At 76.3% G+C, this 56,378-nt stretch carries 58 protein-coding genes (2 of these 58 running past the window's edge); 32 read left to right on the forward strand and 26 right to left on the reverse strand.

Annotated features, from left to right (window positions below; all coding sequences use genetic code 11):
* Positions 1-5 carry the final stretch of a universal stress protein gene (locus WA616_RS21665; protein WP_336033261.1) on the forward strand. Its footprint begins 961 nt before the window's first position, so 5 of the gene's 966 nt are visible here — the last part of the coding sequence; the start codon falls outside the window, past its left edge; its stop codon occupies positions 3-5.
* A gap of 2 nt (positions 6-7) precedes the next feature.
* On the opposite strand, the gene WA616_RS21670 is transcribed toward WA616_RS21665, so the two are convergent.
* The 3 genes from WA616_RS21670 to WA616_RS21680 form a co-directional block, all read right to left on the reverse strand.
* Complete coding sequence (locus WA616_RS21670; RefSeq protein ID WP_336033106.1) at positions 8-685, reverse strand: phosphatase PAP2 family protein; 678 nt, start codon at positions 683-685, stop codon at positions 8-10.
* Positions 682-1,767 carry a lysylphosphatidylglycerol synthase domain-containing protein gene (locus WA616_RS21675; RefSeq protein WP_336033108.1) on the reverse strand — a complete coding sequence of 362 codons (1,086 nt, stop codon included), beginning with the start codon at positions 1,765-1,767 and terminating at the stop codon, positions 682-684. The genes WA616_RS21670 and WA616_RS21675 overlap by 4 nt, the downstream gene beginning before the upstream one ends.
* A 112-nt stretch (positions 1,768-1,879) precedes the next feature.
* Positions 1,880-4,309 (reverse strand): phosphatase PAP2 family protein, encoded by a 2,430-nt coding sequence (locus WA616_RS21680; RefSeq protein ID WP_336033109.1) that lies wholly within the window; start codon positions 4,307-4,309, stop codon positions 1,880-1,882.
* Between the two features lie 255 nt (positions 4,310-4,564).
* On the opposite strand from WA616_RS21680, the gene WA616_RS21685 reads away from it, so the two are divergent.
* From WA616_RS21685 to WA616_RS21695, 3 genes are read left to right on the forward strand one after another with little or no spacing between them, the layout of a single operon-like run.
* Entirely contained in the window at positions 4,565-6,115 is a 1,551-nt protein-coding gene (locus WA616_RS21685; protein WP_336033110.1) for a lipopolysaccharide kinase InaA family protein, read from the forward strand.
* A 17-nt stretch (positions 6,116-6,132) separates the two neighbouring features.
* Positions 6,133-8,550 (forward strand): HAD-IC family P-type ATPase, encoded by a 2,418-nt coding sequence (locus tag WA616_RS21690; RefSeq protein ID WP_336033111.1) that lies wholly within the window; start codon positions 6,133-6,135, stop codon positions 8,548-8,550.
* Complete coding sequence (locus WA616_RS21695) at positions 8,547-9,068, forward strand: flavodoxin domain-containing protein (protein WP_336033113.1); 522 nt, start codon at positions 8,547-8,549, stop codon at positions 9,066-9,068. The genes WA616_RS21690 and WA616_RS21695 overlap by 4 nt, the downstream gene beginning before the upstream one ends.
* Before the next feature lie 458 nt (positions 9,069-9,526).
* On the opposite strand, the gene WA616_RS21700 is transcribed toward WA616_RS21695, so the two are convergent.
* From WA616_RS21700 to WA616_RS21710, 3 genes are read right to left on the reverse strand one after another with little or no spacing between them, the layout of a single operon-like run.
* Positions 9,527-9,865, reverse strand: a complete 339-nt coding sequence (locus tag WA616_RS21700; RefSeq protein ID WP_336033115.1) for a hypothetical protein — start codon at positions 9,863-9,865, stop codon at positions 9,527-9,529.
* Positions 9,866-9,909: 44 nt separating this feature from the next.
* Complete coding sequence (locus WA616_RS21705) at positions 9,910-10,923, reverse strand: hypothetical protein (protein ID WP_336033116.1); 1,014 nt, start codon at positions 10,921-10,923, stop codon at positions 9,910-9,912.
* A complete protein-coding gene (locus WA616_RS21710; protein ID WP_336033119.1) occupies positions 10,920-11,495 on the reverse strand; it encodes a flavodoxin domain-containing protein in 576 nt (191 codons plus the stop codon). The genes WA616_RS21705 and WA616_RS21710 overlap by 4 nt, the downstream gene beginning before the upstream one ends.
* 190 nt (positions 11,496-11,685) lie before the next feature.
* Between WA616_RS21710 and WA616_RS21715 the strand changes: the two genes are divergently transcribed.
* Positions 11,686-12,357, forward strand: a complete 672-nt coding sequence (locus tag WA616_RS21715) for a response regulator transcription factor (protein ID WP_336033121.1) — start codon at positions 11,686-11,688, stop codon at positions 12,355-12,357.
* A gap of 42 nt (positions 12,358-12,399) precedes the next feature.
* Here WA616_RS21715 and WA616_RS21720 read toward each other — a convergent pair whose 3' ends face one another.
* From WA616_RS21720 to WA616_RS21740, 5 genes are all read right to left on the reverse strand, one after another.
* Positions 12,400-14,052 (reverse strand): GAF domain-containing sensor histidine kinase, encoded by a 1,653-nt coding sequence (locus tag WA616_RS21720; RefSeq protein WP_336033123.1) that lies wholly within the window; start codon positions 14,050-14,052, stop codon positions 12,400-12,402.
* Between the two features lie 164 nt (positions 14,053-14,216).
* Positions 14,217-14,660 (reverse strand): pyridoxamine 5'-phosphate oxidase family protein, encoded by a 444-nt coding sequence (locus tag WA616_RS21725; RefSeq protein WP_336033125.1) that lies wholly within the window; start codon positions 14,658-14,660, stop codon positions 14,217-14,219.
* Positions 14,661-14,823: 163 nt separating this feature from the next.
* Positions 14,824-15,369, reverse strand: a complete 546-nt coding sequence (locus WA616_RS21730; RefSeq protein WP_336033127.1) for a flavodoxin domain-containing protein — start codon at positions 15,367-15,369, stop codon at positions 14,824-14,826.
* Positions 15,366-16,283: a universal stress protein gene (locus WA616_RS21735; RefSeq protein ID WP_336033128.1), complete on the reverse strand. Its 918-nt coding sequence runs from the start codon at positions 16,281-16,283 to the stop codon at positions 15,366-15,368. The genes WA616_RS21730 and WA616_RS21735 overlap by 4 nt, the downstream gene beginning before the upstream one ends.
* Positions 16,280-16,939 (reverse strand): CBS domain-containing protein, encoded by a 660-nt coding sequence (locus WA616_RS21740; protein ID WP_336033130.1) that lies wholly within the window; start codon positions 16,937-16,939, stop codon positions 16,280-16,282. The genes WA616_RS21735 and WA616_RS21740 overlap by 4 nt, the downstream gene beginning before the upstream one ends.
* A 216-nt stretch (positions 16,940-17,155) precedes the next feature.
* On the opposite strand from WA616_RS21740, the gene WA616_RS21745 reads away from it, so the two are divergent.
* The 6 genes from WA616_RS21745 (at position 17,156) to WA616_RS21770 (ending at position 22,354) form a co-directional block, all read left to right on the forward strand.
* On the forward strand, positions 17,156-18,121 hold the full coding sequence (locus WA616_RS21745) for a universal stress protein (RefSeq protein WP_336033132.1): 966 nt from the start codon (positions 17,156-17,158) through the stop codon (positions 18,119-18,121).
* Between the two features lie 2 nt (positions 18,122-18,123).
* Positions 18,124-19,047: an ABC transporter ATP-binding protein gene (locus tag WA616_RS21750; RefSeq protein ID WP_336033133.1), complete on the forward strand. Its 924-nt coding sequence runs from the start codon at positions 18,124-18,126 to the stop codon at positions 19,045-19,047.
* Complete coding sequence (locus WA616_RS21755; RefSeq protein WP_336033134.1) at positions 19,037-19,831, forward strand: ABC transporter permease subunit; 795 nt, start codon at positions 19,037-19,039, stop codon at positions 19,829-19,831. Before WA616_RS21750 ends, WA616_RS21755 begins: the two co-directional genes overlap by 11 nt.
* Positions 19,832-20,042: 211 nt before the next feature.
* Positions 20,043-20,963 (forward strand): universal stress protein, encoded by a 921-nt coding sequence (locus WA616_RS21760; protein WP_336033136.1) that lies wholly within the window; start codon positions 20,043-20,045, stop codon positions 20,961-20,963.
* 10 nt (positions 20,964-20,973) lie between these two features.
* The gene (locus tag WA616_RS21765; RefSeq protein ID WP_336033138.1) at positions 20,974-21,972 is read left to right on the forward strand and encodes a zinc-dependent alcohol dehydrogenase family protein; all 999 of its coding nucleotides are present in this window, start codon (positions 20,974-20,976) and stop codon (positions 21,970-21,972) included.
* Positions 21,973-22,075: 103 nt separating this feature from the next.
* Complete coding sequence (locus WA616_RS21770; protein WP_336033140.1) at positions 22,076-22,354, forward strand: hypothetical protein; 279 nt, start codon at positions 22,076-22,078, stop codon at positions 22,352-22,354.
* 57 nt (positions 22,355-22,411) lie between these two features.
* Here WA616_RS21770 and WA616_RS21775 read toward each other — a convergent pair whose 3' ends face one another.
* From WA616_RS21775 to WA616_RS21785, 3 genes are read right to left on the reverse strand one after another with little or no spacing between them, the layout of a single operon-like run.
* Positions 22,412-23,017, reverse strand: a complete 606-nt coding sequence (locus WA616_RS21775; RefSeq protein ID WP_336033142.1) for an Rv1733c family protein — start codon at positions 23,015-23,017, stop codon at positions 22,412-22,414.
* Positions 23,014-23,892 carry a universal stress protein gene (locus tag WA616_RS21780; RefSeq protein ID WP_336033263.1) on the reverse strand — a complete coding sequence of 293 codons (879 nt, stop codon included), beginning with the start codon at positions 23,890-23,892 and terminating at the stop codon, positions 23,014-23,016. The genes WA616_RS21775 and WA616_RS21780 overlap by 4 nt, the downstream gene beginning before the upstream one ends.
* Positions 23,889-25,013, reverse strand: coding sequence for an Acg family FMN-binding oxidoreductase (locus WA616_RS21785; protein ID WP_336033143.1), 1,125 nt, complete (start codon positions 25,011-25,013; stop codon positions 23,889-23,891). The genes WA616_RS21780 and WA616_RS21785 overlap by 4 nt, the downstream gene beginning before the upstream one ends.
* A gap of 212 nt (positions 25,014-25,225) precedes the next feature.
* On the opposite strand from WA616_RS21785, the gene WA616_RS21790 reads away from it, so the two are divergent.
* The 6 genes from WA616_RS21790 (at position 25,226) to WA616_RS21815 (ending at position 30,711) form a co-directional block, all read left to right on the forward strand.
* The gene (locus tag WA616_RS21790; RefSeq protein WP_336033264.1) at positions 25,226-26,758 is read left to right on the forward strand and encodes a DUF4389 domain-containing protein; all 1,533 of its coding nucleotides are present in this window, start codon (positions 25,226-25,228) and stop codon (positions 26,756-26,758) included.
* 176 nt (positions 26,759-26,934) lie between these two features.
* Positions 26,935-27,969 (forward strand): alcohol dehydrogenase catalytic domain-containing protein, encoded by a 1,035-nt coding sequence (locus WA616_RS21795; RefSeq protein ID WP_336033144.1) that lies wholly within the window; start codon positions 26,935-26,937, stop codon positions 27,967-27,969.
* Positions 27,970-28,138: 169 nt separating this feature from the next.
* Entirely contained in the window at positions 28,139-29,098 is a 960-nt protein-coding gene (locus WA616_RS21800) for a universal stress protein (protein ID WP_336033146.1), read from the forward strand.
* 118 nt (positions 29,099-29,216) lie between these two features.
* Entirely contained in the window at positions 29,217-29,504 is a 288-nt protein-coding gene (locus WA616_RS21805) for a hypothetical protein (protein ID WP_336033147.1), read from the forward strand.
* 66 nt (positions 29,505-29,570) lie between these two features.
* A complete protein-coding gene (locus tag WA616_RS21810) occupies positions 29,571-30,170 on the forward strand; it encodes an HhH-GPD-type base excision DNA repair protein (RefSeq protein ID WP_336033148.1) in 600 nt (199 codons plus the stop codon).
* A gap of 181 nt (positions 30,171-30,351) precedes the next feature.
* Positions 30,352-30,711, forward strand: a complete 360-nt coding sequence (locus tag WA616_RS21815; protein ID WP_336033150.1) for a DUF3099 domain-containing protein — start codon at positions 30,352-30,354, stop codon at positions 30,709-30,711.
* Between the two features lie 14 nt (positions 30,712-30,725).
* On the opposite strand, the gene WA616_RS21820 is transcribed toward WA616_RS21815, so the two are convergent.
* A complete protein-coding gene (locus WA616_RS21820) occupies positions 30,726-31,592 on the reverse strand; it encodes a carbohydrate kinase family protein (RefSeq protein WP_336033152.1) in 867 nt (288 codons plus the stop codon).
* Between the two features lie 14 nt (positions 31,593-31,606).
* Positions 31,607-32,548, reverse strand: coding sequence for a pseudouridine-5'-phosphate glycosidase (locus WA616_RS21825; RefSeq protein ID WP_336033153.1), 942 nt, complete (start codon positions 32,546-32,548; stop codon positions 31,607-31,609).
* Between the two features lie 89 nt (positions 32,549-32,637).
* On the opposite strand from WA616_RS21825, the gene WA616_RS21830 reads away from it, so the two are divergent.
* Entirely contained in the window at positions 32,638-32,865 is a 228-nt protein-coding gene (locus WA616_RS21830; RefSeq protein ID WP_073420369.1) for a DUF3039 domain-containing protein, read from the forward strand.
* 69 nt (positions 32,866-32,934) lie between these two features.
* On the opposite strand, the gene WA616_RS21835 is transcribed toward WA616_RS21830, so the two are convergent.
* From WA616_RS21835 to ppgK, 5 genes are all read right to left on the reverse strand, one after another.
* Positions 32,935-34,029, reverse strand: coding sequence for a YihY/virulence factor BrkB family protein (locus WA616_RS21835; RefSeq protein ID WP_336033157.1), 1,095 nt, complete (start codon positions 34,027-34,029; stop codon positions 32,935-32,937).
* A gap of 83 nt (positions 34,030-34,112) precedes the next feature.
* Complete coding sequence (locus tag WA616_RS21840; protein WP_336033158.1) at positions 34,113-36,254, reverse strand: VanW family protein; 2,142 nt, start codon at positions 36,252-36,254, stop codon at positions 34,113-34,115.
* A gap of 479 nt (positions 36,255-36,733) precedes the next feature.
* Complete coding sequence (locus WA616_RS21845; protein ID WP_175562853.1) at positions 36,734-36,943, reverse strand: DUF7455 domain-containing protein; 210 nt, start codon at positions 36,941-36,943, stop codon at positions 36,734-36,736.
* A gap of 398 nt (positions 36,944-37,341) precedes the next feature.
* Positions 37,342-38,706, reverse strand: coding sequence for an RNA polymerase sigma factor (locus WA616_RS21850; protein WP_073420365.1), 1,365 nt, complete (start codon positions 38,704-38,706; stop codon positions 37,342-37,344).
* Positions 38,707-38,945: 239 nt separating this feature from the next.
* Positions 38,946-39,716, reverse strand: coding sequence for a polyphosphate--glucose phosphotransferase (ppgK, locus tag WA616_RS21855; RefSeq protein ID WP_336033161.1), 771 nt, complete (start codon positions 39,714-39,716; stop codon positions 38,946-38,948).
* 60 nt (positions 39,717-39,776) lie between these two features.
* Between ppgK and WA616_RS21860 the strand changes: the two genes are divergently transcribed.
* Positions 39,777-40,589, forward strand: coding sequence for an inositol monophosphatase family protein (locus tag WA616_RS21860; protein WP_336033162.1), 813 nt, complete (start codon positions 39,777-39,779; stop codon positions 40,587-40,589).
* 66 nt (positions 40,590-40,655) lie between these two features.
* Here the strand turns inward: WA616_RS21860 and WA616_RS21865 are convergent, their stop codons facing one another.
* Both WA616_RS21865 and WA616_RS21870 read right to left on the reverse strand, forming a co-directional pair.
* A complete protein-coding gene (locus WA616_RS21865) occupies positions 40,656-41,192 on the reverse strand; it encodes a LytR C-terminal domain-containing protein (RefSeq protein ID WP_073420362.1) in 537 nt (178 codons plus the stop codon).
* Between the two features lie 85 nt (positions 41,193-41,277).
* Positions 41,278-42,321 carry a phosphotransferase family protein gene (locus WA616_RS21870; protein WP_336033164.1) on the reverse strand — a complete coding sequence of 348 codons (1,044 nt, stop codon included), beginning with the start codon at positions 42,319-42,321 and terminating at the stop codon, positions 41,278-41,280.
* A gap of 292 nt (positions 42,322-42,613) precedes the next feature.
* On the opposite strand from WA616_RS21870, the gene WA616_RS21875 reads away from it, so the two are divergent.
* The 7 genes from WA616_RS21875 to WA616_RS21905 all read left to right on the forward strand — a co-directional run bounded on the left by WA616_RS21875 (position 42,614) and on the right by WA616_RS21905 (position 47,251).
* Positions 42,614-42,916, forward strand: a complete 303-nt coding sequence (locus WA616_RS21875) for a DUF4193 domain-containing protein (protein ID WP_336033166.1) — start codon at positions 42,614-42,616, stop codon at positions 42,914-42,916.
* Positions 42,917-43,075: 159 nt separating this feature from the next.
* Positions 43,076-43,972 (forward strand): hypothetical protein, encoded by an 897-nt coding sequence (locus WA616_RS21880; protein ID WP_336033167.1) that lies wholly within the window; start codon positions 43,076-43,078, stop codon positions 43,970-43,972.
* A 23-nt stretch (positions 43,973-43,995) separates the two neighbouring features.
* Positions 43,996-44,475, forward strand: coding sequence for a dUTP diphosphatase (gene dut / locus WA616_RS21885; RefSeq protein WP_336033169.1), 480 nt, complete (start codon positions 43,996-43,998; stop codon positions 44,473-44,475).
* A 1-nt stretch (position 44,476) separates the two neighbouring features.
* Positions 44,477-45,256: a DUF3710 domain-containing protein gene (locus WA616_RS21890; protein ID WP_336033171.1), complete on the forward strand. Its 780-nt coding sequence runs from the start codon at positions 44,477-44,479 to the stop codon at positions 45,254-45,256.
* Entirely contained in the window at positions 45,253-46,038 is a 786-nt protein-coding gene (locus WA616_RS21895; RefSeq protein ID WP_336033173.1) for an alpha/beta hydrolase family protein, read from the forward strand. The genes WA616_RS21890 and WA616_RS21895 overlap by 4 nt, the downstream gene beginning before the upstream one ends.
* Positions 46,035-46,412, forward strand: coding sequence for an OB-fold nucleic acid binding domain-containing protein (locus WA616_RS21900; protein WP_073420355.1), 378 nt, complete (start codon positions 46,035-46,037; stop codon positions 46,410-46,412). Before WA616_RS21895 ends, WA616_RS21900 begins: the two co-directional genes overlap by 4 nt.
* Positions 46,409-47,251 (forward strand): DUF3159 domain-containing protein, encoded by an 843-nt coding sequence (locus WA616_RS21905; protein ID WP_336033175.1) that lies wholly within the window; start codon positions 46,409-46,411, stop codon positions 47,249-47,251. The genes WA616_RS21900 and WA616_RS21905 overlap by 4 nt, the downstream gene beginning before the upstream one ends.
* A 4-nt stretch (positions 47,252-47,255) precedes the next feature.
* On the opposite strand, the gene WA616_RS21910 is transcribed toward WA616_RS21905, so the two are convergent.
* The gene (locus tag WA616_RS21910) at positions 47,256-47,924 is read right to left on the reverse strand and encodes a potassium channel family protein (RefSeq protein ID WP_073420354.1); all 669 of its coding nucleotides are present in this window, start codon (positions 47,922-47,924) and stop codon (positions 47,256-47,258) included.
* Complete coding sequence (locus tag WA616_RS21915; protein WP_073420353.1) at positions 47,924-48,589, reverse strand: potassium channel family protein; 666 nt, start codon at positions 48,587-48,589, stop codon at positions 47,924-47,926. The genes WA616_RS21910 and WA616_RS21915 overlap by 1 nt, the downstream gene beginning before the upstream one ends.
* A 159-nt stretch (positions 48,590-48,748) precedes the next feature.
* Here WA616_RS21915 and WA616_RS21920 point away from each other — a divergent pair, with 159 nt between their 5' ends.
* The 5 genes from WA616_RS21920 (at position 48,749) to WA616_RS21940 (ending at position 53,410) form a co-directional block, all read left to right on the forward strand.
* Positions 48,749-50,788 carry an APC family permease gene (locus tag WA616_RS21920; RefSeq protein ID WP_336033177.1) on the forward strand — a complete coding sequence of 680 codons (2,040 nt, stop codon included), beginning with the start codon at positions 48,749-48,751 and terminating at the stop codon, positions 50,786-50,788.
* Positions 50,781-52,106 carry a class I SAM-dependent RNA methyltransferase gene (locus WA616_RS21925; RefSeq protein ID WP_336033178.1) on the forward strand — a complete coding sequence of 442 codons (1,326 nt, stop codon included), beginning with the start codon at positions 50,781-50,783 and terminating at the stop codon, positions 52,104-52,106. The genes WA616_RS21920 and WA616_RS21925 overlap by 8 nt, the downstream gene beginning before the upstream one ends.
* A 48-nt stretch (positions 52,107-52,154) precedes the next feature.
* On the forward strand, positions 52,155-52,751 hold the full coding sequence (locus WA616_RS21930; RefSeq protein WP_336033179.1) for a histidine phosphatase family protein: 597 nt from the start codon (positions 52,155-52,157) through the stop codon (positions 52,749-52,751).
* The gene (locus WA616_RS21935; protein ID WP_073420350.1) at positions 52,748-52,975 is read left to right on the forward strand and encodes a DUF4177 domain-containing protein; all 228 of its coding nucleotides are present in this window, start codon (positions 52,748-52,750) and stop codon (positions 52,973-52,975) included. Before WA616_RS21930 ends, WA616_RS21935 begins: the two co-directional genes overlap by 4 nt.
* Positions 52,976-53,041: 66 nt before the next feature.
* On the forward strand, positions 53,042-53,410 hold the full coding sequence (locus tag WA616_RS21940) for a hypothetical protein (RefSeq protein WP_336033181.1): 369 nt from the start codon (positions 53,042-53,044) through the stop codon (positions 53,408-53,410).
* Between the two features lie 64 nt (positions 53,411-53,474).
* On the opposite strand, the gene WA616_RS21945 is transcribed toward WA616_RS21940, so the two are convergent.
* Entirely contained in the window at positions 53,475-54,659 is a 1,185-nt protein-coding gene (locus WA616_RS21945; protein WP_336033183.1) for an ROK family transcriptional regulator, read from the reverse strand.
* Positions 54,660-54,865: 206 nt separating this feature from the next.
* Here WA616_RS21945 and dxs point away from each other — a divergent pair, with 206 nt between their 5' ends.
* Positions 54,866-56,378: the 5' portion of a 1-deoxy-D-xylulose-5-phosphate synthase gene (gene dxs, locus WA616_RS21950; RefSeq protein WP_336033184.1), read on the forward strand. Its footprint extends 410 nt past the window's final position; 1,513 of the gene's 1,923 nt are visible here — the first part of the coding sequence; the start codon lies at positions 54,866-54,868; the stop codon falls past the right edge of the window.

Consider the following 56,378-nt stretch of genomic DNA (forward strand, 5'->3'; position numbering starts at 1 on the left):
CGTGACCTCACGGGCGGGCCCCGGGTCCTCCTCCGCGACGGGGGGTCCCGGGGCCCGTCGGCGTGGGCTCCTCCCGGTGGGAGCGGGGGACGCCGAGCGTCAGGCGCAGGGCCATCGCGAGTGCGACCCCGAGGGCCGCACCCCCGATGACGTCCAGGGGCGCGTGCGCCCCCAGGTAGACCCGGGCCACCGCGTTGAGCGAGGCGAGCAGCAGCACTCCCGTCCGCCAGCGGCCACGCAGGTACGGCCAGAGCAGGACCGCGACGCCGAAGGCGACGACCGCGTGACCGGACGGGTAGGCGATCCCGGCCGAGGGCACGTCCCGGAGCACGGCCCCCGGGATGGTGCTGCCGGGCCGGCTGCGCTGCACCAGCGCCTTGACCAGCTCGCCGTGCAGGAGCAGCTTCAGCGGGACGAGAGCGCACAGGGACAGAACCAGCCGCCACCGCCGCAGCAGCGAGGCCGGCACGGCCACCAGCAGCGGCATGCCGAGGACGCCTCCCAGTTGGAGGGCCCACAGCACCGGCGCCCAGGACGACGGCCAGCCGTTGACCCACCGGAAGACCGCTGCCTCGACCGCGCCCACCCGTCCCGAGGACACCGCCACGCTGCACACCGCGGTCGCGGCGGTGGCGAGCACCAGGACGACGGCGTCGCCCGGCCTGCGGACGACGGGGCCCCTCACGGACGGGGCGCCGCGCCGGCCCGGCCCACACCGTGGCGCCAGGCCACCCAGGTGACGATGCCGCACGGGATCGGCAGCAGCCACGTCAGCAGCCGGAACACCAGCACCGCGCCTGCCGCGGCCGCAGGGTCGGCCCCGACCGCGGTCAGGCCGGCCACGTAGCTCAACTCGGCCACCCCCAGCGCGCCGGGCGTGACGGGGATCGCGGTCACCAGTCGCGTGATCGAGAAGACCGCCAGCACGGTCAGCCAGGGGACCCCCGCGCCGGCCACCGTGCGCAGGCAGGTGAGCAGCAGCAGGAACAGCGCCGCGTGGCTGACCACCGTGGCCACGGTCAGGCGGACCCAGCGGTGTCGCAGCAGCTCGAGCGAGTCGAGCCGGAAGCGTTCGGCGCGCGCGACCCAGCCGGTGGGGGCCGATCGCCCGGCGACGCGGGCGAGGGCGCCGACGGCCCGCTCGCCGGTGGCCGCCAGGAGGGCCGCCGCGGTCCCGTGCGTCACCACCGCGACCAGGCACCCGGCCGCCAGCAGGAGCAGGACGGACCCCAGCCCAGCCGCCAGCTCGAGCCCGCGCGGTACGTCCGCGACCACTGCCACGCCGGCCAGGGCGAGCGCAGGCGTGCCCAGCTTGACGAGGTTGTTCCACACGCCGGTGAGCGCGACGGCCCGGGCGATGGCGGTCGGGGACAGCCCGAAGGACGAGAACATCGCCGCGTTCACCCCGACGCCGAGCGCGAAGCCCGCCGGCACGGTGTTCGAGACGGCGGTGGAGGCCTGGTCGGCCATCACGGCACGACCGAGGGTCAGTCCGGGCAGGGCCGCCATCCACACCGGGCCGTAGGTGAACAGGTTGACCAGGGCCACCACCAGCACGAGGACCGTCTCGGTGCGCGTCAGCGCCCGCACCAGTCCCCAGGCATCGGCGTAGTCGGCCAACCGCGGCAGCAGCCCCGCGAAGACCGCGACCACCACACCCACCGTCAGGACGGTGCCCCCCACCGGCCCGGTCAGCAGCCGGCGCACCCGGCTCCGAGGAGGCACCCGGGCGGGGACGTCGAGCACGGGAACGCGCTCGGTGACCATGGGTCCAGTCGACGACGCCGACGACTCCCGCGCCCGTGCCGTTGGTCCCGTCCGGGAAGGGCTTGCGCCCTCCGGGGTTCGACCACGGGCCGGCACGCGGCCACCGGGACGGTCAGGACGACTCGGACCGGGCTGGGTCACGTCGGCCCGTCACGGCCGTGGGACGGGTCCACCGGTCCGCGAGCAGGCCTGCGGCCGCCGGCAGCCAGGTGGTCAGGAAGCGGGTGACGACGACCGCGGCGCACGCCGCGGGGGCCGCCGTCCCCAGGACCCCGAGGAACAGGACGAGCGACGCCTCGGGCCCGCCGGGCACGCCGGAGACGGGCAGCGCGGCCCACAGCGACCGGAGGGCGGCGTAGCCCGCCACGAGGGCGAGTGTGGGGATCCCCCCGCCGACCGCCTGCACCGCGCAGGTGAGGACGGCGGCCTCCGACGCCGTGGCGACGACCGACCAGCCCAGCAGGGATACCCGGTCGCGCCTCGGCACTCCGGGGCGGGCCGGGAGCGGCGGGGCGGCTCCCGCTCCGGGACGACGAGCCGCCAGCTGCCCCGCGCCCACGAGCGCCCAGGCGACCGCGCCGGCGGCCGCGGCGGTCAGGACGCCCGTCGGGGACCGCCACGAGGGGACGGAGCCCTCGACGACGGCGAGGGCCAGCGCAGCAACCGTCACCGCGGCGGCCCCGGCGAGACCCGCGAGCGCCGTGCGGACCGTCGCCGCCGATGCGGCCGGCGGCACCAGCCCGGCCCGTTCCAGCAGCCGGGCCCGGGCGATCCGCTCGCCGTCCCGGCCGTGGCCCAGGCCCGCGTGCCGGGCTCCCAGCGTGACGACGAGGGCGCGACCGACCGAGACCCGCCGCTCGGCGGCGTACCGGACGGCGGCCGCCCGGGCCAGGGCTGCTCCGGCCGCCAGCAGCGCGGCGCCACCCAGCCAGCGCCATCCCTGCGGCGCGAGACCGCCGGCGGTGGCGATCGGGCCGGCGACGACCGCCGGCCCCGCCAGTGCCAGGAGGCAGCCGACGCCCACGAGCGCCCGGGCGACCGGAGGCGTGGGCGGGGACACCGGACGGCCCGGGTCGGGCAGGTCCAGCCGGGTGTACGCCGCGGCCCGCACGGCGCCCAGGCGGGACGGGTCGGCGCGCAGCCGCCGTCGGGTCTCCGCCGACAGCGCCGGCGGCGTCAGGGAGGGGAGCGCCGCCGACACGGCCGCCGCCCCGAGGACGTCGACCGCCGCCGCCACCAGCTCGGTCGCGTCGGAGGGGACTCCTGGCGCGGCTGCCAGTGACGTCAGCAGCTCGGCGACGTCGACGGCCACCTCGTCGTCGGTGGCGCCGGTCCGGGCGTTGCCGAAGTCGACCAGGCAGGGACGGCCGCTCGCGTCCACCAGGACGCTGGAGGCCACCAGGTCCCGGTGTGCCACCCGCGCGGCGTGCATCCGGGCGACCTGTTCCCACACCTCGCGCAGGAGGCCGGGCGTCCACGCCGACGGGTCCAGCTCGTCGAGCGGCCGTCCCTCGACGTACTCCTGCACGACGACGGCGTCCCCGTCGCCACCCCGTGCCAGCAGCACCGACGGCACCCGCACCCCGCGCCGCTCGACGGTCAGGGCGGCCACGGCCTCGTGTTCGGCCTGGTGTCCCAGCGGCGCGAGGGCGTCGGCGTCCTTGACGTCGCCGACGGCGAAGGCCCGCCACAGCCGGTGCAGCCGGTCCCGCTCGTGCCGGTCGGGCTCGAGGTACTTCACGTACAGCCGGCGCCCGTCCTCACCGACGGCCTCGAACGGATGCGAGCTGCGCGCCCGTACCGACGCCGGGACCACGCCGGTGACCGGCAACCCGAACCGCCGCAGCGTCGCCTCGACCCGGCCAGGCGCCACCTCGCGCGCCGGCACCCCGGAGACCCAGTGCACCAGCGAGCCGATCGCCCAGCCCAGGGCCACGCCGCCGACCACGTCGAGGGGCAGGTGGGCGCCCACGTACACACGGGCGAGCGCGACCGACCACGCCAGCGCCCAGGCGATCCGGCGTCCCCGCCGGGTCAGGTACGGGGCGGCGGCGGTCGCCAGCGCCGCGGCCACCGCCGAGTGTCCGGAGACGAAGCCCAGGCCACCCACGGTGCCCTCGTGCAGCACCGCGCCGACCGGCAGGCCTGCGGGCCGCTCCCGGCCGACGAGCGACTTGACCAGGTCGGCGGCCAGGTAGGCGGCCAGGCCGGACACCAGGAGGTCGCGCGCCGCGCGGAAGCGGCGGAGCAGGACGGCCGCCAGGGCCAGGGCCGGGACGGCGAGGACGTTGCCCAGTTGCATGACGACCCAGACGGCCGGCAGGACGCCGGCCGGGAGGTCGTTGAGCAGCCGGAAGACGTCCCGTTCGAGGAGTGACAGACGGCCGCGCTGGGCGACGAGGACGCCGGCTCCGAGGACGAGGAGGCCGAGGGCCGTCCGGACGAGGTCGGTCGGCAGCCGCACCGGGCGCGGCCTGCCCGCACCGGCCCGGGGCTCCGTGGGGTCGACCGTGCGCCGGGCCGGGACGGTGCGGGTGGTCACCGGGCCAGTCCAGCGCCCGGACGAGCAGCCCGGGCAGGGTCCTCCGGCCCTGCCGCACGTGCCGGCCGGCCCGGGCGCGGCCGGGACCGCCCGCACGAGCCTGGACCGGTGACCGACGCCGGACGGGCCGTGCCCGTGATCGAGGACCGCACGGGGCACGCGCCCACGCGCCCGGCCGGCCGCCCCCGACGCCCGTCCTGGCCCGCGGGTCCGTCCTGGCGGCGGCCCTCGGGTCAGGACCGGACACCACGGCACGTGCCGCACGCCGCCTGGGCCTGGGCGGCGGTGCTCATCGCCGCTGTCGTGCTGCTGGTCCTCGCCGACCGGCGCGGGAGTCTGCTGGGCCTGGACGGCGTCATCGCCGACGTGGCCGGCCCGCCGGAGCACCGAGCCGGGTCCGCCGGACTCGTGCGGGTCGGCACGGTCCTGGGCTACCGCGTCCTCTGGGTCCCGACCGCCCTCCTCCTCGTGTGGGTGGCGCGCTGGCGGCACCTGCTCGTCTACCTGGCGACGATCTCCGGCGTGGCGGCGATCGCCCAGCTGGCGGCCGGGGAGGGGGTGCTGGTCCGCGCCGTCCGCACGGAGATGACCGGCCGGTCGGCTCCCGTCGAGCTGTCCGCGTGGCCGGTCCTCGTCCTGGCCACCGTGTCGGTGGCGACCCTGTACGTGCTCACGCCGTCGGGTCGGCCGCGGCGCTGGGGGTGGGCGGTGGTGGCGGTCATGGTGGCCGCGGCGGTGGTGCCCCGTGTGTCCCTCGGTCTCGACGGTCCCTCCGTCGCCGTCCTCGCCGCGGTCGTGGGGGCTGCCGCCGCGGCCCTCCTGTGCACGGTGCTCACTCCCGAGGACGCCTTCCCCGTCACCTGGCGCCGGCGGGTGACCGCCCACCTGACCCTCGACGAGGCGCGGACAGGGCGCATCCGCGCCGCCGTCCGCGAGCAGCTCGGCGTCGATGTCCGCACCGTGGAGCCGTTCCGGCTCGACGGGTCGGCCGGGTCGACCCCGTGCCGGCTGGAGACGGCCGCCGGTCCGGCCCTGTTCGCCAAGCTCTACTCCACGACCCACCTGCGGTCGGACCGCTGGTACAAGCTGCTCCGCGTCCTGCGCTACGGCCGGCTGGAGGACGAGGCGCCGTTCGCCTCCGTGCGCCGGCTGGTGGAGCACGAGGACTACATGCTGCGGTTGCTGCGCGACGGCGGGGTCCGCGTGCCGGATCCGATGGGCGTGGTGGAGGTGGTGCCGGGGCGGGAGTACCTGCTGGTGACCGAACTGGTGCCCCGCACCGTGGAGCTCCGGCGGTCCCGGGTGGGGGACGCGGTCGTGGACGACGCACTCCGCCAGGTGCGTCTGCTGTGGTCGGCCGGCGCCGCCCACCGTGACGTCAAGCCCTCGAACGTCCTCGTGCAGGACGAGACCAGGGTGGTGCTCATCGACGTCTCGTTCGGAGAGCTGCGGCCCAGTCGCTGGCGGCAGGCCGCCGACCTGGCCGACATGCTGCTCTCCTGTGCGCTCGTGGCCGGGCCGGAACGCGTCCTCGAGCGAGCACGGCGGCAGTTCACCGAGGCGGAGCTGGCCGAGGCGATGGCGACCACCAGCTCGCTGACCCTGCCCACGCAACTGCGCCGCATGCTCGCAGCCGACGGCCGGGACCTGGTCGCCCGCTGCCGCCAGCTGCTGCCGCCGCACCACCGGATCCGAGCCCAGCGGTGGAGTGCGCGGCGGGTCCTGCTGCTGCTGGCGACGGCCGGGGGAGTGGCCGCGACGCTGGTGCTCGCCGCGCTCAACCTGCGTGCCGGCGGCCTGCTGTGAGCGCCGGGACGGCCCCCGTGGCGCCGCCCGCGGTCGCGGGGGACCGGGATCCGACGCCGGACGGCGGCCTGACCACCGCGCAGGTCGCCGAGCGGGTGGCGGCCGGCCGGCGCAACACCGTGACCACACGGACCAGCCGCACGGTCGGCCAGATCGTCCGCGCCAACGTGCTCACCTTCTTCAACGGGCTGCTGGTCGCCCTGTGGGTGCTCGTCGTGCTGACCGGCCGGTGGCAGCACGCCCTCTTCGGCGGGGTCGTCGTCGTCAACTCGGCGATCGGCATCGTCCAGGAGCTGCGCGCCAAGCGGACCCTCGACCGGCTCGCGGTCCTCCAGGCGCCGCGGGCGCGCCCGGTCCGGGACGGCGCCGAACGCAAGGTCCCCGTGGAGGACGTCGTCCTCGACGACCTGCTCGTGCTGCGGGCCGGTGACCAGGTGCCGGTCGACGCCGTCGTCCGTTCGGCCCGGGGCCTCGCCGTCGACGAGTCGCTGCTCACCGGGGAGGCCGACGCGGTGGCCAAGGACGCCGGTGACCCGGTGCTCTCCGGTTCCATCGTGGTGGCCGGCAGCGGCCGGGTGCAGGCGACCGCGGTCGGGGACGAGGCCTACGCCGTCCGGCTGGCCGCGCACGCCCGGGCGTTCACCCGCACCCGGTCGGAGCTGGTCGAGGGCACCACCCGGCTGCTGCGCTGGATCGCCCTCGGGCTGCTCGTGGTCGGCCCGGCGGTCCTGTGGAGCCAGTTCCGGACCGGTGAGAACGCCGACTGGCGCGACGCCGTCACCGGCACCGTCGGAGCCCTGGTCGGCATGGTCCCCGAGGGTCTGGTCCTGCTCACCACGCTTGCGTTCCTCCTGGGCGCCGCGGGGTTGGCCCGCCGCCAGACGCTGGTGCAGGAGCTCCCCGCCGTCGAGGGCCTCGCCCGGGTCGACGTCGTGTGCCTGGACAAGACCGGCACTCTCACGTACGGCGACGTCCGCTTCGACCGGGTGGAGTGGCTCGGCCCCGACGCCGGCCTCGATGCCGGCGCGGAGGTGGCGCTCGCCCTGCTCGCCGCCTCCGACGGAGGAAACGCCACCGCCCGTGCGCTGGCGGACGCCTTTCCCGCCGCAGGCGGTGCCGCGGCGGTCGACGGCGTCCCCTTCGACTCGGCGCGCAAGTGGTCGGCGGTGCGGACCGCGGCCGGCACCACCTGGGTGCTGGGAGCGCCGGAGATGGTCCTGCCGGCTCCGGCAGGAGGCGTGCAGGGCGCTGCCCGCGACCGTGCCGATGCCTTGGCCGCGGACGGGCACCGGGTGCTGCTCCTCGCCTGTACTGCGTCGGCGTGGACGTTCCGCGCCGGGATCCCGGAGCTGCCTCCCGGCCTGGCCCCAACGGCACTCGTCCTGCTCGCCGAGCGGATCCGCGAGGACGCCGCCGACGTGCTGCGCTGGTTCACCGAGCAGGGCGTGGCGCTCAAGGTCCTCTCCGGCGACAACCCCCGCACCGTCGGAGCCGTCGCCGCGGCGGTCGGTCTCCCCGGGGTGTCCGGCGCCGTCGACGCCGTCGACGCCCGCACGCTGCCCGAGGACCTCGGGCAGCTGGCCGACGTGCTGGAGTCGGTGTCCGTGGTGGGTCGGGTGGCACCGCACCAGAAGCGGGCCGTCGTCCGGGCGCTGCAGCAGCGCGGGCACGTGGTCGCGATGACCGGCGACGGCGTCAACGACGCGCTCGCGCTCAAGGACGCCGACATCGGCGTCGCGATGGGCAACGGCTCGCCGGCGACGCGCGCGGTCGCGCAGCTGGTGCTCCTCGACGGCCGGTTCGCGTCCCTGCCGCACGCCGTCGCAGAGGGGCGCCGGGTGATCGCGAACATCGAGCGGGCAGCCAACCTCTTCCTGGTCAAGAACGTGTACAGCCTGGTGCTCGCGCTGGTCACCGTCGCGACCCTCGTGGCCTACCCCCTGACCCCGGTGCAGCTGACCCTCGTCTCGGCCGTGAGCATCGGCGTCCCCGGCTTCGTGCTGGCCCTCGCTCCCAACGCCCGCCGCTACCGGCCCGGGTTCCTCGGCCGGGTCCTGCGCTTCTCCCTGCCGGTGGGAGCCGCGACCGGGACGGTCGCGTACGCCGGCTATGCCCTGACGCGGGGGCTGGACCCCGGCGGCGGGGTGACCGCCGCCCGGACGACGGCCGTGCTGGCGGTGCTCGTCGTGGCCCTGTGGACGGTGCTGGTGCTGGCCCGTCCGCTCACCGTCGGCCGTGCCGGACTGGTTGCCGGGATGGCCGCACTCGTGGTCGTCGTCCTGGCAGTGCCGGTCCTGCGCGAGGACGTCCTGCTGCTGGACCTCACGGCCACGACGCTGGCGCTCGGCACCGGGCTCGGCGCGGCGGGTGCCCTGCTGGTGGCACTCGCCTCGTGGCTGGTCGAGACGCGTATGCCTGCGGGAGGACGGCGGTGACCACGGCGCGGGTGCTGGTGGCGGTGGCCGGCCGGCACGGTGGGACGGCGGAGGTCGCCGACGCGGTGGCCGACGGCCTACGGAGCGGGCTCGGCGCCGGCGTCGTCGTCGACGTGCGGCTGGTCGCGGAGGTCGACGACGTCACCGGCTACGACGCGGTGGTGATCGGCAGCGCCGTCTACCACGGGCGCTGGCTGGAGACGGCCCGGGAGATGGTGCTGCGCTGTGCCATCGACCTGTGGGACCGCCCGGTGTGGGTGTTCTCCAGTGGCCCGGTCGGGGACCCGGGCCGCCCGCCGGAGGTGCTGCTCGACGTCGAGGAGGTCCTCGTGCAGACCCGCGCACGAGAGCACCGGGTGTTCCCGGGCCGGCTCGACCGGGCAGCACTGTCCCGGACGGAGAGGGCCGTCGCGGGGCTGCTGTTCCTGCCCGACGGGGACCGGCGCGACCCGGCCGCCGCCCGCCGGTGGGGCCGGCGCATCGCCGCTGCCCTCGCGGCCGTCCCGCCGGCGGACTGACCTCCGGCCGGGCACGTCCGCGGAGACACCGAGGACTCCGCGGACACGCCGGCCCGGTCCGTCAGTACCCGGAGGCGTCGAGCGGGTCGATCGTGTCGCCGACCGGGCGCCGGCCGGTCGGGTGCAGCGCCTCGGCACTGACCGGGACCCAGCCCACGAGGTGACCTCGACGGCGGCCAGGTGCTCGGCGTGGCCGGGATCGGGTAGCCGCTGCACCCGGGCGGCGAGACCGGCCGCCCGCAGGGCCACCCGGAGGTGGTGCAGCGCGGCGCCGCAGCTGAGCAGCAGGTCCCGGCTCTCGGGATCGGTGGCCGGCAGGCGCCGGGTCGGATCGGCGAACAGGTGCATCGACGGGCGCCCGACCCGCCACCGTCACGGCTGGGAGTCGTGCACCGAGGGGGCGCGGTTGGCCGGCTACACCACCGCACGGACGGTGGCGTGGTCGAGCGGGTAGGGGGTCACGACTCCTCCTGGACGGGAACGGTGCGCTCGGGGTCCTGCACCGCCGGGAGGCCGGCCACCCGGCCGCGGAGGAGGCAGGTGGCGCCAGCGAGGTGGGAGTCGACGGCCACCAGGTGACGGCGTACCTCCGCGGTCACCTCGGGACGGGTGGCCGGGACCGAGACGAGGACGGTCCTGGCCGGGCCGACGGAGGCTCTGTCGAAGGCCTCCGCGACCAGTGCGGCCGCTGCCGAGGAGGGCAGCGGCCGGGTGGCGCGGATCTCCACGTGCACCAGGTCGCCCTCCGCGGTCAGCACCGCCTCCGCCAGGTCGCCGTCGGCGCTCCGCGCCGTCACCCGTACGTCCTCGTCGACGGTCCGCGATCTCGTCGACCCGGTGCTCATGACCGGGATCCCGAGCGGTCGTCCGCCCGGCGCGGAGCGGGACCACCGCCGAGGGCGCCGAGGGCGCCGAGCGCGGCCAGCGCGACGACGCCGTCCCCGCCGTGGCGCGGGGGAGCGGCCCGGCGTCCGGTGCGGAGGAACCCGGCCCAGCAGAGGACCGCCGGGAGGACGGTGACCACGCCGATACCCGTCATCGTCAGGGCGGTGCCCACCGTCGAACCGGGATCTCCGTGCACGGTGTTCGACCAGGCCATCGCGACGACCGCGGCGCCGACGAGGGCGAGGCAGCCGGACACGGCGAACGCGGCCGGGCCGGACCACCGGGCGCGGCGCAGCAGCCCGACGCCGGTGGCCGCCGCCGCCGGCAGGAGCAGGACGAGGTCCTCGAAGGCCACGGTCCACCACACCTGCGGGCCGGCCAGGTACTCCTCCGACGGGTGCCCGGAGACGATCGACCACCACGCGGGCAGGTACCGGCCGAGGAGGAAGGCCGCGACGACGAGCAGGAGCAGCGGACCGAGCACCCGGCGGGTGCGTTCCTCGAGGGCGGCGGCGGAGGGACGGACCGCCCACCAGGAGCCCAGAGCGACGGCGCTCGACACCAGCAGGACCGTGAGGAACAGCGGCAGGTACGCCTCGTCGTTCCCCGGGGTGCCCGTGCGGTCGGGCCCGAGCACGAGCTCGGCCGCGAGGTACCAGGCGGCCGTCGCGCTGCCGAGCGCGAGGAGGGGGCCCGCCGGCGAGCGCCGCAGGAGCAGCGCTGCGGCGAGGAGGAGCGAGGGGACGACGAGCAGGAGGGAGACCAGGTCGGCGCCCTCGAGTTGGTGTTCGAGCAGCGGAGTGACCCGGTAGGTGATCGCCCCGGTGGCCAGCGGTCCGAGGACGGCGACCGCGCCGACGGCGACGGCGAGCGCCGCCGTGGCCGGCGCCAGCCACCGTGCGGCCCCCGGGTCCACCGCGGAGCGGTCGAGCCGGTCCGCGGTGACCGGGCGGAGCGTGTCCGCCCTCATCGCCGGTCACCGGCCGGGGGAGCGCTGCCATCAGCAGCGGCGACGGTCGCCCGACCCAGCACATCGGTGGCGACCTGTCGCGACCAGCGGTCGATCGCGGCCCAGTCGCGGTGGTCACCGGGGTGCTGCCCGACGACGCGGTAGAAGGCCCGGCCCCACAGCGGGACGCCGTCGATGCGGACCACACCGGCGAACAACCGGTGCCCGCGCAGGGCGGCGCCGGCGGGGAAGCCCTGCTCGACCCGGGCGCGCTCCTGTCGCGCCAGCCAGCGGGTCACCCGCCCGCGCGGGGCGATGCCGGCGACGCTGAAGCACCACACCGGCCGGCGGGTGTTCGGGTCGCTCAGCCGGTGCAGGAGGTCGAGGGCCCCGGGGAGCCAGCGCATCGAGTGCACGGCGCTGCCGACGACGGCCGCGGCGTAGCCCTCGGGGTCGACGTCGGTCCCGGCCTGGCGCACGTCGACGTCCAGGCCGGCCTCGCCCAGCACGTGTGCCACCCGCTCGGCCACCTCGCGCGTGGACCCGCCGGCCGTGGCGTAGCCGACCAGGACCCGGGTGGGGATCTCGTCCATGCCCAGACGCTCGCCGTCCCCGCCGCCGGCGGGGAGAGCCGGACGTCACCTCGGTGGGGGCCGGAGGTCGCCGGGGCCGATGGGACCGTCGTCCGGGACCTTCGGCCCTGCTCCTCCGGCCGTGCCGAGGACCTAGCCTCGGCAGGGGACCGTCCCGGCGACGGGACCGACGTGCGGCGAGAGGGAACGCGTGGACACGACCGGGCAGCAGGCGCAGATCGGGGTCTTCCTCCTCGACGACCACGAGATCGTGCGCCGGGGTGTGGCCGACGTGCTCACGAGCGACCCGGGCATCCGTGTCGTCGGCGAGGCGAAGAACGCCGCCGAGGCGCTGGCGCGGGTCCCGGCCCTGCGCCCGGACGTCGCCGTCCTCGACGTCCGCCTGCCCGACGGCGACGGCGTCACGGTCTGCCGCGAGCTGCGGTCGAAGATGCCCGAGCTCCGGGTGATCATGCTGACCAGCTACAGCGACGACGAGGCGCTGTTCGAGGCCATCATGGCCGGCGCCTCGGGATACCTGCTCAAGCAGATCCTGGGCCCGGATCTGGTGACGGCGGTCCGCACGGTCGCTGCCGGCGGATCGCTGCTGGACCCGTCCGCGACCACCGCGGTGCTCGAGCGCATGCGGCGGGCGGCGGAGCCGGCCGGCCCCCTGGCCAAGCTCAGCGAGCAGGAGCGCACGGTGCTCGAGCTCATCGGCGAGGGGCTCACCAACCGGCAGATCGGCGAGCGGATGTTCCTCGCCGAGAAGACCGTGAAGAACTACGTGTCCCACCTGCTGGCCAAGCTCGGCCTGGAGCGCCGCACCCAGGCCGCGGTCCTGGCCACGGAGCTGCGCTCGGGTCCACCGCAGCAGGGCTGACCGCTCTCGTCCGCCCCGCCCGTTCTGGGGCAGGGGCGCGCGTCAGGACAGCGGCGCCCACCACCGGAGTCGGGTCCCGCCCTCCGGCAGGCCCTCGACCGTGAGCCCGCCGCCCCGGGCGGTCGCGCGCTCCTCCAGGTTGCGGAGCCCGCTGCGTGCGGCGCGGGCGTCGATGCCGCGGCCGTCGTCGACGACCTCGAGGACGACGGCGTCACCCACGTCGAGGGTCACGGTCACGTGCCGGGCCCTCGAGTGCCGGGCGGCGTTGCTCACCGCCTCCCGGGCCACGGCGACGACGTCGACGGCGAGGTCCCCGGTGACGAGGGTGTCGACCGCTCCGGACATGCGCACGGTCGACTCCAGGTCCCCGGACATGCCGGTGACGACGTCGAGGACGGTGCGCCGGAGCCCGGCGTCCTCGGTCTGGTCGGCGGTGTGCAGGTCGAAGATGCTGGTCCGGATGTCCCGGACCGTGGCGTCGAGTTGGCCGACGACGTCCCGGATCCGGCGGGAGGCCAGCGGGTCGGCGACCCGCGGGAGCACCGACTGCAGGCTCAGCCCCGCGGCGAACACGCGCTGGATGACGTGGTCGTGCAGGTCCCGGGCGATGCGGTCGCGGTCCTCGTAGACGTCGAGTTGACGGGCGACGCGCTGCTGGGCGGCGAGGTCGAGCGCGACGGCGGCCTGGTCGGCGAAGGAGCCGACGAGGGGGACGAGCGTCGGGTCGAACGGGGCGCCGCCGGCGCGCCGGGCCGCGACGATGACCGCTGCCTCTGCCTGGCTCCCGCGCAGGGGAACGGCGAGGCAGGGGCCCCAGTCCACGTGGGCGTTCGGGCCGTCGTAGGCCATGCCGCTCATGTCGAGCGTCACGACCTGCCCGGCGGCCTCGAGGGCGGCCTGGAGGACCGGGCTGTCGGAGGCGTCGAGGTGCCGCCCGGCGAGGTCCTCGAGGTCGTCGCCGACCTGGACGCGGACCTCGAAGCAGCCGGCGTCGTCGGGGCCGACCATGATCCAGGCGGCGGCGGCGCCCGTGAGGGCCGCCACCCGATCGGCGACCAGCTGCAGGGCCGGTTCCGCGGAGTCGGGGTCCAGGAGGGCGGCCCGGACGTCGGACAGGGCGGTGGCCCACCGCCGTCGTTCCTCGGCCTCCTCGTACAGGCGGGCGTTGTCGACCGCCACACCGGCGGCGCCGGCCAGGGCCATCAGCACGGCCTCGTCCTCGGCGGTGAACTCCCCGTGCCGCTTCTCGGTCATGTACAGGTTGCCGAAGACCGTGCCCCGGACCAGGACGGGCACCCCGAGGAAGCTGCGCATCTCCGGATGGCCCGGAGGGAAGCCGACGGAGGCGGGATGCCGGCCGAGGTCGGCGATGCGCAGCGGGTAGGGCTCGGTGATCAACTGCCCGAGCACTCCCTTGCCCTCCGGGAGGGAACCCATCGCGGCGGCCTGCTCCTCGCCGATGCCGACGTGGATGAAGGCCGCGAGTCCTCCTTCCGGAGCGAGGACGCCGAGGGCGCCGTAACGGGCGTCGACGAGGTCGGCGGCGGACTCGACGATGCGCCGCAGGGTCGTCTCCAGGTCGAGCCCGGTCGACACCGAGAGGAAGGCGTCGAGCAGGTGCTGGATGCGGGCCTGGCTCCGGGCCACGGCGCTGAGACGCTCCTGCACCTCCTCGATCAGCTCGCTCAACCGCATGCCGGCCAGCGGAGATCCCGCGACCGGGTCCGGTCCTGTCCGGGGTCCCGGCACGGTCATGTCCTGGCTCCCTCCGTCGGCGGAACTGATCCGTCCACGGAGCCTGGCACGGAAACCCTCGGAGCAGTAGGCGCCCGGAGTGCCGTCCGCGACACCTTCCAGGGTCATGCGGAGCGCCGGCGCACGGCGGCGTCTGCAGGCTCCGTCCGCCAGCCGCTGACCATCCCGACCGTCAGGACCACGTAGCCGTGCCCGTCCCCGGGGACCGGCGCCACGGGCCAGCCGAGCGCGTCGCAGGCCGCCAGGTCGGCCGCCCCGTGCACCGTCCGGACCGGGCCGACGACCGTCACGGCCCAGTCCGGCTGCCCGTCGGGGCCGTCCGTGCCGTCGACGCCCAGGACGACGACGGCACCGCCGGCCGGCGGCACGTGGTCGCTGTCCGGCCGGGTGGGGATGACCACCCGGCCGCCGTCCAGCACGAAGCGCACCGGGCTGATGGCCGGCATCGCGCTGCGGGTGAACGCGAGGTGGCCCCGGGAGGTGCCGGCGAGGAGGGCACGGCACTCCTCCTCGCCGAGTTCCCTGCGCACGAGTCCCGTGGTGCCCACGTCCGGCCCCCTGTCCAGTCGTTCCCGGACGGCGTCGACCCCGGGCGCGCCTGAGCCGGCGCTGGGGTCGAGCCTGTCGTCCTGTCCCTCCGGATGCCCAGGGACCTCCGTCCCGGCGTGGGGGGACGCTGGTCCTGCGGCGCGGAGGCCGTGTTCAGGTGCGTCACGAGTGGGCGGCGGGCTCGGGCACCGGTGTCCCGGCGAGCTCTGCGGCGATCGCGCCCGCCCAGTCCCGGAGTGCGTCCCAGTCCCGGAAGTCGCCGACGGGGGCCCGCATGGCGGTCACCACGGCCCGCTCGGCGAAGCCGAGGAGAGCCGTGTCGATCCTGCCCGGGAAGATGCGGTGACCGCGCGGCGCGAGGAGCGCCGCGACTGCCGGCGCGTCCTGTGCCTCGTCCACCGGGTAGGGAGGCTCGCCGATCGGGCCGCTGGAGAACAGCCACACCGGTCGCCGCCGGAGGGAACCGGCGCACCGGGTGGCGAGGTCGCGGGCGGCCGGCAACCAGCGGCCGGCGTAGACGGCACTGCCGAGCACGACCGCGTCCCAGTGGCCCGGATCGGGACGGGACTCCGCGGGGACGGCGGCCGCGTAGAGCCCGAGTCCTCGGCCGGCGTCGGACGCCATCAGGTCCCGGGCCAGGGCCTCGGCCAGCTCCCGGGTGGCCCCGTGCCGGCTGGCGTAGGCGACGAGCACTCGCGGACCGTTCATCGGGAGCTCCCTCGGTGGAGGTCGAGCGGCACCACCGCGACCGGGCAGGGAGCCCGGTGGACGACGGCACGGGTGGTGGAGCCGAGCCGGGCGAGGGCGCGGTGCCGACGGGAGCCGAGGACCAGCACCTGCGCCGTGAGCCCGGCTGCGAGCAGCGCACGCGCGGGCCGGTCGCGGACGACGGCCTCGCGGACCGTCACGTCGGGCTCCTTGTCGCGCCACCCGGCCAGCGCCTCGGCGAGCACCCGGCGCTCGTCGGCCAGCACGCCGGCCCAGTCCACGAGCGGCCCGGCCGACAGCAGGGCGGTCTCGAGGGCGACGTCCTGCCAGGCGTGCACGGCCAGCAGGTCGGTCTGCCGCCGGGCTGCCTCGGGAAAGGCGAACGCGAGGACCGCGTCGTCGTCGGGGCGGCCCTCGACGGCCACGACCACGGTGGCGCGCGGACGGACGACTGCGGCGGTCGGGTCGGGCATCAGCAGGACGGGGCAGGGTGGCTCGGCGAGGATCGCCGCAGCGGTCGATCCCAGGAGGAGGCCGGTCACCCCGCCGGCGCCCCGGCTGCCCAGGACGAGCACCTCGGCCCCCCTCGCCGCGTCGGTGAGAGCGGTCGCGGGGGCGCCGGGAACGACGGACCAGCGCACGCGGTCGGGTCCGAGGGCGTCCGCCGCATCCGCCGCGGCGGTGCGCAGCGCCGTCTCCGCCGCGGCGTGCAGGAAGCCGCCGAGGCCCGACGCTCCGGCCGGGCCCATCCCGGAGGCCGGAGCGGCCGCTGCGGGCCAGGAGAGGGCGTGCACGAGGTGCAGTTCCGTCCCCCGCCGCGCCGCCTCCTCGACGGCGGCCGACGCTGCGTCCGCGGAGGAGTCCGAACCGTCGACCCCCACGACGACGGGCCGTCCGCGCAGGTGGGCGGTCACGGCCGGTCCGCCGGCGCCGCGACGCGCCCGTCCCGGGGTGGTGTCCCCTGGTGGGCCGGGGGGAGTATCCGGATGCGCACGACGCCGCCGACCGTGCGGGCCAGTGCCGTGAGGGCACGCTCCTCCGTCGCGACCGAGACCTGCGGGACCCCGTGCAACCGCTGGATGGTCGCCACGCCGTCGAGGACGGTGACGTCCCAGGCGCCGAGGTCACCGGTGTACTCCTCGACCAGTCGCAGCACGTCGCGCCGGACGTCCTCGTCGGACCGGACCAGCAGCCGGAGGAGGTCGCGGCGGCTGACGATGCCGGCCAGCCGTCCGCCGTCGGTGACCGGCAGGCTGCGGAGCCCCTTCTCGACGAAGAGGCGGGCGACGTCGGCGGCGTCGGTGCGGACGTCGACCGACCGCACGTCCCGGGTCATCACGTCGTGCACCAGGGCGGGAGGGAGCGTGTCGGCCTGGTCCCCGTCGCGGCGCAGGTGCAGCCGCGGGTCCTCGGGCAGCCGGTCGCGCAGCAGGTCGGCCTCGGCGACGATCCCGACCAGCCGGTCGTCGTCGTCGACGACCGGGAGGGCGGCGTAGCCCCGGTCGGCCATCACCTCCGCCGCGTACCGCACGGCGGTGTGCGGTCCCACGGTGACCACGTCCCGCGTCATGACGTCTCTCGCCTGCACGGCTCCTCCTCCGGTCGGCTCCTGGTCCGGACGCTAGGGAGGTCCCGCCGGTCGTCCCCAGGGTCGGCCGCCGTGGGGGAGCAGGGACGGAGGTCCCGGGCGCGGGGGTCCCTGGCCCCGCGCCGGCGATCCGCTGGACCGCGCATCGTCGGTGCGACGCCCCGGTGACCGCCCGGGGCCCGACGGGGAGGACTCCTCATGGACACGACCGACCGGCCGCACGGCGGGAGCGCACGCATCGTCGTCGGGGTCGACGGCTCGGCGGCGGCGCGCGCGGCCCTGCGCGCGGCCCTGGCCGCGGCGGTGGCCCGCGGTGCGCGGGTGGAGGTGGTGAGCAGTTACGCGGCCGACCTCTACTGGCTCGGTGGTGCCGGCGTCGTCGTGCCGGTCGTCGAGGACGTGCGGGGAGCCACCCGTCGTCGGGCCGAGGAGCTCCTGGCCACCGTCCGGACGGAGGTGCCCGGTGCCGCCTCGGTGGAGGCGGCCGTCGAGGTCACCCTGGACCCGGCGGCGGCGGCGCTGGTCGCCGGTTCGGTGGGCGCGGAGCTCGTCGTGGTGGGCAACCGGGGACGCGGCGCCGTGCGCAGTGCGCTCCTGGGCTCGGTGGCCCTGCACACCGTGACCCACGCGCACTGCCCGGTCCTGGTCGTGCACCCGTCGTCCGGGGAGCCGGCTCAGCCGCCCCGCGTCGTCGTCGGGGTGGACGGGTCCGCAGCCGCACGGGTGGCGCTCGCCGCTGCCGTGGAGGAGGCCGCCGTGCTGGGCGCGGACGTCCGTGCCGTCGCGACCTACGCCGTGACCGACTACTGGGTCGACCTGTCCACCGTGGTGCTCCCGTCGCGGGAGGAGATCCGCGACGACCTGCAGCGACGGGTGGCCGAGTCGGTCGAGGCGGTGCTCGCCGGCCGGCCCGGGGACGGGCGCGCACCCCGCGTCGAGATCGAGGTGGTGGAAGGAGCTGCCGCGGACGTGCTCGTCGAGCGGGCCCGGGACGCGGCCCTGCTCGTCGTGGGCAGCCGCGGCCGTGGATCGGTGCGTGGCCTGCTGGTCGGATCCGTCGCCCTGCACTGCGTCATGCACGCCGCCGGTCCCGTCCTGGTCGTGCACCCCGTCCGCCGGCCCGCCGAGGGCACCGTGGGCCCGGCGGCCTCCGCGCTCGTCTGACGATGGAGGGCACCGAGCCGGACGTCGTCGTCCGGACCGCCGGGCTCACCAAGCGCTTCGGGCGCACGGTGGCGCTGTCCGACGTGGACCTGGAGGTGCGGCGCGGTGAGGTGCTCGGCTGGCTGGGACCCAACGGTGCCGGCAAGACGACCACCCTGCGCTTGCTCATGGGCTTCGCCCGGCCGAGCGCGGGCGGGGTGCGGGTGCACGGCCGCGACCCGTGGCGGCATCCCGCTGTCGTGCACCGGCAGGTCGGGTGGCTGCTGGGGGAGCCGGCCTTCCACGACCGCCTGACCGGCCGCCGGCACGTGGCGATGGGTGCGCGGTTGCGGGGCGTGTCCCCGGACGACAAGTCCGCCGCTGCGGTCTCCGACCGGCTCGGACTGGACCTCGACCGCCCGGTGGGCGCGCTGTCGAAGGGCAACCGGCAGAAGCTCGCCGTCGTCCTGGCCCTGCTCGGCCGGCCGCAGCTGCTGGTGCTCGACGAGCCCACCAGCGGCTTCGACCCGCTGGTGCAGCAGGAGTTCCTGGCGCTGGTGCGGGAGCACGCCGCCGAGGGCGGGAGCGTGCTGCTGTCCTCGCACGTCCTGGGCGAGGTGCAGCGCACCGCCGACCGCATCGGCGTGCTGCGCGCGGGCCGGCTGGTGGCCGTGGAGGAGATGTCCGTCCTCCGGGAGCGGTCCCTGCACCGGGTGCACGCGTCCTTCGACGGCCCGGTCACCGCGGCCGACTTCGTCGGCGTGCCGGGTCTGCGGGACGTCCGCGTCAGCGCCTCGACGCTGAGCTGTGCAGCGCCGGCCGGATCGCTCGACGCGCTGGTGCGCCGGTTGGCCCGGCACCGGCTCGTCGACCTCGAGTGCAGCGAAGCCGACCTCGAGGAGACGTTCCTCGCCTACTACGGAGCGGGAGACCCCGATGTCCGCTGAGGTGCTCCGGCAGGCGGTCACCCTGCGGTGGCGCGGGACGGTGGTGTGGGCCGCCGGCCTGGCCGCCCTGGTGACGCTGTACGCGGCCCTGTGGCCCAGCATCCGCGACCAGCCGTCGCTCACCGACCTCATGGACGCGATGCCGGAGGTGCTGCGCTCCCTCCTGGCGACCACCGACCTGTCCACACCCGTGGGCTACGTGCAGGCGGAGGTCATGGGGCTCACCGGACCACTGCTGGTCACCCTGTACGCGATCGTGTCCGGGGCAGCCGCAATCGCCGGCGAGGAGAGCCGGCACCGGCTCGGCCTGGTCCTGGCCGCGCCCGTGGGCCGCGGCCGGCTGGTGGTCGAGCAGGCCGGTGCCGTGGTGCTCGGGACCCTGGTCCTCGCCGGGGTGGTCGTCCTCGCCCTGCTGGTCTCCGGTGCGGCGTTCGGTCTCGACCTGCCGGCGGGCCACGTGGTCGCCGCCGGTCTGCACCTGGGACTGCTCGGCGCGGTGTTCGGCGCGCTCGCTCTCGGAGTCGGCGCGGCCACCGGCAGCCGCGTCCTCGCCCGGGCCGTCCCCGGCGTCCTCGCCGTCCTGGCCTACCTGCTGAACGGGCTGGCGCCGCTGGTCGGCTGGCTCGAGCCCCTGCGCGTGCTGTCGCCGTTCTGGCAGTCGCTCGGCCACCAACCGCTGCTGACCGGTCTGTCGGTGCACGGGGTGGTCGTCTGCGCGCTGGCGGTCGTCGTCCTCACCGGGCTGGCGGTCCCGGCGTTCGCCCGGCGGGACGTGGCGGTGTGACCGCCGATCAGCGGCCGTCGCACCTGCGCATCCGCCCCGGGGTCTTGCAGCGGCACCCCGCCGTCCGTCCGCGACGTGCACCGGCCGCTCACCCCCAGGACCAAGGTCCACCCGGACGGGGACGTCCGGCGGCGGCACCGCCACCGGGGCCTGCCGGAGGGTGACGCGAGACCCCGGCGACCTGCCGGGGCGCGACCGGGGAGTGCAGCGGATGACGCAGCCGGCGACGTCGGACGAACCCGGGGGCCGGGTGGTCGTGGCCTTCGACGGATCACCCGGGGGCCGCGCCGCGGTGGTCTGGGCGCTGGAGGCCGCCGCCCGCGCGCGGACCGGCCTGGAGGTGGTCGTCGTCCTCCCGGTCGGGGAGGCGTGGGAGGACCCCGACCTGCTCGACCCCGCGCGGATCGACCTGGTGCGCTCCGACGTCGGGGTCCACGTGCGGGACCTGCTCGACGAGTACGACCGCGGCGGTGACCTGCCGCAGGCGCACGTCACCACCACCGTGCTGGTGGGCCGCCCGGTCGACGAGCTGGTCGCCCGGGCGGCCGACGCGGGCCTGCTCGTCGTCGGCAGCCGCGGCCGCGGGGCCGCGCGCAGCACCCTCCTCGGCTCGGTCGCCCTCGGCTGCGTGACCCGGGCCGGCTGCCCGGTCGCCGTCGTGCACCCGTCCGTCCCGGGACCGGGGCCCGCCCGCGTGGTGGTCGGCCTCGACGACACCGACGGTGCCCGTGACGTGCTGTGGCGGGCCGCCGTCGAGGCGCACCACCTCGGGGCGTCACTGGAGGTCGTGGTCGCGGTCCGGCCGCCCGAGCACTGGGGCGACTTCGCGTCGGCCGCCCTGCCGGTGCGCGGGGAGACCCTCGCGCACGCCCGGTGGCGGGTCGAGGGCTTCGTCGATGCCGAGCTGGGCCGCCGTCCGGACGTGGACGTCGTGGTGGACGCCGGCCGTCCCGCCGACGTGCTGGTCCGCCGGGCCGAGGGGGCCGCGCTGCTCGTCGTCGGGAGCCGCAGCCGCAGCCGGCTGGCCGGGATGCTGCTCGGCTCGACCGCCCTGCACTGCGTGGTCGCGGCGCCGTGCCCGGTCCTGGTCCTGCACCCGCAGGCGGTCCCGGCCGACGTCCCGACGGTCTGAGGGGGCGGGGGTGCGGGCCTGGGAGGTCGGGACGCCGGCGCCGGCCGACGAGGGTCCGCTGCAGCGGGTGGACCGTGAGGTCCCCGAGCCCGGGCCGGGACAGGTGCGGGTCGCCGTCAGCTGCTGCGGTGTGTGCCGCACCGACCTGCACCTGGCCGAGGGCGACCTGCCGCCGCGGCGGCCGGGCGTGGTCCCCGGCCACGAGGTGGTCGGCCGGGTGGACGCGCTCGGGCCGGGGACGACCCGCTTCGCCCTCGGCGACCGGGTGGGCGTCCCGTGGCTGGGCCGCACCGACGGCAGCTGCCGGTTCTGCCGCCGCGGGGACGAGAACCTGTGCACCGGCCCGCGGTTCACCGGCTGGGACCTCGACGGCGGCTACGCCGAGGCGTGCCTCGTCGACGAGCGCTTCGCCCTCCGGCTGCCCGACGGCGTCGACGACGAGCACGCCGCGCCGCTGCTGTGCGCCGGGATCATCGGCTACCGGGCGCTGCGGCTGGTCGAGGTCCCGCCCGGCGGCAGCGTGGGGATCTACGGCTTCGGGGGCAGCGCCCACCTGACCGCCCAGCTCGCGCTGGCCCAGGGGCTGCGGGTGCACGTGCTCACCCGCGGCGCGGGCAACCGGCGGCTGGCCGCGGAGCTGGGCGCGGACTCCGTCGGCGGGCCCGCCGACGCCCCGCCCGAGCCCCTGGACGGCGCGGTGCTGTTCGCGCCGGCCGGCGAGCTCGTCCCGGTCGCCCTCCGCGCTCTCGACCGCGGCGGCACCCTCGCCGTCGCGGGCATCTGGCTGTCCGACGTCCCGCCGCTGTCGTACGCCGCCGAGCTGTTCCAGGAGCGCCGGCTGCGCAGCGTCACCGCCAACACCCGCCGTGACGCCGAGCAGTTCCTCGCGCTCGCGGCCCGGCTCGGGGTGCGCGCCACGACCACCGGCTACACCCTCGACGACGCCCCGCGAGCCCTGTCCGACCTCGCGCACGGCCGCTTCGCCGGTGCCGCTGTGCTGCACGTCTGACGGGCCGTTGGTCCCGGCGCCCGGGACCCTCGCCCCCTGCCGCGGACGGCGCCACCGGACGACCGTGGGACCAGACAGACCGCATCCCCCAGGAGGTCCCGACGTGACCGTGTCCGACGCCCCCGCCCCCAGCGAGCACCCCCGCCGGGAGATGTCCGAGGACGAGAAGCTGATCGCCCAGTGGGAGGCCCGTCACGACGTGGCCGCCCGCGGGCACCACCCCGACCCGATGGCCGTGCAGCACTACCTCGAGCACACCCGCACCGCCGAGCGCGGACGCCACGACCGGCCAGTGACACCGCCCGCGGGCCGACCGGCCCGGCCGGCCGCGTCCGAGCAGCCGCGGCGCCCGTGGTGGCGCCGGCTGTTCCGCCGGTCCTGATCGACGTGCGAGGGGCCGGGACGCCGTGGCGTCCCGGCCCCCTCGCACGTGCGTCGCTCAGCGCGGCCGGTAGCGAGCAGTCCAGAGCGGCCCGACCTCGGCCCACTCCTGGGTCCACGCTCGCTGACGCCCTCGTTCCAGCAGCGCGCACACCGATGCGTGCACCACGACCACCGCGGCCAGACCCACCAGCAGCGTCAGGAACCCGGCGGTGACGGTCACGACGACGACGTCGCCGCGGTCCATCGGCGGGCTCGTGTGCTCCCCGGCCGGGTCGATCCACACCGGCACGCTGTCCCCGGCGTGCCGCCCGACCGGCACCGGCACCGTGTCCTCGTGGCCGACGCCGTCGGGGCTCGTCCAGGACACGGGCGCGGTGGCACGCAGCGTCGACGTCCCGGCGAGCACCTCGGCGTCCTCCAGCAGGACCGCCGGGACCTGCTGCTGGTCCGCGGCCTGCTGGGCGGCCCTCGCGCCGACGTCCGTCGCCACCACGCTCGCCACCGCCAGCGCCAGGGGCAGGACCGACACGGCGAGCAGGACGCTGCCCACCCAGGACAGCAGCTCCACCCGGTCGCCGGTGCGGGCGCCGGGCGCGAACCCGATCCGCACCCTGTCCCGCACGCGGCCCGGCCGGGGAGCGGTCCCGCCGGCGGTGCTCACCGGCCGAGGGCGACGGCGGCGCCTCGCGGCGCGTCCGCGCCGCGCTCCACGGGAGGCCGGGGGACCACCAGCACGGGACACCGACCCGCAGCAGCCACCGTCTCGACCACCACGCGTCCGGCTGCCGTCCGTGCCTGTCCGACGACCACGAGGGCCGCTCCGCGGGAGAGGCCGAGGAGGGCCTGCGTCGCGTCCCCCGGCCGGACGTCCTCGGTGACGGCCACCGCGGGCCACCCCTCCCGCACGTGTCCGGCCTGCAGGTCGACCAGCCGGCGCTCGGCACCGGCGACCGCGGAGGCGACGGCCGCCGCCCAGCGCGGATCCGATGCGGTCGTGCCGGGGCGGCGGTGCCACGTGTGGACGATCCGCAGCGGTCTGCCGCGGGTGCCGGCCTCCTGCGCTGCGGCAGCGAGCACCGTCGTCGTGCCTGGTGAGCCGTCCACCCCGGCGACGACGTCGGTCCCGTTCCCTGCGTGCGGCGGGACGAGCAGCAGGGGTCCCCCGGCCGTACGGACCAGGGCCCGGGCGACGGGACCGAGGCCCGTGCTGTCGTTCCCCGTGCCGATGACCAGGAGGGCCGACCGGGAGGACTCCTCGCACAGCACCTCGACCGCGGACCCTGCCCGCACGACGGTCCGCACCGTCAGGGCGGGGACGAGGGGGAGGAGGTCCTCCCGGAGCGTGGCCAGACGGAGCAGAGCGCGGTGCCACGGGCCCCCCTGCGCACGTCCTGCATCCGGCGCGTGCTCCACGGCCGTCACCAGGACCAGAGGGCGCAGCTCGCGGTGCGCGACCTCCGCCGCCGTCCGCGCCACCGCCGGCATCGCGGCACCGTCGTCGACCCCGACGACGACCGGAGGACGGCCGGCGGTCATCGCCACGTCGTCCCGCCTCGGCCGTCGGGGACGGGACGGGCGGGCGTCCGTGCCGGAGCGGCCGGCTGCACCCGTCCCGTGATCTGGCGCCCGGTGGAGGCCGCGCTGTTCTCGACGACGGTGGCCCGGGGACGGCGAGGGGTCGGCGACGTGGCCGGCGCCCGTCCGATGCGGAGCACCGCCTGCGGGTGCGTGTCCCAGGTGAGGGCCGCACGCAGCTGCGTGCGGGTCACCGGGACCTCCACCGCCTGCGTGAGCGGCCCGGCGACCCAGCCGTGGGTGGTCAGCTCCAGCAGCACCCGCTCGAGGGCCTCCCCACACCGGAGCCATGCCGACAGGTCGTCGCGGGGGGTGGCGAGGACGACGAGTGTCTGGTGCGTGCCGGAGTCGGTGTCCGGAGGGAGCAGGCCGGCCCCGGCGGTGTCGAAGTCCCGGACCGGCAGCGCGTCGTGCTGGTGCCCGTCGACGTGCGGTACGGCGGAGGCGGGGACCCCGTCGCCGGCCCGGGGGTCCCGGTTGGTCCAGCGACGCAGCTCGGCGCGGTAGGCGGGATCGGCGTTCTGCATCCCGTCGGCCTGCTGGGTGAGCCGCGCGAGGAGCCGGACGTGGTGGTCGCGGGTGACCGGGACGAGGGTGGTCTCCTCCGCGGCAGCGGCCGCGACGAGCACCCGTAACAGGTCCTCGGGCACCCGTCCGGGCGCGTAGCGGCGCCGGTTCGTCCGTCGTCGGCGGACCGCCGGGGCGAGGGTGGCCAGCGCCGGGTCTGCGGGGCCGTCCACCGGCCGGAGGACGGCCATCAGCTGCGGGTTCCCGTCGAGATCGGGCAGTCGGTCCACGCGCACGGCGACGCCGGCCGCGGCCAGTGCGACGCGTGCGTTGAACAGAGCCGCGCCGACGCTCAGCGTCAGGGCCCGGCCCAGGGGGTCCAGGACGGGCAGCTGCCGCGCTCGGTCGGCGAAGAGCTCCAGCCGGTCGGTGTGCAGGACGATGCGCCAGGGCTGCGTGTTGTGGACGGAGGGAGCGCTGGTCGCGGCATCGGCAGCCGCCTCCAGTGGTGCTGTGGCGGGGACCCGGCTGCGTCGGTCCGGCGCGGGTGAGGGGGCGGTGCTGGGGCGGGCCATGAGGATCTCCTCGGGACAGTGCGTGTCCCGAGCCTCGCCGCCGTGCGGCGGTCCCGTCCCGGGCCTGCGGTCACCGACGGCAGCGACCAACGTCCCCGCCCGGGACCCGCCTTCGGCCGTGTCCGCGCCCGCCGCGCCGCAGGAGCCTCGGATCGGCCGCCGGAGCCGGGGACGGTCCCCGGACACGCAGCGGCAGGAGGTGTGCCGTGAGCATGTCCGTGCCGTCGACAGCCCCACCGGGACCGCGCGCCTATCCCGTCCGGGTCGACGGGGTCCTCGACCCGCCCCTGTCCCGCGGGCTCTGGCTGGTCAAGTGGCTGCTGCTGCTCCCGCACTACCTGGTCCTGACGCTCCTCTGGACAGCGGTGGCGGTCGTCAGCGTGATGGCGTTCGTCGCGATCCTCGTGACCGGGCGCTATCCGCGTCCGCTCTTCGACTTCACCGTCGGCGTCCTCCGGTGGAGCTGGCGGGTGCACCACTACGGCTACGGCGCGCTGGGCACCGACCGGTACCCGCCCTTCACGCTCGCCGAGGTGCCCGGCCATCCCGCCCACCTCGACGTGCCCTACCCCGACCGGCTGTCGCGAGGGCTGGTCCTCGTCAAGTGGTGGCTGCTGGCACTGCCGCACTACCTGGTGCTGGCGGTCTTCGTCGGCGGCGGGGTGTGGCTGGGAACCGGGACGGGCAGCGGCGACGGCGCCTGGGACGACGGCTGGGCCTTCGGCGGCCTCGTCGCGCTGCTCGTCGTCGTGGCCGGGGTCGTCCTGCTGTTCAGCGGGCGCTATCCGGTCCCGCTCTACGACTTCGTCCTCGGCATGGACCGCTGGGCGCTCCGGGTGGCCGCCTACGTGCTGCTGCTGACCGACGAGTACCCGCCGTTCCGGATGGACATGGGTGGCACGGACCCGGGCTCGCGGCCGGTCCCACCCGCGTCCACGGGGCCGCTGCCGGCGACCGCCAGCCGGTGGACGGCGGGCCGGGTCGCCTCGGCCGTCACCGGGTCGGTCCTGCTCCTGGCGGCGACCGGCCCCCTGATCGCCGGCGGCACGTCGCTGTGGGCCGACCGGACCCAGCGGGACACCGACGGCGTGCTGCTCTCACCCACGGTCTCCGTCGACACCACCCGGTACGCCATCACCACCGGTGCCGTGCTGCTCGAGGGCCAGGGACTGGACTGGGTGGTCGACGAGCTCGTCGGGACCGCCCGCATCGAGGTCACTGCGGCCGACCCGGACGACGAGGTGTTCCTCGGCGTCGCCCCGACGGCCGCCGTCGACCGCTACCTGGGCGGTGTGGGACACGAGATGGCGGGCCCCCTCGACTGGGACACCGCGGGCGGCCGGTCCTGGACGACGGAGGACATGCCGGGCGGACCGCCTGCGTCGTCGCCAGGGGAGGCCGGCATCTGGGCCTCCTCGGCCTCGGGAACCGGGACGGTCACGCTGGACTGGCGTCCTGACGAGGGGAACTGGACGGTCGTGCTCATGCGAGCTGACGGGGACGCCGGGCTCGAGGCGGACATCCGGGCCGGGGCCACCCTGCCCGGCCTGACGGAGTTCTCCACCGCTCTGCTCGCCGCAGGAGCACTGCTCGTCGTCGTCGGTGGCCTCCTCATCGGTGCCGCCGCGCACCGCGCCCGGCCACAGCCGCCGTCCGGTCCGGCCCCTGCCGTGCGTCGTCCGCTCCCGCCGGACCCGAGGGGCGCGGAGCCCGAGCTGACGCCGTCCACAGGTCAGCGGACCTGACCGCACACGACGACGCTCCTGCCGGACCCGGCGGGAGCGTCGTCGCGCCGCGTCGGCGACCGAAACGGCCACCTGCTCGGACAGGGCGGCGGTCCCTGTCTCGGGGGACGTTCGGCACTCGGGCCGATCGGCGTCGGGGCGCTGGACTGAGGCCTCCGACATCGAGAGGAGAGGTCATGCAGGCGCTCGTGTTCCACGGTCCCGGCAAGCGGTCCTGGGAGGTCGTGCCCGACCCACGCACCCAGGACCCCGAGGACGCCGTCGTCCGGGTCGACGGGTTCACCATCTGCGGCACCGACCTGCACATCCTCAAGGGGGACGTGCCGGAGGTGACCCCAGGCACGATCCTCGGGCACGAGGCTGTCGGCACCGTCACGGAGGTGGGGCCGGGCGTGCGCAACGTCAGCCCCGGTGACCGGGTGCTGATCTCGTGCATCACCGCCTGCGGCCGCTGCCCGTACTGCCGGCAGGCCCGCTACGGGCAGTGCCGGAGCGCCGGCTGGGTCCTCGGGCACACCACCCACGGCGTCCAGGCCGAGGCGGTCCGTGTCCCGTTCGCCGACGGCTCGCTCCACCGGCTGCCCCAGGGCGTGGCCGACGAGGCCGCCCTGATGCTCGCCGACATCCTGCCCACGTCCTACGAGGTCGGGGCGCTCAACGGCGGCGTGCGCCCGGGCGACACCGTCGTCATCGTCGGGGCGGGCCCGATCGGACTGGCCGCGGTGATGACCTCCGGTCTCTACACGCCCGAGCGGATCGTGGTCGTCGACCCCGTGCCGGCGCGCCGGGACGCGGCCGTGGCACTCGGGGCCGACCTCGCGCTCTCGCCCGACGACGACGTGGTCGAGCGTGTGCGGGAGCTGACCGGCGGCCTCGGCGCCGACGTCGGCATGGAGGCCGTGGGCATCCCGGAGACGTTCGACCTGGCGGTGGACGTGGTCCGGCCCGGTGGCCGGGTGGCCAACATCGGCGTGCACGGCAAGCCGACGACGCTGCACCTCGAGGACCTGTGGATCCGTGACGTCACCATCACCACGGGCCTGGTGGACACGTCGACGACGCCGATGCTGCTGCGCATGCTGCAGGCCGGCAAGCTCGACGCCGGCCGGATCGTCACCCACCGCTTCGGTCTCGACGAGGTGACCGCCGCCTACGACCTGTTCGCCGACCCGGTCGCCTCCGGTGCCCTGAAGGTCGCCGTCCTGCGCTGACCGTCTCGCGGGGCCCGTGGCGCCCGGCGGGCCCCACCGCTCCGGGTTCGTGAGGCGACAGGTACGGGACGAAGGTCCTCCCGTGCCCGTGACGTCGGGCAGCGTCACGGGCCGCACGTGCGGCTGATGCTCGACCCGACCGGCTGGGACGAGAGGTGGGGCGACCGTGATGAGCGAACAAGCGACCAGGGGCCGGATCGTCGTCGGGGTCGACGGGTCGCCCGGGGGGCGGGCCGCCCTCCTCTGGGCACTGACGACCGCCGCGCGCACGGGCGCGGAGGTCGAGGTGGTGAGTGCCGTCCCGGTCGATCCCTGGACGGCCCCTCATCTCCTCGACGTCCGCGGTGTCGAGGCCATCCGCGCCGACACAGAGGCCCGGCTGCGGGCGGACGTCACCCAGGCGATGGGCGATCCGGCGGTGCGGGACGTCATGCGCGACGGGGCCGTGCTCGTGCACGTCACCGTCGTCTGCGGGGAACCGACCGAGGAGCTGGTGGCGCGGGCGCGTGACGCCGCGCTCCTCGTCGTGGGAAGCAGGGGGCGGGGCGCCGTGGCGAGCGCGCTCCTCGGCTCGGTCGCCCTGCACTGCTCGGCGCACTCCCCGTGCCCGGTCGTCGTCGTCCACGCCACCACCTCCGCATCCGCTCCACGGGTGGTGGTCGGGATCGACGACTCGTCGGTCGCGCGGGCTGCGCTCGTGCAGGCCGTCGGGTTCGCCCGACTGCTCGGTGCCCGCGTCGAGGCCGTGCTGGTCTGCCAGCCCGTGACCTACTGGAGCGACATCACCGTCCCGGCCCCTCCCGTCGGCGAGTCGCCGCAGGAGGCCCGGGCGCGCGCGGACGGCATCGTCACCGCGGCCCTGGGGCCGTCTCCGCATCCGGAGCTCGACGTGGTGGTGGAGACCGGGGCGCCCGGCGACGTGCTCGTGCGGAGATCCGAGGGCGCCGGCCTGCTGGTCGTCGGCAGCCGGAGCCGCAGCCGGCTGACGGGGCTGGCGCTCGGCTCGGTTGCGTTGCACTGCGTGGTGCACGCGTCGTGCGCGGTGCTCGTGGTCCGGGGCGGCGGGACGCACGCGACCAGGGCTTCGACCACAGCTGGGGCGGCGGCCGGCGGTCGACTGGGACGGTGAGACGACCCTTCCCGCCGGGTCGAGGGTCCCATCCGACCCGGGCCGACGGTCCCGTTCGTCGGGACATCCGGCCCCGTCCGGTCCGCGGGCCGTCGCCCTAGCGTCCGAGGTGGGCGTCGTGAGCGGCGTCCGGGTCGCCGGCCCGTCGTCGGCTACAGGAGGAGTGGACATGAGCGTGCAGGTCGAGGACCGTCCCGTGCAGGCCGCACAGGCGCCGCAGGTCGGCGCACCGGAGATGGCTGCGGCGGTGCCGCCCGCTCCCGCGGGGGCTCCGGCCGCCGACACCGCCGGTCCCTGGGAGCGCGCGTGGCTCTGGGTGGCGCTCGTCGTCCTCTTCGGCGCCGTCGTCTTCGGCGCCATGTACGTGCTGACCATGCTGGCCGGCGGTCCGGGCTACCCGTACTGACGGCCGGGGGCGGGCCGCCGGCCGGCGGGGCCGGGCAACCGGTACGCCTGCGGCAGGATCGCCGGCGTGCCGACCCTCCGCCTGACCCAGGATCCCGCCGCCGACGAGCTGCTCGGCCGTGACCCGCTCGCGCTGCTGCTCGGCATGCTGTTCGACCAGCAGTTCCCGATGGAGCGCGCCTTCGCCGGGCCGCGGCTGCTGGCCGACCGGATGGGCGTCGACGGGCTGGACGCCGCCGCCATCGCCGGCGCCGACCCCGACGCGCTGCTCGCGTGGTTCCAGGGGCCGCCGGCCGTGCACCGGTACCCGGGCTCGATGGCCCAGCGGGCGCAGGCGGTGTGCCGGCTGCTCGTCGAGCGCTACGACGGCCGCGCCGACGCGCTGTGGTCCGACGCCCCCGATGGCGCGACCCTGCTGCGCCGCATCGGCGAGCTGCCGGGCTTCGGCGCGCAGAAGGCGAGGATCCTCGTCGCGCTGCTCGGCAAGCAGTACGGCGTGACCCCGCCCGGGTGGCGCGAGGCGGCCGGTGCCTACGGCGAGGAGGGTTCCCGCCGGTCGGTCGCCGACATCACGGGGCCGGAGTCGCTGGCCGAGGTCCGGGCCGCCAAGCAGGAGGCGAAGAAGGCGGCGAAGGCCGCGGGCGGGACGGCCGCCGCAGCGCGCTGACCCGCCCGCAAGCGGTACCCGATCGTCTGCTCCGCCACGAGCACCGGCCCCCGGACGGTGGCACGATGGGAGGCGGACCGGGAGATGTCGGATTGCTCACCACCGGATGGCGGGCAATCGGCCCCAAGCGCAGGCGACACCGTGCCGTCTCTGTCCCCGATCCACGGAGGGATGGGTGCACGTGGCCTCGAGCCAGCAGTCCGCGCGAGCCCGCAGAGCCGAGCCGGTGCTCATCACCCAGGCCGAGCCCAGCCTGGTCGACCAGCACGCCGCCCGGAAGAAGCGGTACGTGCTGACCATGGCCGTCCGTGGCATCAGCCTCGTCCTGGCCGCGGTCTTCTACCAGACCGTCTGGCTGATGATCATCTTCGCGGTGCTCGGCACGATCCTGCCGTGGATCGCCGTGGTCATGGCCAACGACCGGCCGCCGAAGAAGAAGCTCGACGCGCACCGCTACGTGCCGCCGCGGCCCGACCGCATCCTCGAGGCCCCGCCGCGGGAGCACCGGGTCATCGAGGGCGGCCGCGTCATCGACGGCTGAGCCCGAGCGGGGCCTCAGCGGGCGCCCGCCCGCGCGACCACCCCGGCCGCGCGGGCCAGGCCCGCGTCCAGCGCCGCGGCGGGGTCACCGCCGGGAGCCGCCAGCCACACGGCGAGCAGCCCCGCGGTGAACGCGTCGCCCGCGCCGGTGGTGTCGACGACGTCGGCCGGGTGCGCCGGGCGGTGCACGACCACGTCGCCGGCCGCCCACAGCGCGCCGTCGGCACCCAGCGTGACCGCGACCGCCGGGTGCGCGGCCGCCAGCGCCCGGGCGGCGTCGGCCGGGTCGGCGCAGCCGGTGAGCAGCCGCGCCTCGTCGGCGTTGGGCAGCAGCAGGTCCGCGCCCGCGGTGTCCGCGAGCCACCGGTCGACGCCGTACGCGGTCAGCGGGCCGGTCGACGCGGGGTCCACCGACACCGTGCAGCCGGCCGCCCGCGCGGCGGCCAGCGCCGCGAGCCCCGCCGCCCGCGGCCGCTCGTCGAGCAGCGTGTAGCCCGAGAGGTGCAGGTGCCCGCCCGGGCCGGGCGCGGGCACGTCGCCGAGGCGCAGGTCGAGGTTGGCGCCCCGGTCGGCCAGCATGCTCCGCTGCCCGCCCGGCTCGACCAGGCTGACGATCGTGCCGGTAGCCGCCCCCGGCACCGTGCGCAGCGCGAGCCCGACGCCGGCGGCGGTCAGCTCCGCCACCAGCGCGAGGCCGGCCGGGTCGTCGCCGACGCACCCGGCCAGCACCACCGGCGTCCCCAGCGCGGCCAGGTGGACCGCCACGTTGGCCCCGGCCCCACCGCCACGGCTGCGGATGGCCGCCGGCCGGTCGGAGCCGGGCGCCGGCTCCCCGGACAGCACCGCGACGACGTCGGTGGCGACGTCGCCGACGACGACCACCGGCCGCCCGGTGCTCAGCGGGCCGCCCCGGCCAGCGCGGCGGCGATCCGCCCGGCGAGCTCGGCGTTGCGCAGCACCAGGCGCACGTTGACCTCCAGCGTCGCGCCTCCGCTCTCCCGGTGCAGGTGGTCGAGGACGAACGGGGTCACCGCCTTGCCGCGCACCCCGGCGGCCTCCGCGGCGGCCAGCGCGCCCGCGATGACGCGGTCGTGCAGCTCCGGGTCGAGCTGCTGGTCGGCCGGCAGCGGGTTGGCGACGACGACGGCGCCGGGGGTCAGCTCGCGGCGCGCGGCCAGCACGGCGGCGGCCTGCTCGGGGGTGTCGACCGACCAGTCGACGTTCGATCCGGAGTCGGCGACGTAGAAGCCGGGGAACGTCGTCGTCCCGTAGCCGACGACGGTGATCGACAGGCTCTCCATCCGCTCGAGGGTGGCCGGCACGTCGAGGATCGACTTGACGCCGGCGCAGACGACGGCCAGGGACGTGCGCGACAGCGCGGTCAGGTCGGCGGACTCGTCGAAGGTCTCGGCCGACTGGCGGTGCACGCCGCCGAGCCCGCCGGTGGCGAACACGCCGATGCCGGCCGCGGCGGCCAGCAGCGCGGTGCTCGAGACGGTGGTGGCGCCCGAGAGGCCCAGCGCGGCGGCGACGGGCAGGTCGCGCACACCCAGCTTGGCGAGGTCGGCGTCCGCGCAGACCCGGTCGACCTGCTTGGCGGTCAGGCCGACGTGCGGCACGCCGTCGAGCACGGCGATCGTCGCGGGCACGGCCCCGCCGGCGCGGACGGCGGCCTCCACCTCGTCGGCGGCGGCACGGTTGTCGGGGCGCGGCAGGCCGTGGGCGAGCAGCGTGCTCTCCAGGGCGACGACGGGCGCGCCGGAGTCGAGCGCCTCGGCGACCTCGGGGGAGAGGGCGAGGGGGGTGGGGGCGGCGGCATGACGGGGTTCGGCGCTCACCCTGCCATCATGGAGGGCGACCGACCGTCGCCCGGCCGCGCCTCCCGGCGGGCCGGCCGCGGCCCCCGTCACCAGCCTGGGAGCAGCCCGTGAGCCAGTCCGACCTCCTCGAGAAGCCCGACGTCCGCGAGGGCGACACCGGCAACGCCAACGAGGTCTTCCACTACGTCCGCAAGAACAAGATCGCCGAGAGTGCGGTCATGGGGACGATGGTCGAGGCGCTGTGCGGCGAGGTCTTCCCGGTCACCAAGTCCCCGAAGCCCGGCAGCCCGGTGTGCCCGGCCTGCAAGGAGGTCTACGAGCAGCTCCGCAAGTAGGAGGACCCCCTCGCCCCCCACCGCTCGCACGCTCGCGGCGGGCCCCTGCGAGGGGGCCGTTCCAGCACGTCACCTGAGCCCGAGCCGCTTGGCCTCGGCCTCCAGCTCGGCCGCCCGCCGGCGCTGCGCCCGGCGGGTGTGCCGGCGCTGCTGGGCCGGCCAGCGCTCCTGGATGGTCGCGTTGAGCTCGGCCCCGAGCAGCACGGCCATCCCGAAGAAGAACAGGAACAGCAGGGCCGCGATCGGGGTCGCGAGCGCGCCGTAGGGCAGCGCCGCGACCAGGATGTCCGACACGTACAGGCGCAGCACGGTCGCGGCCACCACGAAGAACCCCACGGCCAGCAGCGAGCCCGGCAGGTGCCGGTGCCAGGGGAGCCGCCGGGGCAGGACCACGTGGTAGAAGCTCGTGAGCGACAGGATCAGGCCGACGACGACCACCGGCCAGTAGACGGCGTCGACCAGCACCGTGGCGGTCGGCTGCCAGTCCTGCGGCAGCAGGGCCACGAGCAGCCCGCGCCCGAGCACCAGCAGCGGCAGCATGAGCACCGCCAGCACCAGGCCGACGACGAAGAGCCACAGCGCCATCAGCCGGGTGGCGATCGGGCCGCGGACGTCGCGCTGGTCGTAGGCGATGACGATCGTGTTCATGAACGTCGCCGTCGCCGACGACCCGGCCCACAGGGTGAGCAGGAAGCCCAGGCTCACGACGTCGAGCCGCCCGGACGTCAGGATGTCGTTGAGGGTGGGCCGCACGAGCTGGTCGACGACGTCGGCGGTGACCACCTCGCTGGACGCGTTGACCAGCGTGTCCTCGATCGTCTGCACCGAGTCCGCGCCGATGAAGCCGCCGAGGTAGCCCAGCGAGCCCAGCAGCGCGATGAGCAGCGGCGGCACCGACAGGATCTGCCAGAAGGCCGCCTCGCCGGAGAGGCCGAGGATGCGGTCCTTCCACGCCTTGGCCACCGTGCGGCCGAGCACCTGCAGCGGCACGCGGACGACGGCCGGCCAGTGGTCGAGCCGGCCCGGCGCAGGGAGGTCCGCGCGGCTGGCGCCGGGGGCGCCCTGACCGTCCACGGGGACCGCGGCGACGGCCGGGACGACGGGAGGGCCCTCCCCGGCCGCCCCGCCGGTGCGGGACGGCCCGCCGGCCCGCACGGTGCTCACCCGGCCAGTGTGCACGTCCGCGGTGCCGCCCCGCCGACGCCGGGCGCCGGGGCGGGCGCGGAGTCGCTCGTTCGGGCGGGTGCTCAGGACGTCGGCTGGGCCGGCGGGGTGCCCGCGTCGGGCGCCGGGGCGGGCTCGGCGGGCGGCGGCGGGGCGACGCAGCGGATGACCGCCTCCGCCTGGTACGTGGTGTCGAACCGCTCGCGGCGGATCTCCGCCCCGGTCTGCAGGTCGCGGAAGACCCGGGTGACCGACACGTCGAAGCCCTGGACGCCGGACTGCGGGATGCAGTCACCGTCGTCGACCTTCTCCTGCACCGCGGGCTGGCGGAAGTTCGACCGGGCGCTCTCGATCGCCTCGATCTCGTAGCGCTTGGTCCCGTAGAAGGTCACCGTGATCGACCCGCCCGAGGAGCCGGGCGTCCACTGGGTGTCGACGAAGATCCCGGTGTCGGTGTCGTTGCGCCACTGCAGGTCGATCTGGCCCTCGTACACGGTGGCCTCGCGGCCGGCCGGGTAGCGGCTGATGTAGAAGCTGTGCGGCTTGTGGTAGACGTCCTCGAGGCCGCCGAAGAAGACCGCGTTGAACATCGTCGTGGCGAACTGGCTGATGCCGCCGCCGACGGCGGTCGACAGCTCGCCGCCGCTGATGACGTTGGCCGGCACGTAGCCCTGGGCGGTGCCGCGCGGCCCGGTGTAGTCGTTGAGGCTGAAGGTCTCGCCCGGCAGCACGAGCGCGCCGTCGACCTCGGCCGCGACCACCCGGATGTTGGTGCCGCTGGCGTTGTTCGTCGTCGTGGTGGTGAAGGAGCTGACCTCCTCGCGGATGCCGAGCGCCTCGGCCTCCTGGGTGGTCAGGTCGGCCGGCACCGGGCCCAGCTGGACGGTGACGGACCGGGGGGCGGGCTGCGGCAGCACCTCGAGCAGCTGCCCGGCCAGCGCGGCCGGGTCGACGCCGGTGCCGTCGACCGACGGGACGACGCGCACCGCGTCGCCGTCGACCTCGAAGCGGGCGTCCTCGGCGGGCGTGCCGAAGGCGGCGAAGTCCTCGCCCATCGCCGTCTGCAGGGCGGCGGGGTCGACGGCGACGGCCAGCTCGCCGCTCTCCTGCGGGGTGAACGTCAGCGAGGCCGCGATCGCCTCGACCGGGATCTCCACCGACGTCGCGCCGTCCTGGCTGCTGACCGTGACGGGGGCGGCGAGGGCCGGGGTGACGGTGTCGTCGAGGACGCGCTGCGCCTCCTCGGCGGCCACCTGCACCGGCTCGACGTCGACCGGCAGCTCAATCGGGGTCTCCGGGTCGGCCCCGGCGGCCAGCGCCGCGGTGATCGCCTCGGCGCTGCCCTCGCGGTCCAACGTGCGGCCGTCGGCCGGCTCGACCAGCGTCGGGGTGGTGCCCTCGAGGGTGATCGTGGCGTCGACCGGCGCCCGGTCGACCTGGGTGGCGATCGTCTCGACCTGCGCGGCGAGGGCGCCCTCGTCGCCGTCGATGACGGGCTCGACGGTGCGGTCGGAGAACAGGGTGACCAGCCGGGTCCACGGCGCCAGCGGCTGGTCGTCGGCGGCGTCGACGGTCGCGTCGACGTCGAGCGCGATGCCGGCCACGGCGGGGGAGAGGGTGGCCTCGACGTCGTCGGCGACGACGACGTGGTCGGCGGCGACCCGCGGGGCCAGCTGCTCCTCCAGCGTGCTCGCCGCGGCGGCGGGGGAGAGCCCGCCGATGTCCACGCCGGCGACGACGGTGTTGCGGGGGACGTCGCTGCCCGCGACGAGCAGGTCGACGCCGTAGGCGGCGCCGAGGACGGCGAGCAGGCCGACGGGCGCGAGCACGGCCGGGCGCCGCCACAGCGGGCGGCGCGGCGCGGGGGCCGCGGCGACGGGGCCGGCGGGCCCACCCGGACCACCCGGGCCGGCGGGCCCACCCGGACCACCCGGGCCGGCGGGACCGACGGGCACGTGGCCGGCGGACGAGCCGGCGGGCGGCACCGGGTCGCCGAGCGTGACGGTGTCGGAGGCGTCCGGGGCGGGCACGGCGGCAGGCACGGCGGCAGGCACGGCGGCAGGCGCGGCGGCAGGCGCGGCAGCGGGCCCGGCGGTCGGTGCGGCCGCCGGGGTGGCGGGCGCGGCCTCCGTGGCCGGGCCGCCGGTCAGTGCGACGGTGTCGTGCACGGGGTCGGGTGCGGACCCGGCGCCGGCGTCGGTGCGGGCGGCCGTGTCGGTGCTCACGTCCCCGTCATCGGCAGCCGCGGTGTCCGGGGTGCCGGCGGCGGGTGTCACGTCCGCAGCGGGAGCCCCGCTGTCCCCAGGCCCCGCAGCGTCCTCGGCGTCCCCAGGGTGCTCAGCGTCCCCAGGGCCCGCGGTGTCCCGGGTGCTCGCCGTGTCCCCGGTGGCCGCGGACGAGACGGGCGCCCGCGGCGGCGTGTCGGGGCCGACCGGCCCGCGGTCGCGCGGGACCGGGCGGGTCTCGTCGGACAGGCCGCCCGGGTCGCCGTCGCGGGTCGTCGGGTCCGCGGACGGGGGAGAGGAGGGGGCGGGGTGCTGCTGCATCGGGGGTTCCTCGGGTCGCCGTCGACCGGGGGTCCCCGGGAACGACGGAGCCGCCGGGCCCCCGGCCGCATCGAGCGGCTCGGGGACACCGGCGGCGGCGTCGGGTGAGGGCATCATCGCGGTCAGCGACGATAGCGCCTCGGTCAGGGCATGGAGTGCTACTCGCCGTCCGTCTCGATGATGTCGACGGCGATGTCACGGAGCTTGGTGTCGTACTCCCGGGCGTGGTGCCCGCAGAACACGAGGTCGCTTCCGCTGGCGAGCACGACACGCACCTTGGCCAGTGCGCCGCACCGGTCGCAGTGGAAGGGCACGACCAGGTCGTCGGCGGCGGGGGTCGTCGTCAGCGTCTGGGTCATCTGGGTCATCACTCGCTCTCTACCGCACGGACCCGCGGCTGCGGATCGGCCTCCTGCACAGCGCCAGGATGGACCCCTGTGTTCCCGTTCCTCCCGTCACCGCGGTCGACTCGCCGGGAGTGGTGAGCCGGTGGCCGCTGGGGCGGGTGGGTTCAGCAGGGACCGTCGCTGGTGCGTTGCCGGTTCGTATGGGGGTGGTGCTGGTGGTTCCTGTGCGCCGGGTGGGTTGCCGGCCGTGGGTCCGCTGCTGTCTCGACGACCCCCACGCTACGCGGTCTACCCGGCCGCTGCCGCGGTACACCGCCCCGTCGCCCCGGCCGGGTGAGATCGTGACCATCCCGCAACGCGCCGGACACGCGACGACGGCCGGCACCCCTCCGCGGGGTGCCGGCCGTCGTCGGGACCGACTAGTCGAGGTAGTCGCGCAGCACCTGGGAGCGGCTCGGGTGGCGCAGCTTGGACATCGTCTTCGACTCGATCTGCCGGATCCGCTCGCGGGTCACCCCGTAGACCTGGCCGATCTCGTCGAGGGTGCGCGGCTGGCCGTCGGTGAGGCCGAACCGCAGCCGGACGACGCCGGCCTCCCGCTCCGACAGCGTCTGCAGGACGCTGGTGAGCTGGTCCTGCATGAGCGTGAAGCTCACCGCGTCGACGGCGACGACGGCCTCGGAGTCCTCGATGAAGTCACCGAGCTGGCTGTCGCCCTCGTCGCCGATGGTCTGGTCGAGGCTGATGGGCTCCCGGGCGTACTGCTGGATCTCCAGCACCTTGTCCGGGGTGATGTCCATCTCCTTGGCCAGCTCCTCCGGGGTGGGCTCGCGGCCCAGGTCCTGGAGCAGCTCGCGCTGGATGCGGCCGAGCTTGTTGATGACCTCGACCATGTGCACCGGGATGCGGATGGTGCGGGCCTGGTCGGCCATGGCGCGGGTGATCGCCTGCCGGATCCACCAGGTGGCGTACGTGGAGAACTTGTAGCCCTTGGTGTAGTCGAACTTCTCGACCGCGCGGATCAGGCCGAGGTTGCCCTCCTGGATGAGGTCCAGGAACGCCATGCCGCGGCCGGTGTAGCGCTTGGCGAGGGAGACCACGAGGCGGAGGTTGGCCTCCAGCAGGTGGTTCTTGGCGCGCTCGCCGTCGCGGATGATCCAGTTGAGGTCGCGGCGCATCTGCGGGGAGAGCTTCTGGCCCTCCTCCTCGACCTGGCGCATCCGCTCGGAGGCGTAGAGCCCGGCCTCGATGCGCTTGGCGAGGTCGACCTCCTCCTCGGCGTTGAGGAGGGCGACCTTGCCGATCTGCTTGAGGTAGGCGCGGACCGAGTCGGCCGAGGCGGTGAGCTCGGCGTCCTTGCGGGCCTGCCGCAGCGCCTCGGACTCCTCCTCGTCGTCCCACTCGAAGTCGGTGCCGCCCTCGGTGGCCCCCTCCGCGGCGGCGGGCGCCTCGGCGACCGCGACCCCGTCGGGACCGGCGACGACGGCCTCGTCGAGGGTCAGGCCCTCGGCGCCGGCGTCGACCACGGCGACGGCGGAGTCGTCGGAGGCCACGGCGGTCAGGACGGTGCCCTCACCGGCGCCCGGCGAGGGGCTGATGGCCGGCTTGCCCTTGGCGGCGGTGGTCTTCGCCGGGGCCTTCTTGCGGGGCGCGGCCTTCGCCGGCGCGTTCCCGGCGACGCCCACCGGCGCGCTGGTCCGGGAGGGTCGGGTGCTCGCGGCGACCGTCTTCGAGCGGGTGCTGCTCGTGACGGCGGCGTCCGGTGCAGGCTTGTCGGCGGGCACTCAAGTTCCTTCCCGTGCTGGGTGCGTCCCCGGGAGCGATCTGGCTCCCGGGCAGCGGCCCCGGGCCGTCGGCCGCGGAGCGGGGAGGCCCCAGGTCCGATGCGGCGTTTGACCGCGGTGCGGAGGGGGGATGACTCCCGGCTGGGTGGTGACGGGCTGGGGCTTCTCCATTGTAGCGACGTCACGGCGTGTGACCAGCGCCGCGAACGGCCCGCGGTCGCCCGGAAGGGGCGGGCGCGTCAGGGCTGGACCGGCGCCTCGGTGCCGCGCGCCTCGATCCGCTCCGCCGCGGCGAGTGCCGCGCCGACGATCCCGGCGTCGTTCTGCAGCTCCGCGGGGACGACCGGGGTGCGCGTGGTCAGCAGCGGCACCCACTTGTGCGCCTTCTTGCTCACCCCGCCGCCGACGATGATCAGGTCCGGCCACAGGCCGCCCTCCAGCACGTCGAGGTAGCGGTCCACGCGGGCCGCCCACTCGGGGTAGGAGAGCTCCTCGCGCTCGCGCACGGCGGCCGAGGCGCGGCGCTCGCCGTCGTGACCGTCGACCTGGATGTGGCCGAACTCGGTGTTGGGCACGAGGTGGCCGTCGATGAACAGCGCGCTGCCGATGCCGGTGCCGAAGGTCAGCATGAGGACGACGCCGTCGCGGCCGCGGCCGGCGCCGTAGCGCATCTCGGCGAGCCCGGCGGCGTCGGCGTCGTTGAGCGTCTCGACCGTGCCGGGCACCAGCGCGGTGAGGCCGCCGTCGACGTCGGTGCCGATCCAGCTCTTGTCCATGTTCGCCGCGGTGTGCGCGACGCCCTTCTTCATGACGCCGGGGTAGGTGCACCCGATCCGCCCGGTCCACCCGAAGGAGCTCACGATCCCGGCGACGACGTCGTACACCGCCTCCGGGAGCGAGGGCTGCGGGGTCTCCACCCGCATCCGCTCGCCGATGAGAGTGCCCGCCTCCAGGTCGACCAGGCACCCCTTGATGCCGCTGCCGCCGATGTCCACGCCGAACCCCTGCACGGCGGTCACCCTAGTGACCGGCGCCGCAGTCCGGCGGGGTGCTCGGGCAGGATCCCCCGGGTGAGTGCCCCCGGATCGCCCGCCGACCTGCTCGACCTCGCCGTCTCGACCGCCCGGGAGGCGGCGGAGCTGATCGTCCGCGAGCGAGGGTCGGCCGCGTCCGCCGTCGACGTGAAGTCCAGCCCGACCGACGTCGTCACCGCCGTCGACACGGCCTCGGAGCGGCTGATCACCCGGCGGCTGCTCGAGGCGCGGCCCGACGACGGGCTGCTGGGGGAGGAGGGCGCCGACCGCGCCGGCACCAGCGGCGTGCGCTGGGTGGTCGACCCGATCGACGGCACGGTCAACTTCCTCTACGGGCTGCGCGGCTACGCCGTCTCCATCGCCGCCGAGGTCGACGGTGCCACGGTGGCCGGCGCGGTGCTCGACGTGCCGACCGGCGACCTGTTCACCGCCACGGCCGGCGGCGGCGCGTTCCTGTCCACCCGCGAGGCGCCGGAGCCGGTGCGGCTGACCGGCAACCGGCCGGAGTCCCTCGGGCAGACGCTGGTGGCCACCGGCTTCGGCTACCGGGTCGAGCAGCGGCGGGCGCAGGGCGCCGTCGTCGCGCAGCTGCTGCCCGAGGTGCGCGACATCCGCCGGTACGGCTGCGCGTCGCTGGACCTGTGCGCCGCCGCGGCCGGGCGCGTCGACGCCTACTACGAGCTCGACCTCAAGCCCTGGGACCACGCGGCGGGCGCGCTGGTGGCCGCCGAGGCGGGCCTGGTGGTCACCGGGCTGCCGGGGCGGCCGTTCGCCGAGCCGATGGCGGTCGCCGTCCCGGCGACGGTCGCCCAGCCTCTCCTGGAGCTGCTCGACCGTCTCCATCCGTGACGTGCTGGAACGGCCCCGTCCAGCGGCTCACCCCGAGCCTGCGAGGGGTGAGGGGGACGGGGTCCTTCAGCAGGCGGCCTCGGCGCTCGCGATCGGGGTGAGGGTCGCCGCGACCTCCTCGGGGGTGGCCAGCGCCTGGAAGTCGGGCCCGATCACCAGGTCGACCGTGGCGGTGGCCCGGGTGTCGAGCAGGTCTCCGGCCCCGGGGAGGAACAGCGCCAGGTAGCGGGCCGCGTCGTTGCCGCGCGGGCCGTGGCGCACCTCGCCGGTGCCGGTGACCTCCCGCTCGGTCGGGTCGTTGGCGATCTCCTCGACCACGAACCCGCGGGCCTGCAGCTCGGCGGCGACGGTGTTGGCCAGCCCGCCGCGGTCGGTGGCGTTGTAGACGCGGATCGACAGCGTGCTGGGGTCCAGCGACGGCGGCGCCGCGGCGGCGGTCTCGCAGGCGGCCTCGGCGGCCTCGGCGCGGGCCCCGGCGTCCTGGAAGACCTTCCACCACACACCGAGCGCGGCGAGCGCCAGCACCAGGAGGAAGACCAGGGGAGGCAGCAGCCGGCGGTCCCTGCGGCGGCGCACCGGCGGGCTGTCGGTGCTGGTGCTCACGCTCGTCCTCCTCGGCGCCGACCCGCCACGGACCGGCGGGCCGCGCGGGGTCGGATCGGCCGGAGTCTAGGGGCGGCCGGCGGGGTCAGAGGGCACCGTCGTCGAGCGCGGCGCGTCCCAGCTCGACGCACGGGTCGATGCGGTCGGCGTAGCCGGAGGTGTCCTTGCCGGCCATGGCCCCGGCCGCCGAGCGGGCGACGATGCCGGCGACGATCGCGGCGAACTTGAAGAAGGCGAAGCCCACGTACCAGTCGAGGTCCTCGAGGCCGACGCCGGCCTGCTGCGCGTAGCGCTCGGCGATCTCGCGGCGGGTGGGGAAGCCGGGCAGCGTCGTCACGGGCGACAGCACGGGACGGGTCTCGCCGGCCTCGGGCCAGTAGACGAACAGCATGCCGATGTCGGTGAGCGGGTCGCCCAGCGTCGACATCTCCCAGTCCAGCACCGCGCGGATGCCGCCGGGCCGCTCGGGGTCGAGCAGGCAGTTGTCGAGGCGGTAGTCGCCGTGCACGATCCCGGTGCGCTGCGTCTGCGGCACCGTCTCGGCCAGCCGCGCGGCGAGGGCGTCCATGCCGGGCCGGTCGCGGTCGCGGGTGGCGTCCCACTGCTTGGTCCAGCGGCGCACCTGCCGGGCCAGGAAGCCCTCGGGCCGGCCGAAGTCGTCGAGGCCCACCGAGGAGGGGTCGACGGCGTGCAGTTGCGCCAGCACGTCGATGAGGCCGTCGCCGATCTGCCGCCGCAGCTCCGGGGTGTCGGCGTAGCCCTCCGGGATCTCGTCGACGACGTGCAGGCCGACGACGCGCTCCATCACGTAGAACGGCGCGCCGAGCACCTCGGGGTCGGTGCACAGGTGCAGCGTCCGCGGCACCGGGACCGGCGTCGGCCCGAGCGCGCTGATGACCCGGTGCTCCCGGGCCATGTCGTGCGCCGTGGCCAACACCGCGCCGGTGGGCGGGCGCCGCAGGATCACCGCGTCGTCGGCCGACCCGCCCGCGGGCGTGACGACGTACGTGAGGTTCGACATGCCGGCCGCGACGAGGTCGACGGTCACCTCCCGCCAGCGCTCGTCGCCGAGGGTTGCGGCGAGGTACGGACCGACGACGGCGGGGTCAGCTCCCACGGCACTCGACACGCGCCGCAGGGTAACCTCCGGCACTCCGCTCCCCGACCCGCCCGTCCGGGCCCCGACCCGCGGCCCAGGAACGGCCGATGTGTCCCGTGTCCGAGCGTGGGCACAAACCGGGACCGCACGGCGTTGGGGGGCTGCCGGTCCGGCGCGGACGTCCCTCCCGGGGTCGTCCGGCAGCCGGACCGGACACCGTCCAGCGGCCGCCCCGTGCGGCCGGCCAGGACGCCGGCGGCCACCGCCGCCGGCGCACGCCGCGGGTGCGCCCGCGAACGACCCCGGAGGAGGGGCACACCCCATGGCCACCGACTACGACGCCCCGCGCCGCAACGAGGCCGACGAGCTCGGCGAGGACTCCCTCGAGGAGCTCAAGGCCCGGCGCGCCGAGGCGCAGTCCAGCTCGGTCGACGTCGACGAGACCGACTTCAACGAGAGCCTCGAGCTGCCCGGCGCCGACCTGTCCAACGAGGAGCTGACCGTCCGCGTCCTGCCCAAGCAGGAGGACGAGTTCACCTGCTCGCGGTGCTTCCTCGTACAGCACCGCAGCCGCCTGGCGGCCAGCCGCGGCGGCGAGAACTACTGCCGCGACTGCGCGGCCTGATCCACGGCCCGACGGGGGCCCGGCGAGGGCCCGACGAGGCGCCCGGTCGGGCGGCATGACCGGCGACGGCGTGCGGTGGGACGCACGGGGAGGGAGCAGACGATGACCGAGGAGACGAGGCGGACGGCTGCGCCCAGGGACGTCCCGCCGCCACGGCCCGTGCAGCGGGTCGCGGAGCCTGCGCCGGAGGAGTCCGGTCCCGGCTGGCTCGACCCCGACACCGGTCTGGGCCGCGCCGCCCGGGCGCTCGCCGACGCGGTCTCCGGGCTGCTCGGCGGCACCGACGACGCCGACGGCGACCGCGCCGGCGGCGCCGCTCCCGAGGGGCGCCGCTCGACGGCCGGCCTGCTGCGCGACGTCGTGGGCGCGGTCGCGTCCGCCGCCGCGTCCACCGCGGGGTCCGCCGCCACGTCCGCCGCCACGTCCGCCGGGCGCCGTCAGGACACGGCCGCGGCCGGCGACGACGACTCCCGCGGCCCCGGCACGGTCCTCGGCGAGCTGCTCGCCGCGGCCGCGCCCCGGCTGCCCATCCGCGACGCCGCCCGGATCCGCGCCGCCCACCCCGGGCGCTCGGACGAGGAGATCGCCGACGCGCTCACCACCCGGGCCGCCCGGATGACCGCCGCCGTCGGCGCGGCCACCGGCGGGCTGTCGGCGGCGCACTGGTTCGCGCCGCCGTCGCTGGTGGCCCTGCCGCTCGAGCTCGGCGCCGAGACGCTGCTCACGGCCGCCGTCGAGGTGGTCCTGCTCGGCGAGCTGCACGAGCTCTACGGCCGCCCGGCGGCCGGCAGCGACCGCGAGCGGGCCGCCGCGTACCTCGCGAGCTGGACCTCCCAGCGGGCCGTCGAGGGCGGCGCCCGGCAGGGGATGGGCACCGTGCTCGGCACCGCGGGGTTCCGGGCGCTGCGCCGCCGCCTGTCCCGCCGGCTGGCCCGCAACCTCGGGTCGGCCGCGCCGCTGCTCGTGGGCGCCGCGCTCGGCGGCCGCGGCAACCTCAAGGCCACCGAGACCCTCGCCCGGCGGGTGCGGTCCGACCTGCGCCGCCGCGACGCCTGAGCGCCGTGGTTAGGGTCGCCGTCGTGCCCGAGCCCGCCCCCGCACCCGCTCCGCTCGACGTCCCGGTGCGGCTCACCGGCGACGGCGCGCAGCCGCCCCGCTACGCCCTCCCCGGCGACGCCGGCGCGGACCTGACGCTGGCCGAGGACGTCGTCCTCGCGCCGTTCCAGCGGGCGCTGGTGGGCACGGGCGTGGCCGTCGCGATCCCCGAGGGGTATGCCGGTTTCGTGCACCCGCGCTCGGGCCTGGCCCACCGGCACGGGCTGAGCCTGGTCAACGCGCCGGGCACCATCGACGCCGGCTACCGGGGGGAGATCAAGGTGAACCTGGTCAACCTCGACCCGGAGACGCCGCTGACCCTGCGCCGCGGCGAGCGGGTCGCCCAGCTGGTCGTGCAGCCGGTGGTGCAGGCGCGCTTCGTGCCCGTCGAGGAGCTGCCGGCCAGCGTCCGCGGCGAGGCCGGTCACGGCTCCACCGGCCGGACCGCGGGGAAGGAGGCCTGAGATGCCGTTCGGACGACGACGCAACCGGATCGACCGCAGCCTGCGCGAGCGCGGGGTGCCGCCGGAGCCGCAGCACCGGGAGCGGGAGGTCGACGAGACCGCCGGGCCCTTCGACGCCGCCGACGCGCCCGACGACGGCCGTCCCCGCGTCGACCTCGGCGCGCTGCGGCTGCCCGCGGTGCCCGGCACGGAGCTGCGCGTGGACCTCAACCAGCAGCAGAAGGTCATCGGCGCCACGCTGCGCTACGGCGACTCCCTGCTGCAGCTGTCGGCGTTCGCCGCGCCGCGGGCCGCCGGCATCTGGGACGACGTCCGCGCCGACCTCGCGCGCAGCGCGTCGGGGCAGGGCGGGCGGCTCACCGAGGTCGAGGGCCCGTTCGGTCCCGAGCTCGCCGGCACGGTCCTCGTCACCCCGGCGGCCCAGCCCGGCGGCCCGCCGCCGAAGCCGCAGCGCCGCGCGGCCCGCTTCCTCGGCGTCGACGGCCCGCGCTGGTTCCTGCGCGGCATGATCAGCGGCCCGGCGGCGGAGAACCCGGACGCGGCGGCCGTGCTGGAGGAGGCGTTCCGCCAGGTCGTCGTCGTCCGCGGCACCGACCCGATGCCGGTGCGCGAGCAGCTGCCGCTCACCCTCCCGGCCCAGGCCGCCGAGCAGCTGGCCCGCCAGCAGGCGGCGCAGCAGCAGGCCGGGCAGCAGCAGGCCGGGCAGCAGCAGGCGGGGCGGCCCCCGGCGGCCCCGCCGGCGCCGGGACAGCAGGCGCCGCCCGCCGGCCCGACCGCGTGAGCACCCGCACCCTCGCCTACGGCCCGCACCCCGACCAGTTCCTCGAGCTGACCCTCCCCGCGGCACAGGGCCCGGCGCCGGTGGCGGTCGTCCTGCACGGCGGGTTCTGGCGGGCCGCCTACGGCATCGAGCTCGCCCGCCCGCTGGCCGCCGACCTGGCCGCGGCCGGGTGGGCCGCCGTCGCCGTCGAGTACCGGCGGGTCGGCACCGGCGGCGGGTGGCCGGCCACGCTGGAGGACGTCGCCGCCGCGCTCGACGCCCTCGCCGACACCGACGGCCTCGACCTCGGCGACGTCACCGTGATCGGCCACTCGGCGGGCGGGCACCTCGCCGCCTGGGCCGCCGGCCGCGCGCGCCTGCCCGAGGGCGCGCCCGGCGCCGCCCCGCGGGTGCGGGTGACCGCCGCCGTGCTCCAGGCCGGTGTCCTCGACCTCACCCGCGCCGCGGAGCAGGAGCTGGGCCGGCGGGCTCCGCAGGAGTTCCTCGGCGGGGAGCCCGGCGCGGTGCCCGGGCGCTACGCCGGGGCCGACCCGGTGCGGCTGCTGCCCACCGGGGCCGACGTGCTGTGCGTGCACGGCACCGGCGACGACGTCGTCCCGCCCGAGCAGAGCGAGCGCTACGCCACGGCCGCCCGGGCCGCCGGCGACCGGGTCGAGGTGCGCGGCGTGCCCGGTGGGCACCGGGACGTCATCGACCCGGCGGGGGAGGGCTGGGCGGTCGTCCGCGACTGGCTGCGGGAGCGCGCCACCGCGCGTCGTGACGGCACTACCCTGGAGCCGTGACACAGACGCGTCCCGGTGGCTGGCTCGCCCGCACGCTGCAGCGACTCACCGCCGACGACTCCACGATCGACGCGCAGGAGCTGCGCGCCGAGGCCGACCGCGCCGGCTGCGAGCCGGTGAGCTCCTGTCGCAAGGGGGCGGTCGTGACCGTGACGGGCCGGCTGAAGTCGGTCGTCTACACCCCGCGCGAGACCGTCCCCACCCTCGAGGCCGAGCTGTTCGACGGCTCGGGCTCGGTCACCCTGGTGTGGCTCGGCCGGCGGCGCATCCCCGGCATCGAGCCGGGGCGCACGCTCACCGCGCGCGGGCGCTTCGCCAACTTCGACGGCCGCAAGGTCATCTACAACCCCTGGTACGAGCTGAGCGCCGGGTGACCTCCCCGGCCGACGACGGCGGCCGGCGCGACCCGGGGGGAGCAGCACCGCAGGAGCAGACCGGGGACGCCGGCGGCGTGACCTTCGACCGCCACCTGGTGCTCGAGCAGCTCGGCGGCTGGCGCGGCATGGTCGACGCCACGCTGCCCACGGTGGCGTTCATCGTCGCCAACGCGATCGGCGACCTGCGCACCGGCATCTGGTGCGCGATCGGCGCGGCGCTGCTCGTGCTGGTCTTCCGGCTGGTGCGGCGGGAGAGCGTGCAGCAGGCCTTCAGCGGCCTGTTCGGCGTCGCCGTGGCCGTGGCCATCGCCGCCGCCTCCGGGCAGGCGCGCAACTACTTCGTGCCCGGCATCATCCGCAACGCCGTCATCGGCGTGGTGCTGCTCGGGTCGGTGCCGCTGCGCTGGCCGCTGGTCGGCGTGCTCGCCGAGTTCCTCGCGCCGAGCCACCTGGGCTCGATGGCCGCGCACTCGCTGCCCGGCCTGCGCCGCCGCGTCGACACCGCCCGCGCCCGGCTGCACCACCAGCCGCCGCCCCCGGCGCCCGCACCGGGCGCCCGGCCCGCCGACCCCGCCCCCGAACGGCACTGGCGCGACGACCCGAAGGTGGTGCGCGCCTACGGCTGGCTGACCGTCATGTGGGCGGTCACCTTCCTGCTGCGGGTGGCGGTACAGACACCGCTCTACCTCGCCAACGAGGAGGACCTGCTCGGGGTGGCCTCGCTCGTGCTCGGGCTGCCGGTCACCGCCGCGGCGCTCGCGGTGACCCTGTGGGTGGTCGCCCGGCTGCACCGGCACCGGGTGGAGACCGACGCCGGCGCGGCGCCGCCGGGCTGACCGCTCAGACCAGGCCGGCGGGGGAGAGCACCTGCTGCAGCTGCTCCTCGACGTCGGCGTGCGTGATGAACAGCAGCTCGTCGCCGACCTCGAGCGGCTCGTCGGGCGTGGGCGTGATGACCCGCTCCCCGCGCAGCATCGCCGTCAGCACCGTCTCCCGCGGCAGCGGCACCTCGCGCAGCGGCCGGCCCGCCCAGGGGGTGTCCTCGGCGAGGGTGATCTCCACCAGCGTCGCCGCGCCCTTGCGGAAGCTCATCAGCCGGACGACGTCGCCGACGGTCACCGCCTCCTCCACCAGCGCGGCCAGCACCCGCGGGGTGGAGACGGCGACGTCGACGCCCCACGCCTCGGTGTAGAGCCACTCGTTGCGCGGGTCCTTGACCCGGGCGACGACGCGGTTGACGGCGAACTCGGTCTTCGCCAGCAGCGACACGACCAGGTTGGCCTTGTCGTCGCCGGTGGCCGCGACGACGACGTCGCAGGTGGCCAGCTGGGCCTCCTCGAGGGAGGACACCTCGCAGGCGTCGGCCTGCACCCACTCCGCGCCGGGCACCGAGCGGGCGCGCACCTTGCGGCCGTCCTTCTCGATGAGCATCACGGTGTGGCCGTTGGAGAGCAGCTCCCCGGCGATCGACCGGCCGACCGCGCCGGCGCCCACGATGGCCACGCGCATCAGGCCCTGCCTCCCTCGGGGGACTCGATGGTCTGGTGCACGCGGTCGGAGATCTCGTCGGTGGCCGCGACGACGAGCTGGTCGCCGTCCTGCAGCACCGTCGACGGCGTGGGCAGCTGGGCCTCGCCGAAGCGCACCAGCCAGGCCGCGCGCGCGCCGGAGGCGGCCTCCAGCTCGGCGAGCTTGCGGCCCACCCAGCCGTCGGTGACGGTCACCCGCATCAGCAGCACCCGGCCGGTGGGCTCGCGCCACAGCTCGCTGACCTTGACCGACAGCAGCTCGCGCAGCAGCCGGTTCACCGTCCACGGCACGGTGGCCACGCTCGGGATGCCCATGCGCTCGAACACCTCGGCGCGCTTGGAGTCGTAGATCCGGGCGACGACGTGCTGGACGCCGAAGGTCTCCCGGGCCACCCGCGCGCTGATGATGTTGGAGTTGTCGCCGCTGCTCACCGCGGCGAAGGCGCCGGCGGAGTCGATGCCGGCGTCGAGCAGCACCTGCCGGTCGAAGCCCAGGCCGGTGACCTGGCGGCCGGTGAACTCCGGCCCCAGCCGGCGGAACGCCTCGGGGTCCTGGTCGATGACCGCCACGCTGTGGCCGATCTCCTCCAGCCGCCGGGCGATCGCCGAGCCGACACGGCCGCAGCCCATGACGACCACGTGCACGTGTCGCTCCCTCGGTCCTCGTGGCCGCGTGCCGTCGGCCCGCGTGCCGGGCGCGAAGCTACACCCGCCCCGGGGCGCGGACGCCCGCCGTCCACCCGCCCGGGCGAGCCGCCCGGCGCGGGCGGCACCCGGTGCCCCGGCGTCCGTACCATCGCCGCCGTGCCCAAGCTGTCCGACCTCGGGCAACTCCCGAAACGGCTCGTGCTGGGCCGACCGGTCCGCAGCGACCGGGCCGGCGAGTCGCTGCTCCCGAAGTCCCTCGCGCTGCCGATCTTCGCCAGCGATCCGCTCTCCTCGGTGGCCTACGCCACCCAGGAGGTCCTCATCGTCCTCACGCTGGCGGGGACGGCGTTCCTCTTCCTGGCCCCGTGGCTGGCCGTCGCCGTCGTCCTGCTGCTCGCGACGGTGGTGCTGTCCTACCGCCAGGTGGTGCACGCCTACCCCTCGGGCGGCGGCGACTACGAGGTCGCGATGAAGAACCACGGGCAGTTCGCCGGGCTGACGGTGGCCAGCGCGCTGCTCGTCGACTACGTGCTCACCGTGGCCGTGTCCGTGTCGGCCGGCACCGACAACATCATCTCGGCGTTCCCGGCGCTCAACGAGCACCGCGTGCTCATCGCCGTCGGCCTGGTGGCCCTGCTGGCCGCGACCAACCTGCGCGGCGTCCGGGAGTCCGGCAAGACGTTCGCCGTCCCGACCTACCTGTTCGTCGCCGGGATCATGGTGATGATCGTCACCGGGCTGATCCGCGACTTCTTCACCGACTCGCCGGTGGTCGCCGAGAGCGCCTCGTGGTCGGTGCTCCCCGAGGCTGGTTACGACAACCTCGGTGGCGTCGCGCTGGTGTTCTTCGCGCTGCGTGCCTTCGCCTCCGGGTGCACGGCGCTCACCGGCGTCGAGGCCATCGCCAACGGCGTGCCCGCCTTCCGGCCGCCCAAGTCGCGCAACGCCGCGACGACGCTCGCGCTCATGGGCGGCATCGCCGCGACGATGTTCGCCGGCGTCACGGCGCTCGCCCTGCTCGGCGACGTCCGGTACGCGGAGAACACGTGCGACCTCGTCGGCTTCCCCGGGAACTGCGAGACCGACCCGCAACGCACCGTCATCGCCCAGCTCGCGGCCGCCACCTTCGGCGGGGACCAGTCACCCGGCTTCTTCTACATCCAGGCGGCCACCGCCCTGGTCCTCGTCCTCGCCGCCAACACGGCCTTCAACGGCTTCCCGCTGCTCGGCTCGGTGCTCGCGCAGGACCGCTTCCTGCCCCGCCAGCTGCACACCCGCGGCGACAAGCTCGTCTACAGCAACGGCATCCTGCTGCTGGCCGGCTTCGCGGCCCTGCTGATCGTGGCGTTCCAGGCCGATCCCAACCGGCTGATCCAGATGTACATCGTCGGGGTCTTCACCAGCTTCTCGATCGGCCAGTGGGGCATGGTCCGGCACTGGAACCGCGAGATCCGGCTGTCCGACGACGCCGCCGAGAAGCGCCGGATGCGCCGCTCGCAGGTCATCAACACCATCGGCGGCAGCCTGACCACGATCGTGCTGGTGATCATCGTGATCACCAAGTTCACCCGCGGCGCCTACCTCGTCATCCTGGTGATGCCGGTGCTGTTCCTGCTCATGCGGGCGATCAACCGGCACTACTCGCACGTCGCCGAGCAGCTCGTCCCCGACAGCGACGCCCGGCTGCTGCCCAGCAAGGTGCACGCCATCGTGCTGGTCTCCAAGGTGCACAAGCCGACGCTGCGGGCGCTCGCCTTCGCCCGCGCCACCCGGCCCGACGTGCTCACCGCGCTCACGGTCAACGTCGACGACGCCGACACCCGCGGGCTGCAGACCGACTGGGACCGCTACGACATCCCCGTCCCGCTGACGGTGCTGGAGTCGCCGTACCGGGAGATCACCCGGCCGGTCGTCGACTACGTCAAGGCGATCCGGCGGGCCAGCCCGCGCGAGCTGGTCATCGTGTTCGTGCCGCAGTACGTGGTCGGGCACTGGTGGGAGAACGTCCTGCACAACCAGAGCGCGCTGCGCCTGCGGGCCCGCCTGCAGTTCCAGCCCGGCGTCATGATCACCACGGTGCCGTGGCAGCTGGAGAGCTCGATCGGCCGCGAGGACGACCACCGCGACGGCCCGATGCCCGGCGACCTGCGCCGCGGCCTCACCGACGACCAGGTCGAGGCCACGCCGTATGGCTGAGCGGCGCGGGTCCGGGCGCCGCCGCCCCACGGCCGGGCGGCCCCGCGCCGAGCGGCCCGACCGCGGCGGCGGGTGGACCGGCCGGGAGTTCGAGGTGGCCGTCGGCCCGGTGGCGCACGGCGGGCACTGCGTGGCCCGGCACGAGGGGCGCGTCGTCTTCGTCCGGCACGCGTTGCCGGGGGAGCGGGTCGTCGTCCGGGTCACCGAGGACCGCCAGCCCGGCTACTGCCGCGCCGACGCGGTCGAGGTGCTGGAGGCCGCGCCCGACCGGGTCGAGCGGCCCTGCCCCCACAGCGGGCCCGGGCGGTGCGGCGGCTGCGACTGGCAGCACGTGTCCTGGGAGGGGCAGCGGCGGCTCAAGGCCGACGTCGTCCGCGAGCAGCTCACCCGCCTCGGCCGGCTCGACGCCGCCGACCCGCTGCTGACCGGCCTGGAGGTCGAGCCGCTGCCCGGCGGGCCGCTGCGCTGGCGGTCGCGGGCGCGCTTCGCCGTCGACCGGACCGGGGCGCCCGGGCTGCGCCGGCACCGCTCGCACGACGTCGTCGCGCTCGACGACTGCCCGATCACCGTGGAGCCGGCCGCCCGCGCCGTCCTGGACCGCCGCTGGCCCGGCGCCGGCGCGGTCGACGTCGCCGTGGACTCCACCGGCACGGTCACCACCACGCGGCTCGACCGGCGCGGCGCGCCCACCTCCACCCGCGTGCTCGCCGCCGGGCAGGACGTGCCCGCCGAGCCCGCCGGCCGCGCCGGGCGCCGGGCGGGCGGGCGGGACTGGGAGGTCGAGGGCACCGGCTTCTGGCAGGTGCACGAGTCCGCCGCCGACGCGCTGGTCGCCGCGGTCACCGGGCTGGCCGCCGCGCGGCCGGGGGAGACCGTCCTCGACCTCTACGCCGGGGCGGGCCTGTTCGGCGGGGCGCTCGCGCCGTCGGTGGGGGACGCCGGCCGGGTGGTCTGCGTGGAGGCCGACGCCGAGGCGTGCGCCGCCGCGGAGGCCAACCTGGGCGGGCTGCCGCAGGCCGAGGTCTGGCAGGGCGAGGTGGACGCCGAGGGGCTCACCGGCCTGCTCGAGGAGCTCGGCGACGCCCCCGACGTCGTCGTGCTCGACCCGCCGCGCGCCGGCGCCGGCCCCGCGGTGAGCCGGGTGGTCGCGGGCGCCGGGGCGCGCGCCGTCGTCTACGTGGCGTGCGACCCGGCGTCGCTGGGCCGCGACGTCGCCGCGCTCGCCGGCACCGGGTACCGCCTGGCCGCGCTGCGCGCCTTCGACGCCTTCCCGATGACCGCGCACGTGGAGTGCGTCGCCCTGTTCGAGCCCGCCTGAGGGCGCCGCGGCCCCCACGGCGGGCCGCGGCGCGGTAGGCACCGGGGCGTGCGGGTCCACGTCGTCACCCATCCCGAGGTCCGGGTCGACCCGGCCGTCCCCGTGCCCGAGTGGGGCCTGTCCGACGCCGGCCGCGCGCGCCTGGCGCACCTGGTCGCCCTGCCGTGGGTGCCGGACCTGACCCGCATCGTGTCCAGCGCCGAGCGCAAGGCGCGGGAGACGGCGGCCGCGCTGGCGGAGGTCACCGGACTGCCGGTCGGCGTCGACCCGGAGCTGGGGGAGAACGACCGCTCGGCCACCGGCTTCCTGCCGCCCGCCGAGTTCGAGGCGACGGCGGACGCGTTCTTCGCCCGGCCCGCCGAGAGCGTCCGCGGCTGGGAGCGGGCGGTCGACGCGCAGGCCCGCGTGGTGGCCGCGGCCGCCCGGGCGGCCGCGGGCGCGGCCGGCGACGTGGCCGTCGTCTGCCACGGCGGGGTCGGCACGCTGTTGCTGTGCGCGGTGCTGGGCGTGCCGGTCGACCGCCGGTGGGACCAGCCCGGCCAGGGCAGCGTCTGGTCCTACGACCCCGCCACCGGCCGCGGCGCCGGCCCGTGGACCCGTCTCGGGCCGGGCGGTACGGAGCCGGTCGCTACGGTGGGACCGTGACCACCTGGGAGTACGCCTCGGTCATCACGGCCAACGACAACGAGTCGCAGCGCGCGGGGGTGAGCGTCAAGCTCCCCGGCGGCGGGCTCGAGCGGCAGCAGGGGGACACCAGCTCGGTGCTCAACCGGCTCGGTGGCGAGGGGTGGGAGCTGGTCAGCTACCACTCCAGCGGCGCCGGGACCTGGGGCTTCGAGCAGTTCTGGCTCAAGCGACAGACCAGCTGATCACGACCGGGTGACGGCCGGCCGCGTCGGCTCGAACACCCGTTCGATCTCCGGCACACTGCCGGTGTGGGAGCGAGCGTGCCGCCGGGCTGGCCGGAGCAGGTCCGGCCGCCGGGCGCGCCCGACTGGGAGCGCTCCGCCGTCACCTGGCTGTTCGACCTCGTGCCGCCGGACTACCGGGCGCACGAGGTGCTCCGCCGCTACCCGGTGCTGCTCGCGCGCATGGCCGCCGACCACGTCGGCGCCGGGTTGGAGGCCGCCCGGGCCGGCTGGCGGACCGTGCGCGTGGAGCTCGCCGACCACCTGCCGCCCGAGGCGGTGGAGGCCGCCGTCGCCGCCTACGAGCGCGAGGGCGCGCGGCTGGCCTCGGCCGCCCGCGGGGTGACCGTGGTCGCCGGGGCGCTGCGCGGCGAGGTCTGGGTGCCCCGGCTCTGACCGGCCGGGCGGGGGGAAGGCGGCACCCGGGGGCCCGGACGGTCGGCACGGGCCCCCGGGGCCCTCAGCCGGTGAGCCGGTCGGCCTCCCGGAGCGCGACCGCCACGGCGCCGAGCACCTCCGCGCGCGCCCCCAGCGAGCCGGGGACGACGGTGAGCTGCTCGGCGGCGGCGGGGATGGCGGACTGGGCGAGCGCGCGGCGCATCGGCTCGACCAGCAGGTCGCCGGCCGTGCCGAGTTCGCCGCCGACGACGATGCGGTCGGGGTTGAGCACGTTGACCAGCCCGCCGAGGACGACGCCGACCGACGTGCCGGCGTCGGCGATCAGCCGCCGGCACGCCTGGTCGCCTTCCTGCGCTCCCTCGACCAGCGAGCGCAGGTCGGTGTAGTGCGGCGCGGCGGTGCGGATGGCCCGCAGCAGCGCGCTGCCGCCGGCGGTGAGCTCGAGGCAGCCGCGGTTGCCGCAGCGGCACAGCGGCCCGGCCGGGTCGAGGCTGACGTGGCCCATCTCCCCGGCCGTGCCCGAGGTGCCGCGCAGCAGGCCGCCGTCGAACACGAGCGCGCCGCCGACGCCGGTGGCCATCTTCAGGTAGAGCGTGGAGCGCGAGCCGGTCCCGGCGCCCCAGCGCACCTCGGCGAGCGCGCCGAGGTTGGCGTCGTTCTCCACCACCACCGGCATGCCCAGCCGCTCCTGCAGCGCGGGCCCCGGGGTGCGCCCCGACCAGGTGGGCAGGATGTTCGAGCGGACGACGGTGCCGCGGCTGCTGGCCGAGCGCCCCACCACGGGCGTGGGCAGCCCGACGACCCCGCCGACGACGTCGCAGGTGCACGCCCCGACCCGCGCCAGCTCCTGCTCCACCTGCCCGGCGACCGTGTCGAGCACGGCGTCGGCGCCGAGGTCGGCCACCGGCAGCGTGGTGACGTGCTCGGCGACGATGCGGTGGGAGAGGTCGGCCACGGCGGTGCGGACGTGGGTGCGCCCGATGTCCATGCCGACGACGAGGCCGGCCTGCCGGGTCAGCTGCACGAGGCCCGCCGGACGGCCGCCGGTGGGCAGGGCGTCGGAGGGGTCGGCGGGCGCGACCAGCCCGCGGTCGACGAGCTCGGACACGTAGCCGGAAACCGTGGCCCGGGACAGACCGGTCTGCTCGACCAGCTGTCCCCGGGTGGCCGGGCCGGTCACCCGCAGCGCCTCGACCAGCCGGCGCGAGGGCCCGCTGAGGTCGGGCAGCCACGGCCGGGGGTCCATCCGGTGATCGTGAGCACACCGTCGCCTTCTGTCAATCACCGGCGGAACGGCCGTCCTCCGCCGGGGTGTCGGGGTCGGCGGGCGACGGAACGGTCCGCCCGGCCCCGCTTCGCCAGGAGGGAGGGCCCGTCGCGCGACTACAGTGGGTCGGCGGCCCCGTCGACGAGCCGTGTCCCTGCCGCCGACAGAGAGGACGACGCCGCGCCGTGTCGCTCCTGCGCTCGCTCCGCGACCCCGCCGACCTCCGGGCGCTGCCCGCCGAGCAGCTGCCCGCGCTGGCGGCGGAGATCCGTGACGCGCTGGTCACCAGCGTCGCCCGCACCGGCGGTCACCTCGGCCCCAACCTCGGCACCGTCGAGCTGACCATCGCCCTGCACCGGGTGTTCGAGTCGCCGCGCGAGCCGATCGTCTTCGACACCGGCCACCAGGCGTACGTGCACAAGATGCTCACCGGCCGCGTCGAGGGCTTCGACCGGCTGCGCCAGCGCGGCGGGCTGTCGGGTTACCCGTGCCGCGCCGAGAGCGAGCACGACTGGGTGGAGAACAGCCACGCCTCCACGGCGCTGTCCTACGCCGACGGGCTGGCCAAGGCGTTCGCGGTGCGCGGCGACGCGCGCCCCGTCGTCGCCGTGATCGGCGACGGCGCGCTCACCGGCGGCATGGCCTGGGAGGCGCTCAACAACATCGCCGCGGCCAAGGACCGCCCGGTGGTCATCGTCGTCAACGACAACGGCCGGTCCTACTCGCCGACCATCGGCGGCGTGGCCGACGCGCTCGCCAGCCTGCGGCTGCGGCCCGGCTACGAGCAGGCGCTGCTGGCCATCCGCCAGGCGCTGCACCGCGCGCCGGTGGTCGGCTCGGCCCTCTACGACGCGCTGCACGGGCTGAAGAAGGGCGTCAAGGACGTCCTGGCGCCGCAGGGCATGTTCGAGGACCTCGGCCTCAAGTACGTCGGCCCGGTCGACGGCCACGACGTCGAGGTCATGGAGTCCGCGCTGCGCCGCGCCCGCTCCTTCGGCGGCCCGGTGATCGTGCACGCGGTCACCACCAAGGGCTTCGGGTACCCGCCGGCCGAGACCGACCAGATCGACGCCTGGCACGCCACCGGCGTCTTCGACCCCGACAGCGGCACCAGCCCCGCCGTCGCCCGCGACTGGACGACGGCGTTCTCCGACGAGCTGGTGCGCCTCGGCGGCGAGCGGGCCGACGTCGTCGCGGTCACCGCGGCGATGCTGCACCCGACCGGCCTGGCCGCGTTCGCCGAGCGGTACCCGGAGCGCACCTTCGACGTCGGCATCGCCGAGCAGCACGCGCTCACCAGCGCCGCGGCGATGGCGATGGGCGGGCTGCACCCGGTGGTCGCCGTCTACTCGACGTTCCTCAACCGGGCCTTCGACCAGCTGCTCATGGACGTCGCGCTGCACGGGCAGCCGGTCACCGTCGTCCTCGACCGGGCCGGGGTCACCGGCACCGACGGCGCCTCGCACAACGGCATGTGGGACATGTCGATCTGCTCGGTCGTGCCGGGCCTGCGCCTGGCCGCGCCGCGCGACGAGCCCACCCTGCGGGAGGCGCTGCGCGAGTCGCTGGACGTGACCGACGGGCCCACGGTCGTGCGGTTCCCCAAGGGCGTGCCGCCGGTCGACATCCCGGCGCTGGAGCGGCGGGGCACGGTCGACGTGCTGCGCCGCGGCGACCGCGACGACGTGCTGCTGGTCG

It is taken from the genome of Geodermatophilus sp. FMUSA9-8 (genome assembly GCF_037034165.1).
Taxonomy (GTDB): Bacteria; Actinomycetota; Actinomycetes; order Mycobacteriales; family Geodermatophilaceae; genus Geodermatophilus; species Geodermatophilus nigrescens.

What these genes read in the sequence shown, in the direction of transcription:
- WA616_RS21720 (WP_336033123.1), bottom strand. Translation starts at nt 14,052, where the DNA reads ATGCGGTTGAGCGAGCTGATCGAGGAGGTGCAGGAGCGTCTCAGCGCC.
- WA616_RS21800 (WP_336033146.1), top strand. Translation starts at nt 28,139, where the DNA reads ATGAGCGAACAAGCGACCAGGGGCCGGATCGTCGTCGGGGTCGACGGG.
- WA616_RS21710 (WP_336033119.1), bottom strand. Translation starts at nt 11,495, where the DNA reads ATGGACGAGATCCCCACCCGGGTCCTGGTCGGCTACGCCACGGCCGGC.
- WA616_RS21745 (WP_336033132.1), top strand. Translation starts at nt 17,156, where the DNA reads ATGGACACGACCGACCGGCCGCACGGCGGGAGCGCACGCATCGTCGTC.
- WA616_RS21790 (WP_336033264.1), top strand. Translation starts at nt 25,226, where the DNA reads ATGTCCGTGCCGTCGACAGCCCCACCGGGACCGCGCGCCTATCCCGTC.
- WA616_RS21755 (WP_336033134.1), top strand. Translation starts at nt 19,037, where the DNA reads ATGTCCGCTGAGGTGCTCCGGCAGGCGGTCACCCTGCGGTGGCGCGGG.
- WA616_RS21925 (WP_336033178.1), top strand. Translation starts at nt 50,781, where the DNA reads ATGGCTGAGCGGCGCGGGTCCGGGCGCCGCCGCCCCACGGCCGGGCGG.
- WA616_RS21845 (WP_175562853.1), bottom strand. Translation starts at nt 36,943, where the DNA reads ATGACCCAGATGACCCAGACGCTGACGACGACCCCCGCCGCCGACGAC.
- WA616_RS21740 (WP_336033130.1), bottom strand. Translation starts at nt 16,939, where the DNA reads ATGACGCGGGACGTGGTCACCGTGGGACCGCACACCGCCGTGCGGTAC.
- WA616_RS21760 (WP_336033136.1), top strand. Translation starts at nt 20,043, where the DNA reads ATGACGCAGCCGGCGACGTCGGACGAACCCGGGGGCCGGGTGGTCGTG.
- WA616_RS21785 (WP_336033143.1), bottom strand. Translation starts at nt 25,013, where the DNA reads ATGGCCCGCCCCAGCACCGCCCCCTCACCCGCGCCGGACCGACGCAGC.
- WA616_RS21875 (WP_336033166.1), top strand. Translation starts at nt 42,614, where the DNA reads ATGGCCACCGACTACGACGCCCCGCGCCGCAACGAGGCCGACGAGCTC.
- WA616_RS21780 (WP_336033263.1), bottom strand. Translation starts at nt 23,892, where the DNA reads ATGACCGCCGGCCGTCCTCCGGTCGTCGTCGGGGTCGACGACGGTGCC.
- WA616_RS21675 (WP_336033108.1), bottom strand. Translation starts at nt 1,767, where the DNA reads ATGGTCACCGAGCGCGTTCCCGTGCTCGACGTCCCCGCCCGGGTGCCT.
- WA616_RS21910 (WP_073420354.1), bottom strand. Translation starts at nt 47,924, where the DNA reads ATGCGCGTGGCCATCGTGGGCGCCGGCGCGGTCGGCCGGTCGATCGCC.
- WA616_RS21945 (WP_336033183.1), bottom strand. Translation starts at nt 54,659, where the DNA reads ATGGACCCCCGGCCGTGGCTGCCCGACCTCAGCGGGCCCTCGCGCCGG.
- WA616_RS21795 (WP_336033144.1), top strand. Translation starts at nt 26,935, where the DNA reads ATGCAGGCGCTCGTGTTCCACGGTCCCGGCAAGCGGTCCTGGGAGGTC.
- WA616_RS21705 (WP_336033116.1), bottom strand. Translation starts at nt 10,923, where the DNA reads ATGAGGGCGGACACGCTCCGCCCGGTCACCGCGGACCGGCTCGACCGC.
- WA616_RS21730 (WP_336033127.1), bottom strand. Translation starts at nt 15,369, where the DNA reads ATGAACGGTCCGCGAGTGCTCGTCGCCTACGCCAGCCGGCACGGGGCC.
- WA616_RS21890 (WP_336033171.1), top strand. Translation starts at nt 44,477, where the DNA reads ATGCCGTTCGGACGACGACGCAACCGGATCGACCGCAGCCTGCGCGAG.
- WA616_RS21750 (WP_336033133.1), top strand. Translation starts at nt 18,124, where the DNA reads ATGGAGGGCACCGAGCCGGACGTCGTCGTCCGGACCGCCGGGCTCACC.